Source organism: Bifidobacterium catulorum (assembly GCF_003129925.1).
Taxonomy (GTDB): Bacteria; Actinomycetota; Actinomycetes; order Actinomycetales; family Bifidobacteriaceae; genus Galliscardovia; species Galliscardovia catulorum.
Window position 1 is genome coordinate 1 of sequence record NZ_QFFN01000012.1, and the last position, 57,671, is coordinate 57,671.

A 57,671-nucleotide genomic window follows, 5' to 3' on the forward strand; every position below is an offset into this window, starting at 1 on the left:
AGGACCGGTACCGTTCGCGCTCATTTCCGATGAGGCACCACTAACCATTACGCGCTCAAAAAACATGAGTCACGTCGCACCGTATCGCAAGCACATGTATCGTCTATACTCGAAATCATAGACCGCATGACCCAAAAGTTTCGAGTATAGACGAAACCTTTGGGATACATAACGGAAAGTGTCGAGTATATTCGACATTTTTCGGCCTGCGGTTCGCCCGTCGATCATTTCGAACGCTCCGCAACGAGCTGATCGCCGTATTCACGTTCGAAGAACGCCCACACGGTGCGATAGTCTTCCACACGGTCACAGCGGTCGAACGGGGCCATGTAACGGATTCCGCGCTCGCGGGGCCGCCGTGCAGGAGTCGTCGGCATCGCAATCGCCGAGATAATATCCGCCGTTGAAATAGATGATCGCTTCCTCTTCGTTCAGCTCCCGAAATCTATTGGCCATCATGACCTCCCGTGTTCGAATGAATGCACTTGCATACCTAGTAACCGGACAAAACGCCGAAACCGGCTTCCCGGCGTCTTGTCCGGTTAGGGATGGTGGGACGTAGCATCGAACGAGAGGCCCGTGTCCCCGAGAAAGGGAATGAGAAAAAGGGGAAGAGAAAGAGGGAAAGAGGAAGATGGTCAACATGAGTAATGTTCCCGGCGTTCCCAATGTGCCCGGTCCGCGGAACGACGGCGGCGAAGGATCACGCGGAGAAACCCAGGAAGCGGTGCACGGCGGCGTGCGGCCGACGGTCGCCGTCATCGCCGCGGTCGTGCTGACGATGACGGCCCTTGCCGGCGTGGCCATGGCCAGTGCAGGGGTCTTCGGCGACCATCGGGCCGCTGCCGAAGCCGGGCAGGCGTCTTCCGGATCGGCGTCGCAGCATAGGGAGAAGGCGAACATCGTTCCGGAACAGTCCGGCAAGTCACCCGCCAAATCGACGGCCAAGTCGACGGCCACGACGAAATCGCAGTCGTCATCGTCTGACACGACGCAATCCGGCTCCTCCCGGTCCGGCAACGGCACGACCGCGCAATCCGCACCCGCTCCGACCACCACCGCGTCCGACGTCCGTACGCGCGCATCGCAACTGTCGCACACCATGACGGCAATCACCGAAGCGCCGGTGGCGGGAACCGAGGGCAGTACCTACGATCTTCTGGCGAACAACGGCAAATCCGATTCGGAACCGTATGCCAGCACGGAAACGGAGCTCACCAACCGTCTCAAGGTGGACACGCAGTACCCGGACGGCAGATCGTCATCGCAATGCGCCCGTGAGCTCAACGCGCTGAACATCGCCTATGCGAACTGGGAGGCCTCCTATTACAAGACGCTCAACGACACGATCAATGCGACGGCCGACGACGCGGCGCAATCGGCCGCTCGGTTGGGCTCAAGCAACCCGGGGTACTGCCCGGGGCTCGATCCCATACTCGATCAGCGGCCGGAGAAGGGCGTGACCCGTCAGGCGTTCGAGAGCCAGACCGCCTGGTATGACCGTCTGATGGACCAGTGGCAGAGTTGCGAGGCGCAGGCGGCGCAGTAAAAAAACCAGACGTTAAGCCGTTCGGCTGCGGGGCACGCGGTGCGTTGTTTTCCCATGCACGCATTCCATACCGGTATTCCGCGGCACGGAATACCGAAAACGGTCGATGCGCCGTTCCGTACCGGAACGCTGTAATACGGAACGCAAACAGTGCGGAAACGCACATTCCGTGACCGCATCCGACCCCGGGCGGAGGAAACCACGTCCGTCTTCGCGCTCACACCTCGATGGCCCAGAAGAGCACGGCGTTGGCGGGGTTGAGGCTTGGCATGCGCAGACCGTACGACGCGAGCTGCGCACCGGAAAGCACGATGCCGTCCTTGTTCCACCAGCCGAGCGCGGTCTGCCCGTTGGAGATGGCGGAGATATCCACATTCACGGGAACCGGCTGCAGCAGATAGTTCCTCGCCGGATCGAGACCCGGCACATGCATGGGCGCGACCGGGTAGGTGGCCGACGTGGACAGCTGCGTGAACCGGTAGATGGCGGCGGAACGGTCGGGCTTGACCACGCCGTCGAGGCGGACGGACGGATTGGCGGAGTCGGCATGCACCATGGTGTCGACGGCGAACCATTCCCTGTGCTTCTTGTATTCGGCGATCCATTCGGCCAACTCGTCGAGGGCCTCCTGCGGCTGTTCCAGCAGATTCCATTCCACGCCGAAATGGCCAAGGAACGCCATGGCCATGCGCATGGTCTGCGTGGTGGCGCGGCCGGTGGAGTGCGCGGGGCTCGCGCCCACGTGTGCGCCGATCATCTCGGGGGGCACCAGCAGCGACGTATGGCGCTGGATGTCGGCACGCTCCACCGGGTCCACGCAGTCGGACGCCCAGATGCGGTCCGCGTATTCGAGGATGCCGAGATCCACACGCCCGCCGCCGGACGAGCAGCTTTCGATCTCCAATCCCGGATGGCGCTTCCCGAGCGTGCGCCATATGCCGTATACGGCCTCGGTCTGCGCGTGAACGGCTGGACGATAGCCGTGCGTGGGACTCGCCGCCTCGGTGACGAGCTTGTTGTGGTCCCACTTGATGTAGTCGATGCCGAGTTCGTCAATTAGTCCGTCGATGCCGCCGAGAATGTACTCGGCCGCGTCCGGATTGGTCAGGTCCAGCACCTGCTGATTACGCCCCTCCATGGGCATGCGGTTCGGCGTGGGCGCGAGGATCCAGTCCGGGTGCGCACGCGCCACGTCGGAATCGGGGTTCGCCATCTCCGGCTCGAACCACAGGCCGAACTCCATGCCCAGGCCATGCACGTGCGCGGCGAGCGCCTTGAGGCTTTTCGGCCCGTCGGGCCATACCGATCGTGCGATGCCCCAGTCGCCCAGACCCGAGGTGTCGTCTCGTCTGGAACCGAACCAGCCGTCGTCGACGACGAAGCGTTCCACGCCGATCTCGGCGGCCTTGTCGGCGAGCGCGGCCAGCGTGTCGTAGTTCTGGTTGAAATACACGGCCTCCCACGTGTTGAGGATGACGGGCCGTGGCCTGGCGCTGAGGTTAGGGTGCAGCGAACGCAGATGATGGTGGAACCGTGCGGCGATTTCGTTGAGCCCGTCGCCATACGATCCGTATACCCATGGCGTCGTGTATGTGTCCCCGGCCTCGCCGGACAGCGTGATCTCGCCGCCCGCCAGGAGCTCGCCGCCGCCGATGACGCCGGTGGTGTGGGGGGTGCGTTCGGCGGACAGGCACGAGTTGCCGCTCCAGCCGATGTGCACCGCATACGCTTCGCCGTGTTCGAATCCGAATCCTGGCGTCCCCGCCACGAGCAGCAGCGATGCGTCGAAGTCGGGGCGTCCCGCCAGCGAGTTTTTTTCGAATCGTCCGATGGTGAACGGCTGGCGCTGTGGCGAGCGTTCACGCAGATGGTGGCCCGTGGTGGTGAGGATTTCGGAGGCGGTTTCGGGCACGGGGAATCCAAGCTCGATGCCGCCGACCTCAAGCGGCGGGTCGACGGCCGCGTCCGCCGTCATGCCGGTCGTCGGCCCGAGGTCGGCGATGCGGGCCCGTTGCCGGACCAGTCCGCCGGGTTCGATTTCGACAGTCCATGCGACCGATACGCCTTGTTCGTCGTCCCGCATGACGACGGTCGCCGACGCGACGCCGTCGTCGTCCGCCGTGTCGATGCCGACGACGGTGAACGCGCAGAAGAGTTCCGTACCCCCTCGACGCACGACGATGCGCGGGGAGCCAAGCCATGATTCCGCCTGCGTGGGCAGGATGCTCGGCCATGGCGTCTCGTCCAGCGCGCCGGAGACGCGCTGCGGCTTGAGTGCGTCATAGACGCCGATCATCGTCCGATCGCGGCCGGACGCCGGCAGACCCTTCCCCCAATGCACGATGCGCGGCGGCTCGTCATCGGCGAACATGAGCGCCAGCGCCATGTCCGCCGTCGTCTGTTCCATATATATGACGATTACATTCGTATTGTCGGATGATATGCCCTCGTATCGTTCGATGATGGGTTCGGCCGGCGCCGGTGAGAACCGCGGCATCGTCACCTCGTTTCATGTCTATGCGGACGGTTGCGTCTCATCATATGTCATCCGATATGTCATCCGTCATATTTCGCCGTTTCGTCAGATGTACGCTCTGGCACGCCGCGCGACTTCACGATACAGTGTCAATGAACGAATGCGACGACGGCGATCGACGGCGGAAAGGACGATATGGCGGCTGTGAACCGAGTGGGAATGACCGATGTGATCGAACGGAACGTGCATGACCGGCTGAGCCGCGTCATCGATCCGGAGCTGGGCAAATCCATCACCGATCTGGGCATGATCGTCGGCATCGAGGCGGTGCCGCGGGACGTCATCGATTCGGGCCGGTCCATCGTCGACGTGACGGTGAAGGTGGAGCTCACCGTGGAGGGATGCCCGCTCACACAGACCATCATCGACAAGATCAACGAGGCGGTGACGTCGTATCCGGCCGCGAAGCTGGTGCCGCACATCGACGTGGCATCGATGAGCCGGTCGAAGCTCACCGGGCTGGTCAACGACCTCAAGGCCGAACGCAGGCAGAACCCGTTCACCAAGCCGGGCACCAAGACGCGCATCTTCGCCATCGCATCCGGCAAGGGCGGCGTTGGCAAGTCGTCGGTGACGGCGAACCTGGCGGCCACATTCGCAGCGCTCGGATACGACACCGCCGCCATCGACGCGGACATCTACGGGTTCTCGCTGCCCACGCTGTTCGGCGCGCACGGCCATCCGACGAATCTCGACGGCATGCTCATGCCGGTGACCGCCTGGGGCGTCAAACTCATCTCCATCGGCATGTTCGCCGGGGCCGACCGGGCGATCCTGTGGCGGGGTCCGCGGCTGCAGCGCTCCCTCGAACAGTTCCTCTCCGACGTATGGTGGGGCGAACCGGACGTGCTGCTGCTCGACCTGGCGCCCGGCACCGGAGACATGGCCATCTCCGTGGCGCAGGCGCTGCCGAACGCGGAGCTCGTGGTGGTGACCACGCCGCAGCCAAGCGCCTCCGACGTGGCGGTGCGAGCCGGGCTGGTGGCATTGCAGGTGCCGATGAAGGTGCGCGGCGTCATCGAGAACATGAGCTACTACGAGCACGACGGCGAACGCCTCCGCATCTTCGGCGAGGGAGGCGGCAGACGTGTCTCCGAACAGCTGACCAAGGACCTCGGTCACGAGGTGCCGCTGCTCGGCACGTTGCCGCTCGAACCCGAGGTGCGCATCGACGGCGAGGCCGGCAGGCCCGTGGTATTGAACGAGGACGGCACGCTGGCCGATTCGCCGCTCGCCGCGGAGTTCAAGGGCATCGCGGAACGGCTGATGAGATAGCGGTCACGCCGCGTCCGTATCCGTATCCGTCGCCGTCGCTTCCTCGGCGTTCTCCCGCTCCCCCGGTTCACCGGTCTCCAGCAGACGGCTGAACTGCGCCTCGTCGAGCATGGGGACGCCCAGCGTCTCGGCCTTCGCCGCCTTCGAGCCGGCATTGGCGCCGACCACCACATACGTGGTCTTCTTGCTCACCGAGCCGGCGGCCTTGCCGCCATGCGCGATGATGGCCTCCTTGGCGGAGTCGCGGCTGTAGCCCTCCAACGAGCCGGTGACGACCACGGTCATGCCGGCCAGCGTCTGCGGGGCATCGTTCGACTCCGCCACCATGCCCACGCCGGCGGCCTTCCATGCGGCGAGGATGCCTCCCCTCCAGTCGCCTGGTTCGCGTGCGGCGGCGAACCAGCCCACTACGGATTCGGCGATCTCCGGGCCGATGCCGTCGATTTCGGACAGCTCCTCCACACTCGCCTCGCCGATGGCGTCCAACGAGCCGAACTGGTTGGCGATGAGTCTTGCGGTGGGCGGACCGAGACGGCGGATGGACAAAGCGACGAGCACGCGCCACAGATCCGTGTGCTTGGCCTTCTCGATCTCATCGAGCATCTTGCGCGTGTTCTCGGCGGGACGTATGTACACCGGCTGCTCGCTGACCCCGCCGCCGCGCAGACGCCGGGTGTTGTGGTCCACGATCACCGCGTCGGCGGGCACGGCGTAATCCGGGTAGTCGGCGCGGCGCTCGGCGTCCGGCGTCTTGTCGTTGGTTTTCTTCGCATCGGTACGCGCCGTCCAGAACGCCGGCGTGCGATACCAGAGCCCGGATCCGCCCACGCGTCGGCGCGTCCTGGTTCTGCGCCCGGTCCTGGGGTTTACGCCCTCACGCACCTCGATGATGGGGATCTCCCGCCACACGTACACGTCGCGCAGGGCTTCGACGGAAAGGTCGAACACGCCGGCCTCACTGGTCAGCACCGGCTTCTGCGGCTCTGGCAGCCTCAGACCGGCCGGCGGCTCGTACGGCTTGGGCTCCTCCCCCGGCCCGACGATGATCTCGTGGCGGCTCGGATCATAGGTATCCACGGAGCCGGGGCGGTTCTCCTCGGGGTCGGTCAGAGCGATGGCGCTTTGGTCGCCGAGATGCTCGATGTCGAACGCCTTGCGGGAGGCGAGGTTGATGATGCGTTCGGTCAACTGCGCCGGACATGCCATGTTCAGGCAGCGGATGTCCTTGTCGCCCTCCTTGGCCGGGGCGAGTTCTGAGCCGCAGCTCGGGCAGTGTTCGGGCATGACGAACTCGCGAAGCTTGTCTTCACGCCCCTTTCGCCGCTCCAACACCGGACCCACGAGTTCGGGGATGACGTCACCCGCCTTGCGCACGACCACTGTGTCCCCGATGAGCACGCCCTTGCGTTTCACCTCGGAGGGGTTGTGCAACGTGGTGCGGGCCACGGTGGATCCCGCCACATACACGGGCTTGAGCACCGCCACCGGCGTCACACGCCCGGTGCGCCCCACCTGCACGGTGATGTCGAGCAGTTCGGTGTTGACCTCCTCGGGAGGGTATTTGTAGGCGATGGCCCAACGCGGCGCGCGCGAGGTGGCTCCCAGCCTGCGTTGCAGACCGAGGTCGTCGACCTTGACGACGATGCCGTCGAGCGCATGCTCGATGTCGTCGCGGTGCTCGCCGTAGTAGTCGATCATGTCGAGGATCTCGTCGAACGACGTGACCTCGCGGTTATGCGGCGAGACCGGTACACCCCATTTGGTGTACAGGTCGTACGCCTCGGACTGGTCGCGCACCACGTCGTGCGTGCCGCGAGGATGGTCGGCGCCCCAGTCGAGCGTGCCGATGCCGTGCGCGTAGAACGTGAGCCGGCGCGTGGCGGTGATGCGCGGGTCCTTCTGCCTCAGGGACCCGGCGGCCGCGTTGCGCGGGTTGGCGAACGGGGGACGGCCGGCCTCCTCCTGGCGCTCGTTCAGCGCCTTGAAGTCGTCGAACCGCATGAACACCTCGCCACGCACCTCCACCGTGTCGGGGATGTCCTCGGCGGGGCCTCCGAGGTTCTGCGGGATGTTGGCGATGGTGCGCGCGTTCATGGTGATGTCCTCGCCGGTCACGCCGTCGCCGCGGGTGAGGCCCTGTTCGAGCACGCCCCCACGGTAGATGATGTTCAACGCGAGACCGTCTATCTTGACCTCGCATGTCATCGGCAAAGGCTTCCCCTCCGGCCAGTCGAGATCGCGGAGCACGGAATCGTACCAATCGCGCAGCTCCTCGATGCTGAACACGTCGTCGAGGCTCATCATGCGGGAGGGGTGGCGCACCGACGTGAAGTCGTTGGAGAACGTGCCGCCCACGCGATGCGTCGGCGACTGCGGGGTGTCCAGCGTGGGGAACGCGGCCTCCAGCCGCTGCAGGCAGCGCAGGCGCGCATCGTAGGCGGCGTCCGACGACGTGGGCGCATCGTCGATGTAGTAGGCGATCTGGTCGGATTCCACCCACGCGGCCACCTTGGTCCACAGACGGGCCGCGTTCTCGGCGGTCATTGCAGACACGTCGAGATTGTCGAGGCGCAGAGCGTCGGCGTCGGCGGCCCCCAACGCCGCGACCCACTGCGCGGAACCGGGTTCGTGGGCGGCGATCGGCGTGTTTTCGGCGACGTGGCCATCGCCGTCGAGGTCCCATGCAAGCTGGTCGGCGGCCGTGTCGGCGTTCTTGTGGTTTGCGTGTGCCATGGATGCGGGCTTCTCTCCCCTTGATGGATGTGTTGCGGCTTACGACAGCGATCGGAGGAACTGGATCTGGATGGCGTCGAGGCCGTCGCCGTCCGGCGTCATGCGGGCCGCCGCCATCGACAGCGTGCGCGCGGGCACGAACAACGCGTTGTCGACGCACAGCCGGGCCGCATCCCGGATGATCGGCGCGGCCTCGGTGTCCGGCCAGACCGGCAGCTCGTGGCCGAGCAGCACCGACTGCGCCTCGTCGAGGTCACGCGGCACGGGGATGCACTGCGACCGTGCGCGCGCCGTGAGCTCGTTGAACTCGGGTTCGAGCGCGGGCACGGCTCCGGAGCTGATGTAGTCGCTCATCATATAGCATGCGGCGGCCACGTCGAACTCGTCGCGCATCCATTCCGCATAGGCCAGACGATAGTAGGCGAACGCGGCGTCGTCGCGGTCCAACGCCACGCGAAGGGCGTTGAGGCATGCGGCACGGGCGGAATCCCAGTCCTGCGCGCGGGCCAGCTGGACGGCCAGTTTGAGATGCGACAGCGGATAGGTGGGCGCGTAGGCGACCATGGCGTTGAGATGCGGCAGCGCGGCCTGCGGCCCCTCCAGCTGCGAGCGCACGTCGGCGAGCTCCATGTGCGCGTAGAAGAGGTTGTCGGGTATGAGCAGCGTGTGCTCGTCGGGCGTGGCGAACATGCGGTTGTACACCACGCGTTCGGCGTACGAGTTGAAGTACCGCGGCACTCCTCCGGTGCCGGCGAACAGCTTGTCCATGCCGGATACAGCGGCCTCGGCCGTTTCGACGGCCTTCTGCGCCTGTCCGCCGAACAGCAGGTCGCGGGCCTTGAGCCGTTCGGCGTCGAGTCTGCCGGCGAGCGGGAAGTCGGAGTCGGGCGTGTCCCCGCCGTCGATGAGGGCGCTGGTAACGTCGGACGCCATGTCGAGCAGCTCTGGGTCGGCGATGCGTCGGATGGCGTCCATCGCCCGCTGCGCCTTGTCCACGGATGAGGACCCGTCCTCGGCCGCGAGGCGATGGAAGTCGTCGATGGCGTGTTGGAGCACGTCGGCGCGTTGGATGGCCAGGCCCAAAGCGTCCCTGGTGCCGACGACGTCCGACAGCGGCCGGCTGAAGCGACGGTCGCTGAGTTCCGGCTCGTCCTGCGCCCCGATGGGCGAATAGCGACTGTCGCGCAGATCGAATTCGGCGTTGACCGGCCGCAGCGCCCCGGCACCGTCGACGTCCATTACCGCATGGAAGTCGCGGTATACGCGTCGCGGCTCGCCAAGGCCGACCTCATGCACGGCGTGGAGGAACGCGTCGCGGTCGAAGGTGACGGTGACGAGATTGCGTACGGTGGGGTTCTTGCGGAGTGCGGCCATGGGGTCGTCGGCACCGGGGTCCTCTTCCGAACCGCCGTCGATGATGGATGCGCCGTCGATGCCGCCTACGATGCCGTCGTCGGCGACGTCTCCCGTGCCGTCATCGAGGGAGAACGACATGCCGTCGAAGTCGACCCCCTGCATGAGGTCCTCGAAGGCACGGTCCACCGATGCCGGGTCATGGGACCCGCCGTCGGCGTCCGATCGTCCGCCGTCGGCACCGGCGACATCGGCGCCGGCGCTGTCCTCCGGTTCCGCCGGTTCCGCATCGTCCGCCTCGACGACGTCCGGCGGCATCTGCACGCCGGGGTTGCCGTGGACGTCGCCGTCCTTGGGGTCGGCCTTCGTGCCGGACGGTGGCACCATGCTGCCGGTCCTCATGCGTTCGAACGCGGTCAGCGCCTCGTTCATCATGGCGGATATCGCGGAGTTCTGCTCGGCGACCGCCTCTTCGAGGCCGATCGAGTCGATGTGCAGCGAGACGCGGGCGACATGCTGGTCCACGCCGAACGCGAGCGCGGCAAGCAGCAGTCCGACGCGCAGGTTGTAGTCGGCGCCGAACGACGCGCGCTCCGCATCGGTCAGCTTCACCCATTCGCGCCGGTGTTCGTCGTACCGGGTGGTGGGCATCATCGAGGTGCCCGCCGTCGTGAATCCGATGGCCACGTTGCCTTCGGCGAGGTTCGACCGGAATTCCACGTCGAAGCGGTACGGCAGGCGGAGCTTGCGCATCAGGGAGGAGAACGTCTGCCGGTACACCCATTCGGAGCCGTTCGCATCAGAGGCCTCCCCCTCCGTCATGATGGCCTCGGCGGTCTCCTTCGCCGCCTGCCCCGCCACATCCACCATGGCGGACAGCGCCGCCGTGCCGTCCTCGTGCACCGGGTCGAACGACTTGCCGGCTCGTTCCTCCAACGGCAGCGCGGTCAGGGCGGGATTGAGCAGAAGGGCGCGGTCGAGCTGGGCGGCCTGCGCGCGGGTGACGGTGTCCTCCGTGGGATAGACGCCTATGCGGGCGTTGCGTTCGAGCCACAGGCTCACGGCGGCGAACCGGTTGAGGTTGCCTTCGATGCGCAGCGACGAGAGCGCGGGACGGAACTCCAGGCTGGAGTCCCATCCGAAGAAGTACGCGCCCGAATACGGCGAACTGTAGAGGTGCAGCGGTTCGGCGCCGTGCACGGCTTCGAGCCCCTCGATCGGGTCGAGCGCGCCCGCCTCGTTCATGAGGTCGGCGAAATGGTCCTCCAATCCGGAGGCGCGCAGGCCGTGGGCGCGGGCCCGCAACGTGTCCTTGACGCTGCGGCGTATGGCGCCGATGGGCGCTTCACGACGCAGTCTGCGGAAGATGTTGCCCGATCCGAATCCGATGATGAATCCGTCGATGCGAGGCAGCAGATAGGCGGCGAAGAACGCGATGGCGATGGCGTCGCGGTATTCGAGGTCCGCGCGGCGTGAGACCGGCAGGTCGGGACGCAGCTGTTCGAGCGTATAGCGGTTGTCGGTCTTGAGCCAGGACGCCAGCCAGGTCATCTCCCCCGTGTCGTCGCGGCCCACGATGCCGCCCTGCACGGCGGGGAACAGCTCGCCGTCCGCGCCCACGCCGTTCTTGCCCGTGCCGTCGAGGCGGCTGCGGGGCACACGGACCTCGCTCTCCTTGACGAACATGAAGTCCGGCTCGCTGCGCTGGACGTCCGGATGAACGCCCGGGCCGAGGAACACGCGGCCCTGCCGATCGACGAACGCGATCGGCGTGCAGCGTCCGCGCCGATCGAACAACGCCAGCGAATACCCCTGGCCGTCCGTCTCGGGGAACTGCACCCATCCGGCGGCCAGATCGTCGGGCAAGCCCGGCAGGTCGTCGAATACGCGACGCTTCACCAGAGGCCCCAACGTACGCATGCCGTCGAGCAGGCGGCTGATGGCGGCGGCGTCATCGGCGCCCCCACGACCGTCGGACGCGAACGACGACGCCATCGACGGGGCGCCGGACTCCCCCGACGTACCACCCAACGCGGCCATGACGTCGCCGCCGGTCTTGGCCACGGACCTGTCGTCGGCGTGTTCCACGACGTCGCCGAACGGCGACGATCTACGTACCTTGTCGATGGCCGACGAGGCCCCTCCCACGATTTTGCGCAGCAGACGCCCATAACGGGAACGTTCGCGGCCATGACGACGCCAAGGAGAGGATGAAGTAGACATACCGCCCATTGTCACAATCAACGACGACATGACCGCCATGATTCACGCCGGCAGAGAAACGCTTTTACAATAAGGTACGTGAACGACCGACCCGACCCCACGAAATTCGACGTCCGAGGATTCGCCGCGCATCACCGTTTCGGATGCATCGCCGCGGCGGTCATCCTGGTCATGGAAGTCGTATGCTGCAATCTTCCGTTCTGGACGACCATCGCGTCACCTGGGCCGATCACCGCCCCGCACATGACGCTGGGCAGCGGACTGTCGCTCAGCGGCGCCGGCGTGCTGCGCGTCGACGACCCCACCGAGGCATACATAGACGTGAGCGGGGTGGACGCCCCTGTGCGGTATATCCACTACGTATCCGGATATTCCACAAACCGGGACGCGGCGCTGCAGGACGACCGGCACCCCTTCGATTGGGCGCTGCATGTGCGCGTGGACGCGCTGCCGTCCGGCAGCGGCACCTGGCGCACCGGCGAGACGGACGCGTTCCACCGGTACGTGGAGGCCAGCACGTATCTGCGCAACCGGGCGGCCGACGGTGACGTGGACACCGTGCGCATATGGATACAGGAGACGGTGGGCTCGCAGTTCGCGTTCAACACGTTGATCGTCAACGACCATCCGCCATTCCGCATCAGTCTGGCGCGGGTGGGAGCGATGGTGGCGATAGCAGCGGTCATCGGACTGTTGCGGCCACGGTCGCGGCTGTACGCCATCGCGGTCAATACGCACAGCGCGAAGCAGCGGCTGGCGTTCGCTGCGGTGATCGCGCCGTTCGCCATCATGTTCGTGATCACGCTGGCCACGGCCTCATGGTCCTCGCCGAAGGAGTTCTCCCACGAGCCCTACTCATACGCCTACGACTTCAACCAATACGCGCAGATGGCGGATTCCCTGCTGCACGGACGCCCCTGGCTCGACCTTCCCGTGCCTCATCAGCTCGCCGAGGCCGCCAACCCCTACGACGTGGCCACGCGCGACTCCCTGCTGAGCCACGGCGTGGGCAACATCTACTGGGACCACGTGTTCTTCGACGGACACTGGTACTCGTATTTCGGCGTGGTGCCGGCCGTGCTGCTGTTCCTGCCGTATCAGGCCCTGACGTCGCTGTGGGTGGATGGCGGCCTGTGGCTGCCCACGAAGGTGGCGACGAGCATATTCCTGTTCGTGTTCCTCGTATTCAGCCTGCTGCTGGTCGTACGCATGATAGACCGCTTCTTCCCGAAGACCAGCGTGGGCGTGACGGTGCTGGTGCTGGCGGCGTTCATGTGCGGCTCGAACGGATGGTTCCTGTGGATGCGTCCCATGTTCTACGAGCTGGCCCCCTCGGCCGCGCTGATGTTCACCGCGATCGGCCTGTGGCTGTGGCTGAGCGCGCGCCGCGTGCCGCTGGACGACGACGAATCCGGCGGCGACACGGCCGGACGGAGGCGATGGCGAACATGGACGGTCGACGACGTGCCGTTGGAGACCCGGGCGAGCGACGATCTGGTGAGGATCTCGCTGCCCCGGGTGGCGGGCGGGTCGCTGTGCATCGCGCTGACGCTGGGATGCCGGGCCACGTTCATCTTCTCCGCGCTGCTGTTCCTGCCGATCTTCGCCGACGAGATCCGCTCGGGGCGGATGCTGCGCATCCTCGGCGTCCTGCTGCCCAGGCGCTGGAGGCTGGGAACATGGCGGAAGGGCGGGCCGGTATGGCGGTCGTGGCGGGCCGACCTCGCCGCCCTGCTGCCGGCGTTCGCCGTGTTCGCCCTGCTGCTGGCCTACAACCGCTGGCGTTTCGGATCCTGGCTGGATTTCGGCAACAACTATCAGCTTACGGTGACCGATCTGACGAGATACAAGGAGCCGCTCTCCGTGCTGCCCCAGATCCTCGGATACTACCTGTTCCAGCCGCCGCGGCTCATCCCCGTGTTCCCATGGATCGACGTGCCGTACATGCCCGTGCATCCGTGGCAGTACACGGAACGGATGATATGCGGCTTCCTCTGGTTCGCCCCGGTGTGCCTGCTGGCGTTCGCGCTGCCACGTGTGCGACGTTCCCTGGCAAGGCACCGCCTGTGGGGGCTGGTATGCACGCTGCTGGGCCTGGGCGTGTTCGAGCTGGTGTTCGTGAGCTACAAAGGCGGCATGGACTGGCGGTATGTGGCCGATTTCGGCTGGCTGCTCGCATTGGGTTCGGCGATGATGATCCCGGCGGTGTTCGAATGGGCCGGCTCGCGCTCGTTCGTGTTCTCCACGGGGCGCGCAAGGATCGCCCGTCTCGCGGTGATCGTGGTGGTGGCGCTGGTGTTCGCCACGTTGTTCATGACGGTGGCCGGAACGTTCGTGCCCAGCAAGATCGGACCGCTGATGCGAACGAACCCCACGGTGTATTACACCGTGAGGTCCTGGTTCGTATGGTGACCTCCCCCGGGAACGGCATGGCGCCCCCCGAGGAACGGTCAGCGCACCGTCTTCGTACTGGCGTAGTAGGCGGCGCCCACGATGCCTGCGGCGTTGAGCAACGTGGCCGGCACCATCGGGGTGTCGACCTCGATGTAGGGGAAGAACTTCTCGTGCTTCTTGCTCACGCCGCCGCCGACGACGAAGATGTCGGGGCTGAAGTAGTGTTCGAGCAGACGGTAGTATTTGGTGAGCCTGCCGCCCCACTTCTTCCATGAAAGCTCCTTGCGGGAGCGTGCGGAGTCCGCCGCGTATTTCTCGGCGTCCCTGCCGTCGAGGATGAGATGCCCCAGCTCGGTGTTGGGCACGAGCACGCCGTTCATGATCAGCGCGGTGCCGATGCCCGTTCCCAGCGTGGTGGCGATGACGAGTCCCTCGTTGCCCTTGGCCGCACCGTACCGCGCCTCGGCGAGGCCGGCCGCGTCGGCGTCGTTGACCACATGCACCTCGCGCCCGGTCCTCTCGCTGAGCAGGCGGTTGATGTCCACACCCACCCACGACTGGTCGAGGTTGGCCATGAAGTTCAGCGGGCGTCCGGGCTTGAAGGGGGCGGGGAACGCCACGCCGATGGGAGTTCCATCCCCGACCTCGTAGTGGTCGAGGATCTCCTTGACGATCGCCGCCACGGCGTCCGGCGTGGATTCCTCCGGTGTGGGGATGCGCAGACGCTCCGCGGCGAACCTGCCTTCGTGAAGGTCCACCGGCGCGCCTTTGATGCCGGAGCCGCCGATGTCGATGCCGAAGGCCTGTGCGGATTCAATCATGGATGTTCCTCCTCGGTGTGGATGTCGACGCCGACCGATCACGACGTCAAATCGCCGCCATGGCAATCCTGATATCCAACACTACCGTGTTTTTCGGCCGCATCCGACAGCCGTCACCGTTTTTCGTCGCCACGGGCGTGCACACGACGCAGATTCTCGTGCATGGCCACCATGAGCACCAGGATCACGCCGAGATACAAGGGGAACAGCCGGATGGAGACGTGGTTGGCGATGAGACCGAACAGCGGGGGCGCGGAAAGGCTGCCGAGATAGGCGGACGCCATCTGCACGCCGATGATGGCCTGGGACCTGTCCTCGCCGAAATACGCGGGCGTGGAGTGGATCATGCACGGGTAGGTCGGGGCGCATCCGAGCCCGATGACGACGAGACCGACGAGCGGCATCACATTGCCGCCGAACGGCAGCGCCACCACGGCCACGCCGACGGCGATAAGCACCTGGCCGATGCGGATCATGGTCGGATCATCGAACCGCATGGTCATGAATCCGCTGAGGGCGCGTCCGGCGGTGACGCCCAGATAGAACAGGCTCGCCCATGCGGCGGCCTGCGTGGATGAGACGCCGCGGTCGAGCACCATGTAGCTTGCGGCCCACAGGCCCGTGGTCAGCTCCAGACCGCAGTAGCAGAAGAACATGATGAGGATGGATTTGGCACCGGGAATGGCAAGCACGTCGAACAGGCCGAGGGCCCTGCGGCGGGGGCCTCCGTCGTGCGAGTCCCCGGTGCCTGCGGCGTCAGGCCGATGCCCGTCGACGCGGGTCCTCCACAAGGGCAGGCTGAGCACGATCAACACGGTCAGCGCGATCTGCAAAATGGCGATCCATCGGTATCCGTCATCCCATCCGAAGCCTCCGGTGAGGGCGAATCCCATGATGTACGGGCCCGCCGAGGCACCCAGTCCCCACATGCAGTGCAGCCAGCTCATATGACGGCTCGCATAATGCAGGGCCACGTAGTTGTTGAGCGCCGCATCCACGCCGCCTGCGCCCAGACCGTAGGGAATCGCCCACAGGCACAGCATCCAGAACTGCGAGGCGAACGAGAACCCGCCGAGAGAGACCGCGGTCATCGCCACGCTGATGGCGGTGATCCTTCCCGCGCCGAGCCTCAGCGTGAGCCTGTCGCTCATCAGCGACGAGACGATCGTACCCGCGCTGATGATCATGGAGACGGCGCCCGCATACGAGACCGGCACGTCGAACTGACGGTACATGACCGGCCATGCCGAGCCGAGCACGGCGTCGGGCAGGCCGAGGCTGATGAACGCCACGTAGATGACGGCGAGCAGCAGATTGCCCATGGATCGTCCCTTTCCTTACGTCGACAATATATGTACGAATGTACACATAATGGCATGGGGATTAGACCGTTCTAGACCATGGGTGTCGCCCATACCGGCGTGGCGTGAAACCGACCGCCGGTTCCGACGACAGGACGAGTCACAGCCCTCCGCGACCGTTCTTCCACGGACTGTGGAGCTTGCGGTCGATGCCGCGGGCACGCCACAGACGGTTCTTGGTGTCGACGTCGCTGAGCAGATACCCCGCCACGAACGGCTTGCGGAATTGCTCGAATTCCAGTCCGGTGTCCATCTCATAGTAGGCGCGCATGCAGGCCACGTTCGCGAACTCCTCGGCGAGCAGCTCGCCGCGCCGGTCGACGCTCAACGAATCGTCGCATTCGATGAGCCACTGACGGATGGAGAACATGCCTCGGATCCGACGCTCGTCGATGAGCTTCATCATCGACTCGATGATGCGCAGACGATTCGACCAGATCATGTCGCGCAGCACATCGGCGTCGAAACTCACGAAGGCGTTGCCGGAGGCATCCGCCGCATCCTCAAGCTCGATGGCGGCCTGCTCCTCAAGCCACTGGAATCCCACCGTGCGGTAGGCGGCCAACGCCAGTGCGGCACGCCACGCGATGGTGTCGGCATGGCTCTGCGCCACCTTGGTGGCGGTCAGACGATGCGGCGCCTCAAGCGTGGAGTCGGTGAACTCCTCCACCGTGCGCTTGCCCGGGCGGTAGATGGTGTGCACGCTCCGACGCGACCGCACCACGCTCGCCTCGGCGGCAAGATGGCAGATATTCGCGAATTTGACCGGGTCAAGACTCGCCCCGCCGACGAGAAAGCCGTCGACGCCGTAACGGCGGATGATATCGGCCGCGTTGCCGGGATTGACCGACCCGCCGTAGAGGATGCGCACCCTGGCGGCCACGTCGGAGCCGAACGTGGCGTTGATGAAGTCGCGGATGTCGGCGAGCGCGGATTCGATGACTGACGGTTCGGGCGCCATGCCGGCACCGATGCTCCATACCGGTTCGTAGGCCACGATGACGCGACCGACGTCGTCGCCGGAAAGCAGACGCATGGCGGAGACGAGCTGATTGAGGGCGTAGTCGATGCCGATGCCGTCCTCACGGCCGAGCTTGGTCTCGCCGATGCATACGATGGGGGTCATGCCGCTGTCGAGCACGACCCTCATCTTCTGGTCGATCTTGTCGTCGTCCTCGGGATGGTAGCGCCGCTGCTCGGAATGGCCGAGCAATACGTAGCGGCAACCGAGTGCGGCGAGCATCTGGGCGCTGATGTCGCCGGTGTAGGCGCCGGCGTCGAGCTCGCTCACGTTCTGCGCACCGAGGAACAGTTCCGGTTTGAGTGCGGTGGCGCGCGCCATATCCCGTATGGCCAACAGACTGGTGAACGATGGCAGCACGCCTACCTCGACATGGTTGACCATGACGTCGGAGCCTTCCATGCGATGCCGCCATTCGTTGTTGGATGCGGCATATTCGAGCAGCCACTGCCGGGCCTGCACATGGTCGAGGTTCATCTTCCAGTTGCCGATGACGAGGGGACGGCGTTGCACGGTGTCGTTGTACTTCATGACGGTTCCTTCTTACGTCGCGCCGCGGTCCGTCGGCTCAAGCGCCCCAGTGTTCGATGACGGGCTGGCCCTTGTGGTCGCCCAGCACGACGTAGCGGGCGGTGCCGAGCTCGAATTTGCGGCCCTCGGCCGGCGGCATGTCCACCCATGCCATGGCGACAAGCCGCAGGATGTGCGAATGCGCCACAAGCAGTACGTCCTTGCCGGCGTACACGTCGTCACGGATGCCGTCGACGACGCGGCGGGCGCGGCCGAACGCCTCGTCGAGGGTCTCGCCGTCGGTCAGATGCACGGCGACCCGCTGCCCGTCGGGAAGGGTCTCCACCCGCTCCTCCCCCAACGACGCGGGCACGACCTGCGGACCGTCGAGCCAGAGGTTCCACGGACGTCCGAGCGCCTCCCCGATCTGCCCACGGGTGCGGCCCTCGGCGCGGCCATAGTCCCATTCCATGAGGTCGTCGCATGGCGTGGCGTCGAAGCCGGCGAGGCTCGCGGTCTCGCTGGCTCGTCTGAGCGGGGAGCACAGAATGCGGGAAAACGCTTCGGGATGCGCGGCCCGCACACGCTCCCCGGCCTCCCGCGCCTGCAGTTCGCCGGTTTCGGTCAAGGGCACGTCCGTTCGTCCGGTGTGCTGGCCCGACATGGCCCAGTAGGTCTGGCCGTGGCGAAGGAGATAGACATTTCCTGCTTTCATATCGTTATGCGCTTTCTGTACCACTATGTACGGTCGTTGCTTCATTGCCGGAATCGGCGCACCGCCCCGCCGGGCGGGACCACACCCATCCGCATCGGCAATCATATGCCGCCGCGGATGTCCGGGGAATTCGATTGCCGCGATTTGCGGCGGACCGCCGGCCGGGGACCGCGAACGAAGCGCCCCGGCCGGCCGTTCCCATAGGAGGGGAGGTCAGGAGACGACGGGATCGAGAACCGACCTGTAGGAGACGGCGTCGGCATGTCCGGCGCTGCCGAGCAGCTCGGCCACCCGGGAGACCTTCTCGGCCATGGCCTTGCGGCCCGCGGCGTTCCACTTGCGCGGATCGAAGAACTTCTTGCCCTCGCGGTGGGACCGCTGCTTGCCGTCGGCCGCGACGAGGAACGCGTCGATGCCGTTGGTGAACTCGTACTGGGTGTCGGTGTCGACGTTCATCTTGACGACGCCGTCCTTCACCGCCGCGCGGACATCCGCGTCGGAGGATCCGGACCCGCCGTGGAACACGTACATGTTGCGCACGCCGGTCTTCTCCGCGATCTCGGCAAGCAGTTCGGGCTTGAGGTCGGGGATGACGGCGGTGCCGTGCGCATTGCCGAAGGCGACCGCGAGCAGATAGTCGTCCTCGTCGAGGCCGGCGTCGGTGAAGGTCCTCTGGATCACCGCGACGTCCTCCGGGGTGGAGTAGACGGCCTTGTCGGCGACGCCGTCCTCCATGCCGCCCCATTTGCCGCCCGCCTCTACCTCAAGCACGCCGTCGACGGCCTGCACCATCGGCAGCAGTTCACGGATGGTGGCCGCATTGTCGTGGATCTCATCGTGGGAGCCGTCGAACATGAACGAGTCGAAGATCTTCTCCTCGCCGGCGTCGCGGAGCCTCTTCAGCTCGACGAGCAGCGGCTTGAGCCAGGTGTCCACGTAGTCCGCGTGGCAATGGTCGGTGTGCAGCATGATCGGCACGTGATGAAGCTTGCGCAGGTCGCGCATGAGGCGACCGATGATGATGGATCCGTCGACGGGGTCGCCGGAGGGACTGGCCTGCTTGGCGGCGCCGATGCTCACCTGCACGAATCCGGCGCTGTTCGCCTGCTCAAGCCCCTGCATGGCCGCGATGGCCGTATCGAGGTTGCTGACGTTGATGGCCGGATAGGCGTATCCCCCGTCATGCGCCACGTCAAGCAGATGCCTGACCTCGGCGGAGGTCATCACAAAGGCGTTCGAAGTCGTCTCGCTCATATTCGTCCCCTTTTGGAACTCATCGTCCGTCGGGGCTTCCGTTCGCCCCGCCCACAACCAATGGTCGCACTTCCACGGCCCGATTCGCAAGCATCGTGGCGTCCGATTCCCAGCCACGGGCAAAGGTCACATAATCAGCACGCAACAGCGCACAAAACCGTTCAACATGGTCGGTTTGAACGGTGCAAACCAACATCCGACATCACAAAAGCGCACGACACGCGAACAAGAACACATGTCCATGTTCGGTGTCGTGCGCTGTAGCGGGGAAACGCACATCAAAACGCAACATTCGTCAGTCTCGTCGCATGAGGCCGGAATACCGCGTCACACGGGCCCGACCCCACGTCACACGGGCCGCGACAGTCGCATGATCCGCATCGGTCACGCCTTGCGTTCGCGGGCCACCTCCGGCCGCCCGGCCGCAACGGCGCCGAGGTCGCTCACATCGACGTCTGGAACCTTCTCTGCACGGATCAGGCCGCTGAGCGACGTGATGCGCAATGCGGCGACGAATCCGATGACGGCCAACGCCACGGCGAACGCGAAGCCGAACCGGGAGCCGGTGACGAACGCCTGCGCATGGCCGGCGCCCGCGCGCACGGCGGACGACTGGCCGGCACCGAGCAGCACGGTGGCCACGGCGGTGGCGATGGCGCCCCACACCTGCTGCATGGTGTTGAGGATGGTGCTGCCGTCAGTGGACAGCTGCGGCGGCAGCGCGGCCAGGGCGGTGGACTGGGCCGGGCTCATGGTCAGCGGCACTCCGATCATGAGCACCACATGCGCGGCGATGATATAGGCCACGGAGCTGGTGGTGCCGGCGGCCATGAGCAAAGCCAGGCCGACGACGGAGATGACAAGGCCGGAGCGCACGAGGATCTTCGGTCCGATGACGTCGTACAGACGGCCGGAAAGCAATGACACCACGGCGTTGACCACACCGCCCGGCAGCATGACGAGACCTGCCATGGCGGCCGGAATGCCCATGCCGTCCTGGATCTCCTGCGGCATGAGGTACATGGCGCACAGGGTGATGCCGAAGTTCATCATGACCACGACGGCGCCAGTGGTGAACTGCGGGATGGCAAATGCGCGCAGGTTGACGACCGGCACATCCATCCGCAGCTGGCGGCGGCCGTACAGCGCCACGGCCACGGCGCCGACCACGAGAATCGCCACGACCGCCGCCGAAAGGCCGAATTCGCCGACGAGGCTCACGCCGAGCACGAGACCACCGAAGCCGACGACGGAGGTAAGGCAGCTGAACGCGTCGATGCGCGGACGGGTGAGCTCATACGGGTTCACCATGAACGCGAATGTGCACAGCAGAGCCACGGCCGCCACGACGGCGAAGAAATAGAAGATCCAGCGCCAGCTGAACGCGCCGATGAAGAAGCCCGACAAGGTCGGTCCGACGGCGGGGGCGAACATGATGATCAGCGTGGTGATGCCCATGGCCGTGCCGATCTTGCTTTTCGGGAACACCTCAAGCAGCACGGAGAACATCATCGGCAGCACCAGGCCGGTGGAGACGCCCTGGATCATACGACCGGCGAGCAGCATGGCGAACGTCGGGGCAAGGCCGGACATAAGCGAACCGACGAGGAACGCCCCCAACGCCACGACAAGCAGCGTCTTGGCGCGGAACCACTTGAGCAGGAGCCCGACGAACGGCAGCACCACGCCGATCACGAGCATGTAACCGACGACCAGCCACTGCACGGTGCCGGCCCCCACACCGAACGCATCCATCAGGCTGGGCAGCGCTATGTTCATCGACGTCTCGCTGAGCATGCCAAGGAAGGCACCCAGATACAGTCCGAGCATCACCAGAGCGGGATGCCTCACATCCATGCGGGCCTTCATTCTTCGCGTATCATCATGCCGGTTCTTCGTCTCATCATGCCGGGTTTCGGCCATAATCCATATTCCTCCTGATTGTGCCGTCTCCATTCCGGGCATGGCTTCGCGCCGCGCGTGGGAGACGAGCCCACCGCGCGGCGCGATCATGCCCGGGATTGTACGGCTAGCGTCCGCAGGCCTTGCCGACCGCGGCCTTCACTGCGTCGATGGTGGCAATCATGGAGTCGATGTCCTCTACGCTCACGGTTGCCATGAGCTCGGTCTCGACACGCTGACGCACGCCGACGATGTATCGACGCACGTATTCCTCGCCGACGGACGTGGCACGGATGAGCACCACGCGTCGGTCGGTCGGATCAGCCGTCTTGTCGAGCAGACCGAGGCCGGTCATCTCGCGTACGGCACGGGTGACGTTGGGCATACGCATGCCGAGCGCGTCGCCGATGTCGGAGACGCGGGCGCATCCGTCGTCGCCGCGGGTGCGGCTGAGCGCATCGAGCACCCGCAGATGCACCGGCCGGACGCCTTTGGGCAGTTCGGGAACCAGTGTCCGTACGGAGCCGGCCTCGTCCATGGCGTGCAGAATCCTGTCGAGCAGGTTGATATCCATATCTTCCACCATATACGACGTGTTTATTTATACAAGATATTTATATGAGATAACTATCTGCGATATATAGTCTACGACACCGTTGGCCCAAACGACACGCCCCCACGACGAAAATTTGGCCGGAACGTTCATGGAGACCGGTTTTCCCGGCCCCTCATGAACGTTCCTGCCAATCAACAGGCCGATGGCTCGGGCTACTCCCCCAACGACTCCCGTATGGCGGCGAGCACGGCGTGGATCCCCGCCTCGAACACCTCCGGCTCCGGCAGCAGCGACACCGCCAGATATCCATTGGAGGTCATGTCGAAGAAGAATCCCGGTTGGGCGGTGGAGGCGTGATCGTGAATCAGATGCAGCACCAGCTGCGTCTCATCGATGCTGGAAGGGAACCGAAGCAGCACGTTCCACCCGCCTTCGGCACGCAGCACGCTGGTCACGCCCAGCGAATCGGCGTCAAGCAGTTCATGAAGCCGCACGAGATTGCCACGCGTGCGTTCCCGCACCCGGTCGCTCTGGCCTGCCGCCGCCTCAAGCATGGCGGGAATCCGTTCGGCGATGATGTCGCTCATCGGCAGGAAATCATCGGCAATCACATCGAGCCGTCGCTGCGCCTCGCCCACGTCGGATTCCGGCCCGGAGACCTCGATCCATCCGACCTTGGCATGCGGTGCGGCGAGCATCTTCGAAAAACCATCGAGCGCGAACGTGAGCACGCCGGACTCCCCCGCAAGCCGCGCATTGCCGTCGAACGGCTCCAGATCGTAGCCGAAGAACACCTCGTCGGCGATCACGGCCACATCATGCTCCCGGCACATCGACACCAGCCGTCGGCGCTCCTCTGGCTTCACATACGAACCGGTCGGATTGTTCGGGTTGATGAGCACCATGGCGCGGACGCGCGCCCCCTCCTCGGAATCGAGAATCTCCTCGATGCGCGGCAGGTCGAAGAACCATGAGCCGTCGAACATCAGCGAGTATTCGATGGTCTTCACGTTCTCCAGACGTGCGATGGATTCAATGAGCGGATATCCGGGCTTGGGGGCAAGCACGGCATCGCCGGGATCACACAGCAGCTTCATCAGCCACGAATACGCCTCCGACGTGGAGCTGAGCAGATACAGCCGCTCAGGGTCCACAGGCCGTTCCCGCCGTACGCCGTCGGCTCCGCCTCCCGACAGGAACGCGGCCAGCGCCTTGCGCGCCCCTAAGGGACCGCGGGGATTCGCCTCGTATACCCCCGGCACCAATGCCGGAGCCAGACCATGCCGTGTGGGGTTGGAATCGTTGAGCTTCACGAGTTCCACACCGTCACGGCGGCACAGCGCCTCGGCCATGGAGATCGCATTGGGCCGCGAGGCATCCACCCGTGATGAGAAGCGCATGGTGAATTCTCCCCGCTCACTTCAACGGCGGCATAGGACGCCAGTCGGGGTCGTGCAGCAGCTTGCGGGAATCCCTCCATCCGCGCAGGATCTCCCTGATGCCCGTGCCGAGATGAGTACGGTCCACGGCGACGAGTCGGATGAGCTCCTTGATGATGGTCGCAATGGTGCCCACACCGAACCAGAAGGCGCGGTAGTCTCCGTGCGCCATGAAATAGCGGGCCATGTACCCGCGGTTGCGCAGGATATGGTAACGGTTCATGTCGGAGGTGGAGTTCAGCTGCCGCAACCCGGCGATGTCCCAGTTGCCGATCTCACGCGTGCGTCGCATCACTCGGTCGGGGACGACGATGGGGTTGGTGACCTTGCTGGCGAGGTAGCCGTACATGGTGTCGTCCCAGTAGATGAAGAACCGTGGATCCGGGAAGCCTATCTTCTCGACGATGTTTCGCCGGATCAGTCCGCCCTCGAAACACATGGTGTTCATCACGCGGTATCCGGCCGGTCCGAAAGCGGCCGGTGCGATGGGGTTAGGGATGCCCAAGGGCACGATGAAATGATACTGCCAGTAGAACGGCCCGCCGTCGTAATCGTAACGGCTGCCTTGGATCACGTCATGGTCGGGCATCCATTTGGCGAGTTTCTCCAGTCCGTCCGGCTCGATGGCCACGTCGTCGTCCATGACCCAGAACCATTCGGCACCGAGTCCGTACGCCTTCCTCACGCCCGCCGAAAAGCCTCCTGCACCGCCGAGATTGTCGTCCTGCGGGGCATAGACCACACGGTCGGCATTGCCTTCGGCGTCGGCGACGGTGCCGCCCCATTGGGAGGTCACCCTGTCTGAGAACTCCTTCACCATCGCTTTCGTCTTTTCGGAATGCTCGTTGTCGACGATCACGATGCGCCAAGGCGCGATGGTCGATGCGAGGAAGGACGCGAACAGCGTCTTCAGTAGTTCCTGACGCTTATAGGTCACCACGACGATGGCGAGTTTACTTGTTACGTTTTTCACGTTGCTCTCGGCAGTCATACGCCCTATTGTGGCACCTGCCGGCGAAAAACGGCGAAAAGCGCGACCGGCGAGGGACGGAGACGATGACCGACGATAGCGGGCCATATGATTCGCATATAGCGAACGATGCCGCATTCGCGGATGGGCGGCGGTTTACGAACATCCGTCGTGATACAGTCAAAGACGCAAGTTTCAGGGCAGGGTGAGATTCCCTACTGGCGGTGATGCCCGGCGGCCGTTCCCGCGTGTTCCACGCGGGCGGCGCCCCAAAGCCCGCGACCCGCGAAAGCGGCCGATCCGGTGGGATTCCGGAGCCAACGGTATAGTCCGGATGAAAGAAACGAGGATTCCCATGGGTGGTTCTTCATCTTCCGTATCGTCGTCCGCCACATCCCATTCCACCGGCGTGGGCGGCTCCGGCCGCTGGTCCACCGGACGAATCGCCGTCTACGCGCTGTTCGTGGCATTGACCATGGTGACGAGCTTCATCGAATTGCCGATCTTCCCGGCCGCCCCGTGGCTCAAATACGATCCATCCGGCATCGTCTGCCTCGTCGCCGGATTCGCGTTCGGCCCGTCGACTGCCGCCATCGTCAGCGTTCTGGGATTCACTCCCCATCTGTTCGCCGACCCGTGGGGCACGCTGATGGCGATTGGCGTGTCGCTGGCGCTGAGCGTGCCGGCCGCACTGGTGTATCGGCGTTGGCGCTCCCGCCGAGGCGCCGTCTCGGGCATACTGCTCGGCGCGGCCGTTGCGCTGGCCGTGGCCGTTCTCGGCAACCTGGCGATCACACCGATCTACGCGCACATGACTGTGGCGCAGGTGGCGGCAATGATCGTGCCTGTCCTGCTGCCGTTCAACCTGCTGAAATTCGCCATTCACGGCGTGGTGACGTTCCTTGTCTACAAGCCGGTCTCCACGTTGCTGAACCGATAGTCGGGCGTCTCATCGTGGCCGGTTCATCCCCCGCCGTCATGCTCCGCGACGTCCGCTTCAGCTACGACGACGGAACATCATGGGCGGTCGATGGGGTCGACCTGACGATCCCGGAAGGCGAACGCATCGCCATCGTCGGGGCCAACGGCTCCGGGAAATCCACGCTTGGCCGCATCATCGCGGGTCTTTCCGCGCCGGATTCCGGAATCGTCACGCTGCTCGGACTCAGGGTCTTCGATGGCGGGGCGCATGCCGACAGGTATCGCAAAGCGCGGCATGGCATCGGCGTCGTGTTCCAGAATCCCGAGGACCAGATCGTCACCACCGTGGTCGACGATGATGTGGCGTTCGGACCGGAGAATCTCGGCGTTCCCTCGGAACGCATCGGGGAACGCATCGAAACGGCGCTGCAGTGCGTCGGTATGACCGGCCATGCCGACGCCGACCCGACCCGCATGTCCGGCGGGCAGCAGCAACGAGTAGCCATCGCCGGCATGCTCGCCATGCGTCCCCGCATGATCGTATTGGATGAGCCGACCGCGATGCTCGACGAATCGGGGCGTTCGGAGGTCATGGCGGTACTGGACGAACTGCATGCCCATGGCACGACGGTCGTGCATATCACGCATTCACCGGATGAGGCCATGGCCGCCGACCGTGTGATCGTGATACGCGATGGGCGGATCGTCGAGGACGACCGTCCTTCGTCCGATTCCATGCCTTCTTCCCGACCCGGCCCCCTCCGGCAAAAAGCCTCCTCACCCAACGCCGCGCATCCTTCTTCCGCTGGCCCCCTCTGGCAGAGGGAGCTGTCCGACGAATGCCGGGGTGAAGGGGTCGAACCGCCCGACAGAGCAACCGTCGGCCGGGAATCACCTTCGGAAACAAGCCCGCACAACCGGGACGGCTCCCCCATCATCACGATGTCGCACGTCTCGTTCGCATACGACCGCGACCATCCGATACTACGTGACGTGAGCCTCACGGTGAATGACGGCGAAACCATCGCCGTCATGGGACGCAACGGAGGCGGCAAATCCACGCTGATCAGACTGCTGTGCGCATTGGCGACACCGGACGATGGCGATATAACCGTGGCCGGGATTCCCGTGGCAAGACGTTCCTCCGGCGGATCCAGACCCCTGCGCAGGCGCGACCGCCGCGGATTGCGCGGCATCGTCGGCTATGTGATGCAGCATCCGGAACGCCAGCTATTCGCCGAAACCGTGGCGGACGACGTGGCATACGGTCCACGCAACCTCGGTCTGTCGGGAGAGGAGCTCGACGAGCGGGTGGACACGACGCTGGAGGCCCTGGGCATCGACCATCTCGCCGGCCGTTCGCCGTTCGATCTTTCCGGAGGGCAACAGCGCATGGTCGCCATAGCGGGTGTTCTGGCATGCCGGCCCCGTATTCTCGTCATGGATGAGCCGACGAGCAGCCTTGACGCGGATGCCGCAGGCAGGATTCGCGGACTGATCGCACGTCTCGGTGAGCAAGGCGTTACGGTCGTCATCGTCACGCATGACCGTGCCGAGGCGATGTCGGCCGATCGCGTCGTCGAGTTGTGCGATGGAGTCGTCGTCCCACACGTGCCGAATGCTCCAGACGGCAGACCGGCCATTCCTTCCACTCCCGCTTCCCCTTCTCGAAAGGGGCAGTCCGAGACACGCCGGAATACGGAGCGTGACGGGACGTCGTTCGTCGCCATGCTCGACCCGAGGATGAAGATGTCGCTGACGCTGGTCCTCATGTTCACGGCGTTCGCCATACGCACCCCGGCACAGCTCGGCATCGCCGCGGTCGCGGTCGGATGCGCGATGGCCGCGGCACGGCTGCATCCTCTGGCGGTGGCGCATTCCGTACGACTGTTCCTCGGCTTGTTCGCCGTCATGAGCATGCTGAACGTCTTCTTCGTCCGCTCCGGCGAGACGTTGCTTCACCTTGGTCCGATTCCCGTCACCGACGACGGCCTGTGGACGGCCCTCGTCTATGCCGGACGTCTGGCGCTGGTGGTGGTGTTGGGGGCCGTGCTGGTGCTCACGACCACGCCGACGCGGCTGACCGATGCGTTCGAGGCGCTGCTTGCCCCGTTGCAACGGTTCGGCGTGCATACCGGGGAGATCGCCCTGGTCATGAGTCTGGCATTGCGGTTCATGCCCACGCTGGCCGGCGAGACCCGGGCCATCATCGACGCCCAGGCGGCACGGGGCGGCAGCGTCGAATCCGGCGCCCCGTTGCAACGGATCCGCGCGCTTACGGCCATCATCGTTCCGGTGTTCGCCGGGGCGTTGCGCCATGCCGGAAATCTCGGACTCGCCCTTGACGCCCGCTGCTATGAAGGCGGAGAAGGGCGCACGCATTACCGTCCGTTGCGGTGCACATGGCGCGACGTCGTCTTCGCCGTGTTCTCGGCCACATATCTCGTCGTGTTGTTCGCTACGCCGATATTGTTCGTCCGCTGACTTCATACGGCCGACGGCGCCCCCGAAGCCGAAGCCACGCACACGGACGAATCGTTTCGGAACGAAACAAAAACGGTGTGGGACCATGGGGTCCCACACCGTCGATGGCGATTTCTAGGCCGATATCAGTCCTCTGCGGCGGAATCGCCGTCGGAGGATGAGGCGGCCGCGGCGACCGGTTCGGGCTCGGCATCGGTCTTGGCAGCATCGTCCTTGGCGGTGTCGTCGGCCGGTTCGGCGTCGAGGATGGGCTTGCCTGTGAAGGTGAATTCGCCGAGCAGCCCCTCGCCCTGGGAGTCGACTTCCACGGCCTCGTTGTCGCCGAGCTCCCCGAGCAGGATCTTCTCAGAGATGGCGTCCTCGATGTCGCGCTGGATGACGCGACGCAACGGACGGGCGCCGAGCAGCGGATCGAAGCCCTTCTCCGCAAGCAGGTCCTTGGCCTTGTCGGTCAGTTCGATGGACATGTGACGCTCGAACAGACGGTCGTTCAGGCGCTTGATGTCGAGGTCGACGATCTGGCGCACCTGCGGCTCGGTGAGCTGGCGGAACACGATGATGTCGTCCAGACGGTTGAGGAACTCGGGGCGGAACTGCTGCTTGAGCTCGGAGCTCACCTGATCCTTCATGCGCTGGTAGCTGGTCTCGGTGTTGCCGCCCACGTTGAAGCCGGTGTTGGCGGCCTTGGCGATGTCGCGGGTGCCGAGATTGGTGGTCAGGATGATGATGGTGTTCTTGAAGTCCACCTTGCGTCCCTGGCCGTCGGTGAGATGGCCGTCGTCCAGCACCTGCAGCAACGTGTTGAAGATATCGGGATGGGCCTTCTCGATCTCGTCGAACAGCACCACGGAGAACGGCTTGCGACGCACCTTCTCGGTAAGCTCGCCGCCTTCCTCGTAGCCGACGTACCCCGGGGGCGCTCCGAACAGGCGCGAGGCCGCGTACTTCTCGGAGAATTCCGACATGTCGACGCGGATGAGCGCGTCCTCGTCGTCGAACAGGAACTCGGCGAGCGCCTTGGCCAGCTCGGTCTTGCCCACGCCGGTGGGGCCGGCGAAGATGAACGATCCGGAGGGCCGCTTCGGGTCCTTGAGGCCTACGCGGGAGCGGCGCACGGAGCGGGACAGCGCGGTGACCGCATCGTCCTGACCGATGATGCGCTTGTGCAGCTCCTTCTCCATGTTGAGCAGCTTCTTGGATTCCGCCTGGGTGAGCTTGAACACGGGGATGCCCGTGGTGGAGGAGATCACCTGGGCGATCACGTCCTCGTCCACGGTCATCGACACGTCGGACTCACCCTCGCGCCAGGCCTTCTCCTTCTCCTTGCGCTCGGATTCCAGTTTCTCCTGACGGTCGCGCAGTTCGGCGGCCTTTTCGAAGTCCTGGTCCTTGATGGCCTTGTCCTTCTCGCCGCTGACCTTCGCCACCTTGGCGTCGATCTCCTTGAGCTCCGGAGGCGCGGTAAGGCGCTTGATGCGCAGGCGCGCGCCCGCCTCGTCGATCAGGTCGATGGCCTTGTCGGGCAGGTGACGGTCCTGGATGTACCGCGCGGACAACTCCGCCGCGGCCTGCAGCGCGCCATCGGTGATGGTCACGTGATGATGGTTCTCATAGCGTTCGCGCAGACCCTTGAGAATCTCGATGGTCTCCGCAATCGTCGGCTCATGCACCTGGATCGGCTGGAACCGGCGTTCCAGCGCCGCATCCTTCTCGATGTATTTGCGATATTCCTCGGTGGTGGTGGCGCCGATCGTCTGGAGCTCGCCGCGGGCCAGCATTGGCTTGAGCATGTCGGATGCGCCGAGCGCACCGTCCGCGGAACCCGCGCCGACGATGGTGTGGATCTCGTCGATGAACAGCACGATGTCGCCGCGGGTCTTGATCTCCTTGAGCACCTTCTTGAGACGCTCCTCGAAGTCGCCGCGGTAGCGGGATCCCGCCACCATGGAGCCAAGGTCGAGGGAGTAGATCTGCTTGCCCTTGAGCGTCTCCGGAACATCGCCCACGTTGATCTTCTGTGCCAGACCCTCGACGACGGCGGTCTTGCCGACGCCGGGTTCGCCGATGAGCACCGGGTTGTTCTTGGTGCGACGGGAGAGTACGACCATGACGCGTTCGATCTCGCCGGAGCGGCCGATGACCGGGTCGAGCTTGCCTTCGGCGGCCTCGGCGGTCAGGTTGCGTCCGAACTGGTCGAGGATGGCGGAGCCCGTCTGGCTGCTCTTGTTCTGCACGCCGCCGGCGTTGGCGAGGTCGCCCTTGCCGTCGGAGCCGTCATGGTTGCCGCGGATGAGATCGATGGTGGCGGTGCGCAACTCACCGAGGTCGACGTCCATCTTGATGAGCACCTGGGTGCCGACGCCCTCGCCCTCGCGAATCAGACCGAGCAGGATATGCTCAGTGCCGATGTAGCTGTGGCCAAGCTGCAGCGCCTCCCGCAGGCTGAGCTCCAGCACCTGCTTGGCGTGAGGAGTGAACGGTATGTGCCCGTTCGGAGCGGCGTTGCCTTTGCCGATCATCTCCTCGACCTGCTTGCGGGTGGCATCGAGCTCGACTCCCTTGGAGGCGAGCGCCTTGGCGGCGTTGCCCTCGCCCTCGCGAATCAGGCCGAGCAGCAGGTGTTCCGTACCGATGTAGTTATGCTGAAGCGCCCTTGCCTCTTCCTGAGCAAGTACGATGACGCGTCGCGCACGGTCGGTGAACCGTTCGAACATGCTTGTCCTCCCTAATAAAACTCTGTATCACTCTACCGATTCGCTGTGACGAACATTCCCCCATGCCCATATATTGCGCTGTGAACGGAAATCGAATCCAAGGTTTTCCGTCGTGGGTCGACTATGCTGTAACCAGAACGACCATCAGGAGGTGTGTCATGACCGGTGAACATGTTCGTACCGGTGTCAATGCGAATCCGGCGGACGTCGACGGCGATCGTCCGCTCCAGGATATCGTCGTCGGCGTGGACGGATCGGAGGAATCGTTCGCCGCGCTGAAATGGGCGCTGAACGAGGCGGGAAGGACCGACCAGCACGTCAATGCCGTGTTCGGCTGGACGCACTCGTGGGACATCGATGCCGAGCCGGATTCCGACGAGGCATGGCGCCAGGTGCGCAACGAGATCCGCGAGCTGCTGCGTTCATGGGTGGACAAGGCATCCGAGGGCATCGACTTCAACCCGGAGAATCTCAAACTGACGTCGGTCAAGGCGTCGGGTTCGGCGGCCCTGCTGCAGATCGGGGCGAACGCGCAGCAGATCGTCATAGGCCGGCGATCTCTTGGACGCGTCGCACGCTGGTTCCTGGGTTCGCTGTCGTCCTCGCTGGCCGAGGAGGCGAAGGTGCCGGTCACGGTCGTCCGTGCCGGCGATGCGGGTTCGGCGGATTCGGTGCAGAACGACATCGCGCGCGTGCTCGATCCGGATTCGGCCGACCATACGAAAAACGGGAACCGCCGCCCCATCGTCGTCGGCATCGACGGATCCAAGGGGTCGCAGCGCGCCCTGCGTTTCGCCGTCCATGAGGCCATCGTCAACAACCGTCCTCTGCATGTGCTGTTCTGCTGGCAGATGAAGGATCTGGGCAAGATCCCCGGATTCGAGACGACGGTGCCATCGGTCGCGGAGGGCCAGCGCCATGCGGAGGACGTCCTGCGCGGTGTCATCGCCGACGCGTATATTCCCGACGACGTCGAGGTGCATGCCAATGCCTTCCACATCTCCGCGGGCAAGGGACTGCTCAGCGCCTCCCGATACGCGTATCAGATCGTCGTCGGCACGCGCGGCCTGTCGGGTCTGGACGCGCATTTCCTCGGTTCGGTCTCCTCGCGTGTGCTCAACGACGCGGAATGCACCGTGACCGTCGTGCATTGAACCGCACGACGTCCTCCGGACCGATAGGACCGATATGAATATGACGGGGTCCTTGCAGCGAATGCAAGGACCCCGTCATCGTCTATTCGACATTATTCATCTATTCAACATTGTTCATCTATTCGATATTGTTTTCGTCGCCCTTTTCGTCATTCATCATCGTCGTCGTTATCCCGTTCGCCACGTTCGGGCATCTGGGAGTGGAAAAGAACGACGTCGCCGGCCAGCACGCCGAGGTAATGTCCCGCATCGTCGAAACGCGGCTCCCCGGCGGATTCCTCCGCCTCGACTTCGCCGCGCTCCTCCCGCGGGGCCTGACGCACGATGTCGATATGCAAGTCGTCGAAGGCCGGCTTGGACTGGATCCACAGGCTGCTGGGCTGCGGCGGCTCGATTTCGGAATGCTCGCCACAGCCGTGGTCACGCGAGACCACACGCCCGTCATCCGGACTCCACTTGTTGGCGCACACGCCGAACAGCAGGTTCAGCTCGCCCTTCAGCGGCACAAAGAACCCGCACGTCTCACATGGCATGCCGTCGGCGGTCTTGGTGGAGAGGGACTTGGGCCCGTGCGGGCCCGCGTACCAGCGCTGCGCGGCCTGGGCGCGACCGAGCGGGGTGAGCACGCGGCGTCGCGAGAGCTCGAACTCCTTGGCGATGTCGGCGGTCTGCGCCAGTTCGTCGCGGAGGGCCTTCTCATCGCCGGCAACGGCATCGCCCTCTACCGAGGAATCCTTGCCTGACGTGTTGTCATCGGCATCGGCCGTATCATCGGAGGCGCCATTGCGAACGCCGTCGCCGCTATCGGCGCCATTGAGGCCGCCGTCGTCCTCCCTGTCGCCGGTCTCCCCCGTCTTACTCCCCGCCCTGTCGAGATCCTCTTCGAGACGACGCGCGTCGAGACCGTCCTCCAGACGGGGGTCGTCCTTCTCCGTGCCGAGCGTATCGGTCACTGCGAGGTCGGTGGGCAGCAGACGGTCCTTCCAGGGAATCCACTTGGGCGGCATCAGCGAGTCGTCGCCGGGAACCAGAGACGACTCGTTCACCGTCCACATGTCGCGCTCCACGTCGTGATAGAGCGTTATCGACCACTGCCATCCCTCGTATCCGAGGATATCGGCGGCGAAACGGAAGTCGCTTACGTTGTCCTCCAGCTCGTGGCGGCCGAGGAACTCGCCCACCTGCGATTCCTCGTCCGCCACCTCATAGGCCACCGCCTGTGCGATGGATCGGGGGTCCGGAGTGGTTGCGGTCATCGCTGCACCTTCAATCGTGTGTTCGGTCACGGTATTCGTATAGGTCCTGAAATATGTCGATGGACTCGGTCAGTCCTGGACGTCGAAGTTGTCGGCCACCGCGCGAAGCAGGGTGGCGAGCTTCTTGGATTCGGCGGACGAGGGGTACCGGTGCCGCCGCAGCGTGCCGCCGGCGGAGTCGAGCAGCTTGATGAGGTCCTCCACGATGGCGGCCATGTCGTCCGGCTTGGGCCGGGACGCCTTGACCATGGACGGCAGCGCCGCGGCCACGGTCACGCCCATGGCCTGCGGGCCCTTGCGACCGTCGATCACCGAGAACTCCACCTTGGCGCCCTTACGCAGCGTAGTGACGCCGGCCGGCAGCGCGGCGGACGGCAGGAACACGTCGCTGCCATCATCGCCCGTGATGAAGCCGTAGCCTTTTTTCGCGTCGAACCAACGAATCTTTCCGCTGGGCATTCTTTCCACACCTCACTGATCACTCATGTGCATTCGGTCATGCACGCGCAAGTCATGTGCTTGCTACACCCCGTGTACTTGTTACACCCGTGGCGTTCCGGGCTCACCGCCCCGAAGCCAAATGATTATTATACCTTACGCCTTCGCCGGGGTTGCGCCCCCTCGCGACGGGGCGGCCGGTCCGACCTCCTCGGACATGGGGATCTCGGGCATGGGAATGATCACGGTGAAGGTGAGTCCTCCGCCGAAGGTCTCGGAGGCGCAGATCAGACCATGATGGGCCTTGATGGCGGACTGCGCGATGGACATGCCAAGGCCGGTTCCGCCCTTTTCGCGGGCGCGCGAGGGGTCGGCGGTGTAGAAGCGCTCGAAGATCTTCTGTCTGGCCTTGGCTGGCATGCCCGGGCCGTGGTCGATGACCTGGGCGACGGCGAAGCGCCGTCCGCTGCCCGTGGACGCCGCCACCTGCGCCGCCTGGATGAACTGGTCGAGGGACGCGTCGGTGGACGGCATCCGGCCGAGGTCGATGTCGGGAAGCGATGCGGGGATGACGGAGATGCCCATCTCCACGGGGGATTCCGCCGGCGTGTAGCGGTGGATGTTGCCCACGATGTTCGTCACGACCTGACGGAGCCGTGCGGGATCGCCCTGAAGGGTGACGTCGGAAAGCTTGCCCGGCACGAACGACAGATGCGAGGGGATGGCCTGCTGGCCGGGCGCGGGGGCGAGCGGTGCGTCTCCGCCGGCGAGCGCGATGCCGCCGAGCCTGATGGTGCGTTCCGGATCGAGGGCGTGCAGGTCCTCGGCGGATTCCGAGATGATGTTGTGCAGCCTGGCTTTCTGGTTGGTGTTGACGCCACGCCCTTCGTCCATGCGGGCGAGGGACAGCAGGTCCTCGACGAGAGCGGCCATGCGCGTGCTGGATTTTTCGATGTGGTCGATGGATTCGTCGGCCCGTTCCAGCGCGCCGGGATAGTCCCGCTGCATCTTGTACAGCTCGGCATAGCCGTGGATGGCCGCCAATGGTGTGCGTAGCTCATGGCTGGCGTCGGAAACGAACTGCTTCATCTTCTCGGTGGTCTCCTGCTGCTCGCGGAAGCTCTGCTCGATCCGCGACAGCATCTGGTTGAGCGACGCCGAAAGGGAGCCGACCTCGGTGTTCTCGGGCGATTGCGGCACGCGTTGCGACAGGTCGCCGTTGGCGATCTTGGCTGCGGTTTTCTCGATGCGTTTGAGCGGCATGAGCGTTCGGTCGATGGCCAGCGTGGCCATGACGGTCGCGAACACGATGATGGCGATGCCGACGACGAGGAAGTATTTGGTGATGATGCCCAGCGTGTCCTCCATGTCGTGCAGCGAAAGCGCGATGAAGGCCATGCCATGGGTGGCCGGGGTGGTGGCGGTGGCACGGATGGTCCATTCGACGGCGATGACGCGCCATGGCGCCGTGGCCATCTGCAGCGAGGCCCGGCTCGTGGCCCCTCCGGCCGACTGTACCCTTGCGGCGGCGGTGAACGGCTTGCCGAGCTGTATGCCGTCGAGGCTGCCGGACGCCGGAAGACTGGGTTCGGAGATCACGTTGTCGGCGAGTTTGGGGACAAGCGGCGTGGAGGTGATGTTGTAGTCCGAGTCCCGGATCTGCACGTAGTAGTCGATGAGTCCCAGCGTGCCGGTGTTGTCGGTCTTCTGCAGGTCGCCGATGTTGTTGAGGACCAGTTCCGACTGGCGTTGCAGCTGCGTATCGGTCTTGTCGATGATGTAGGCGCTGACCAGCTGACGGACGGCGAAGGCGATGATGCCGCCGCTGACGAGCAGCAGCACCAGGATGATGGACACCAGCTTGGTGGACAGCGACACGGCGTCGATGTGCCGCAGCAGCGGGTTGTCGCTGCGCGACTTCGCCGGTTTGGACTTGGTCCGCACCTCGCCCTTCGTTCCGCCCGACATGAATTCACCCCCCACTGGATCAGGCTCCGGGGGCGGACTTGGGCGCACGGATCATGTATCCGATACCGCGCTTGGTCTGGATGAGCGGATCGACCTTGCGAGTCTCGCCGTCCTCGTCCTCGTAGGTGACTCCGTCCACCTTCTTGCGCAGATACGAGATGTAGGATTCCACGATGGCGGCGTCGCCGCCCCAGTCGTACTGCCATACGTGGTCGAGGATCTGGGCCTTGGAGAGCACCCGCCCCTCGTTGTCCATGAGATAGCGCAGCAGCTTGTATTCGGTGGGGCTGAGCTCCACGACCTGTCCGTGGCGGGTCACATCGTGGGAGTCCTCGTTGATCTCAAGGTCGGCGACGCGGATGATGGGGTCGTCCTCGGCCTGTTCGCGGGTGCGGCGGAGGATGGCCCTGATCCTCGCCACGACCTCCTCAAGACTGAACGGCTTGGTCACGTAGTCGTCTCCGCCCACGGTGAGGCCCATGACCTTGTCCTGGGTGTCGTCGCGCGCGGTGAGGAACAGCACCGGGGCGTCGATGCCTTCCTGACGGATACGTCTGGTGACGGTGAACCCGTCGATGTCAGGGAGCATCACGTCAAGCACGATGAGATCGGGATCGGTCTTCTCTATGACCTCGATGGCTTCGGAGCCCGAGGCCGCGGTGCTCACCTCGAAGCCGGAGAAATGCAGCGAGGCGACCAGCAGCTCGCGGATGGACGGCTCGTCGTCGACGACGACGATCGATGCTTCTATGGATTTGCTCATGGTGTTAAGCATGGTCCTCCGCACTGGATGTTTCCTGAATATCCGCTGAATCCTTGTCGGACCGCGAATCCCCCTTGTCGGTCGAACCGGCGTCCGCGCCGGACTCCGTCGCACGGGAGCGGCGCCCCGAACGGCGACGCTCCCTGCGCGCCAGCTGACGGTCTGCGCGGGATTTGCCACGCCTGTGCAGGACGACGAACACCACCGCGGCGATCACGAGAACAGCCAACGCCGCGATGAAGACGATGATGCCGACGTTGCTGAATCTGGACGTGGACGACGACTCATGCAGCGTCTTGATCTGGTCCGTCAACGCTATGGCCGATCCGGACCAGTCCGGGGTGTCCCCCTTGGTCAGCGGGTTCAGCGCCGCCTGCGAAAGCGAGTCGACGGTGTCCTGCCTTTTCAGCCATTCATCGGAATTGGACGACACGACCACCACCAGGTTGCCGTCTTCGGAGGCGACCGCGAGCATGACGGTGTTGGGCGCCGGATTGGAGTCCTTCAGCAGGTTTGCAGCCCATTGGTCGGGGTCCTGGCCTTCGGAGAACTTCGGCAGGTACAGCAGCCTGACGGTGACGCCGGTCTCTTTTTTGGTCGCGCTCAATGCGTCGGAGACCTTGCCGAGGTTGTCGCCCAGAAGATTCTCGGTATCGGTGATGTTGTCGGTCACCGTGACGCCGACGCCCGACGACCCCGTGCCCTGCTGACTGGGAGTGGCGCTTTCGTCGGCGGCCGATGCGGCGGGCGTCGACATCGCCAGCATCAGCATGAACGCGACGAACGCCGCCACGGCCAGCCACATCACCGTCCGAATGCCGAAGGTTGTCCCCATTCCCCCTTCGCGGGTGGTCCGTTCGTCCACATTGCCTGAATGGATTGCTGTCATCTGCTTGGTTCTCATATTGTCAACTGTAACGGCTCGGATTCGCAAATCGAATGCGTGAACCGTGAAAACACCCGGAAAGCGAAAGGAAACCGCCATGCCCCAGTACCAAGTCGATTCGGAACAGATCCAATCGTCCAGCGCCGCCGTATCGGCGTCGGTGAGCCAGATACGCGAGGCCGTCAACGGCATGTACGCCAACCTCAATCAACTGCAAAGCGTATGGAAGGGCAGTGCTTCGGCGCAGTTCACGTCGGTCGCCGCGCAATGGCGCGCCGCGCAGCAGCAGATGGAGGCGTCGCTGGAATCCATCCAGAACGCGTTGGCGCAGGCGTCGGTCGTCTATTCCGATGCCGAGGCGCAGGCGTCGCGTCTCTTCGCCGGCTGACCATTCCGGTCGGAACGGATTCGGAGAAGACAGGAAACAGCCATATGAAACAACCATATGGACGGAAAAGGGTCCCGACCCATTTGGGTCGGGACCCGTCGTGTTGACCGAGGTCGGCCATAATCGGAAATCACCCGCGGTCATGGCCTGCCGGTATAGCCGGCGCGAGACCTCACATCGGGGATGACCGATAGCAGCAGGTATCGTCAGTAGACACTGCCGTCAGTAGACACTGCCGTCAGTAACCCATGTCGGCGCCCTGCGGGGCGGCCGGAGCCGGCGGTTCCGGCTTGTTGGCCACGACGGCCTCGGTGGTGAGGAACAGGCCGGCGATGGAGGCGGCGTTCTGCAGAGCGGAACGCGTCACCTTGACCGGGTCGGCGACGCCGGCGGCCAGCAGGTCCTCGTAGGTGTTGGTGGCGGCGTTCAGGCCTTCGCCGTCGGGCAGCGAACGGACCTTGTCGATCACCACGTCGCCGGACAGGCCGGAGTTCTCGGCGATCTGCTTGATCGGGGCTTCGACGGCGCGGAAGACGATGGCGGCACCGGTGGCCTCGTCGCCTTCGAGCTTGACGTCGCCCTGGGCCTTGGCAGCGGCCTGGATGAGGGCCACACCACCGCCGGGCAGCAGGCCTTCCTCGATGGCGGCCTTGGCGTTGCGCACGGCGTCCTCGATGCGGTGCTTGCGCTCCTTGGCCTCGACCTCGGTGGCTGCACCGACCTTGATGACGGCGACGCCGCCGGCGAGCTTGGCGAGGCGCTCCTGCAGCTTCTCGCGATCGTAGTCGGAGTCGGTGGCCTCGATCTCTGCACGGATCTGGGCGACGCGGGCGGCCACGTCCTCCTTGGAGCCGGCGCCGGAGACGATGGTGGTCTCGTCCTTGGAGACGATGACCTTGGCCGCGGAGCCGAGGACGGTGGCGTCGATGGAGTCGAGCTTGAGGCCCAGCTCCTCGGAGACGACCTGGGCGCCGGTGAGGATGGCCATATCCTGCAGCATGGCCTTACGGCGGTCGCCGAAGCCCGGGGCCTTGACGGCGCAGGAGTTGAAGGTGCCGCGAATCTTGTTGAGGATCAGGGTCGGCAGGGCCTCGCCGTCAACGTCCTCGGCGATGATCAGCAGCGGCTTGCCGGACTTCATGACGAGGTCGGCGATGTGGATGACGTCCTGCTGGCTGGACACCTTGCCGGAAGTAAGCAGGATGTACGGGTTCTCCAGAACGGCGGTCTGGTCGTCGGCGTTGGTGACGAAGTACGGGGCGATGTAGCCCTTGTCGAAGCGCATGCCCTCGGTGAATTCGAGGTCGAGGCCGAAGCGGTTGTTGTCCTCGACGGTCACGACGCCGTCCTGACCGACCTTGTCCAGGGCCTCGGCGATCTTCTCGCCCACCTCGGGGTCGGCGGCGGAGATCGTGGCGGTGGCGGCGATCTGGTCCTTGGTCTCGACGTCCTTGGCGGCGGCGACCAGCTCCTTGACGATGGCGTCGGTGGCCTTCTCGATGCCGCGGCGCAGCGCGATCGGGTTGGATCCCGCGACGACGTTCTTCAGACCCTCGTGCACGACGGACTGGGCGAGCACCGTGGCGGTGGTGGTGCCGTCGCCGGCGACGTCGTCGGTCTTCTTGGCGACTTCCTTGACCAGCTCGGCGCCGATGCGCTCGAACGGATCCTCAAGCTCGATCTCCTTGGCGATGGAGACGCCGTCGTTGGTGATGGTCGGAGCGCCGTAGGTCTTGTCGAGAACGACGTTGCGGCCCTTCGGACCAAGCGTGACCTTCACGGTGTTGGCCAGCTTGTCGAGGCCGGCGAGCATTCCCTGACGTGCTTCCTCGTCGTAAGCAATGATCTTTGCCATGGTTGTCATTTCCTCCAAATGGCTTGTATTACGTAATCACCGTCCACGGATCGTTCCCACGAGGCCGTCAGCTGCCATCGTTATCACTCTCACGCTTCGAGTGCTAACTGTGAGATTAGCACTCGAAGCATGAGAGTGCCAAATGTTCGTCGTGGGCATATGCCGCAACAGTCGTGCACTCCAAGGGAAACGGGCATGAAAAAAGGCTCCGACGCGCCTCACACCACACCGCGCATCGGAGCCCGACAGGAGAAAATCCCTTAGAGCTTGGTCACCTTGGTGGCCTGCATCCCCTTCGGTCCCTTCTCGGATTCATATTCGACCTTGTCCCCCTCATCCAGGGTGCGATACCCTTGAGCGTTGATTGCCGAATAATGAACGAAAACATCTTCGCCGCCATCCTCGGGAGTGATGAAACCATACCCCTTGGTCGCGTTGAAGAACTTTACCGTACCCGTTGCCATAACAACTTCCCTTTAGTAGCTGTACAAACACCGCCCCACGCATGACAAAAACCGCACATCATGGAGTTCGACGGTCGCGCACTTCACCGCACGCTAGCTACCCATTCTAAGGCCTCTTCGCCGTTATTCAACAATCGGGACGATACCGACAGCCATAATCGGACCCCGGGAACGGTTCCCAACCGGTTTTCCCCCTCACGGAAACACCCGTGCGGGACGGTCACTGCATGAGCACCACGGCGACGTCCGCGCCGAGGCCGTTGACCTGGACCACCTGGGAGATCCCCAGCTGGGCGGCGACGTCCTTCGCGGTCCCCAGATCGTCGGCGGAACGGTACCAGACGGTGCTCGTCGACGGCAGGGATGCGCGGTTCGCCGCGTTCCTGGCGCTTACGGCGGAGTAGCCGGCGTTGCGCAGTGTATTGGCGTTCGTCGACGCCAGACCGTTGCGGCGTGTGCCGTTGTACACGGTGATGGACGCGGAGCGGTTCACCGTATCCGCCGTCTCGGAGGCCGTCTCGCTCGGGGTGGACGACTGCGTGGCCGTCTCGCTCGGGGTGGCGGCGCTTGTCCGCGGGGCCGCGGACGAGGATGCGGCGGCGGACGACCGCGCGGGTGCCGAAGACGATGGAGAGGGGGGCGGCGCGACCGACGACGGCGACGACGCGGACGGGACGGACGACGAGGCGGACGGAGACGAGGCGGAACCGGACGAGGCCCACAGGTACACGCCGCCGGCGATCAACGCGGCGACGAGCAGCACGACGATGTACGGCAGGGCGCGGGCGCCGAAGCCGCGTGGTCCGCGATGCAGTCCGACAGGCCCCTGGGGCGGATCGTCGAATTCATCTGCCGGGTAGGCGGCGTGCTGCTTTTCGGACATGACGGCTCCTCACTTGCTGTACTCAACCACGAAACATGGTAGCCCATCGTGCTCCCTACCGTCCCCGGGAGGCATCGGAAGGCATGATGTTCGTACATCTTCGCGTTTACAGTGGTGCGCATGACCATCAAAAATCTTGACGAGCTGGTCGAGGCCGGGTGGGCCGAGGCGCTGAAGGACGTGGAGCCGCAGGTCCACGCCATGGGGGACTTCCTGCGAGGCGAACTCTCCGAGGGGAGACGCTATCTGCCGGCGAGCCGCAACATCCTCCGGGCCTTCACCATACCGTTCGACTCCATCAAGGTGCTCATCGTGGGCCAGGACCCCTACCCCACCCCGGGGCATCCCGTGGGGCTGAGCTTCTCGGTGGCGCCGGAGGTCAGCCCCCTGCCGGGAAGCCTGCGCAACATCTACACCGAGCTGATGGACGACGTGCATGTGCCCCGGCCTGCGAACGGCGACCTGACGCCGTGGACGCGGCGGGGCGTGATGCTGCTCAACAGGTGCCTGACCGTGCAGGTGGGCAAGCCGGCCAGCCATCGGGGCAGGGGCTGGGAGCAGATCACGGACGCGGCCATCGCGGCGCTTGACGCGCGCACCGACGCAGACGGATCCCCGAAACCGCTGGTCGCCATCCTGTGGGGACGCCAGGCCCAGACGCTCGAACCGCTGCTGCGCCACGCGACGATCATCAAATCCCCTCATCCGAGCCCGCTTTCGGCCCGGTACGGGTTCTTCGGATCGAAGCCGTTCTCCCGTGCGAACGAGGCGCTGACGGCGATGGGCGCCCAGCCGGTGGACTGGTCGCTCCCCGCAGCCTGAACTCCGACCGTGGGACCCGGCCCGCCGAGGGCGAACATACGGGAAAAGTCAACCGGCACGTTACAGTGGTTGGCATGGCTTTATTCCCACCCCGACCCTCGCAGCAGCCGGCCGTAACGCCGGCTCCCGCGGTTTCCCCGTCCTCCAGCGCGGTGTCCCGCGACGACCTCGAACGCGTACGCGACCTGACCAACCGCATCCGCCGGCATTTCGCCCAGGGACTGGTCGCACAGGACCAGCTGCGCGAATCCCTGATCGCGACGATGGTGGCCGGCGGCCACATCCTCATCGAATCCGTGCCCGGACTGGCGAAGACCACCGCCGCGCAGATCCTCGCCACTTCGGTGTCCGGCTCGTTCAAACGCATCCAGTGCACGCCGGACCTCATGCCCTCCGATCTGGTGGGCACGCAGATCTTCGACTTCGCCACGCAGAAGATGACCACGCAGATCGGTCCGATCCACGCGAACTTCGTCCTGCTCGACGAAATCAACCGATCTTCGGCGAAGACCCAGTCCGCCATGCTTGAGGCCATGGCGGAGGGCGCCGCCACCATCGGAGGCGAGCGCATCCGGCTGCCGCGCCCGTTCATGGTGATCGCCACGCAGAACCCCATCGAGGAGGAGGGCACATACAACCTCCCCGAGGCGCAGATGGACCGTTTCTATATGAAAACGGTGATGACCTATCCGAGCGAGACGGACGAGATCTCCATGCTCGACCTGCTCACCCGCCGCGGCACCGACCAGCAGGACGCCACGGTCAGCCCCGCCGCCATCGGCATCGCGGACGTGGAGTTCCTGCGTTCCTGCGCCCGGAGGGTGCATGTCTCCCAGCCGATCATGAAGTATGCGGTGGAGCTGGCGCAGACGAGCCGCGGTGCCGGTCCGCGACCGATCAAGGGGCTGTCGAACCTGGTGCGCCTGGGGGCCAGCCCACGAGCCTCGATAGCCCTGGTGCGCATCGGTCAGGCGCAGGCGCTGATGTCCGGCCGCGACTATGTGATCCCGGAGGACGTCAAGGCGTTCGCGCACGAGGTGTTCCGCCACCGCATCCTGCTGACCTTCGAGGCCATGGCGGAAGGCGTGGACGCCGATCAGGTGATCGATTCGATGATCGAGGCGGTTCCCGTACCATGATCGCGACGGACACTCCCGTCGATCCGATACGCCGCAGGATAGAGTCCCTGGGGATGCGTCTCGGCCTGCCCACGATCGTCAAGGCGCTGGGCGTGCTGGAGGGTGAGCACCCCTCGTCGAGACGCGGTGCCGGATACGACTATCTGGACATCCGGCCGTATGAGCCCGGCGAGGAGGCGCGGCTCATCGACTGGAAGGCCAGCGCCAGATCCGGTCGGCCCATGATCGTGGACAAGGAGCGCGAAAGCAACGGGAACGTATGGCTGCTGCTCGACGTGGGACGCGAGATGACGGGCGTGTGCCCGAGCGGCGAACCCGCCATCGACGTGGCGGCCAATGCGTTGCGCATGTTCGCCATGCTTTCGCTGCGCCGTGGCGACGACCTGTCCATCGTCCTTGGGGACCATGCCAGCATCACCCGCGTGCCGTTCAACGGCGGGTTCGCGAAGTTCGAACATGCGCTGGACGGCCTGCTGCGCCGCGACCTCGCCCATCCCCGCGACTTCGACGCGCTGATCGACTATGCGGGCAGGATCCGCAACCGACGCTCGCTCATCGTGCTGGCCACGGACGAGACCGTCTGGACCCGCGAGCGTGCGCGCGCGCTGCGGACGCTCGCCCAGACGCATCCGGTAATCACCATCAACGTCGCCGTCGCCAACCCCTTCTCCTCGGCCGATCGGTTCGCCCGCATCATCGACGCCCACAGTGGAAGGCGGATTCCGGCGTTCCTGCGCACGAAGAGGGTGGAATCGAGCGTGGAGGTGCATCGCCGGTTCGAGGCGACGGCCGCGGAGCATGAACTGGCCGGCGTCGGCACGACCATGATCCATGCCGGCTCAAGCGAGGCGATGTTCAACGAATTCGTCAGGCTGGTGTCCTCCGTCCTGGCCCGTGGGGGATTCCGACAGCCGTCGATGCGCGCCGTGGGAGGGATGTCATGATGTGGACGATGGCGGATGGACGGTTCACCGCCGTGGCACCATCCGAAACCGGCCCATATGCGTTCGCGACGTTCGCCCTGCTTGCGGCGGCGGTGGCGCTGTGTCTTGCGTCGGTGCTGCTGGGTCGTCCGCGGCAACGGCGGCAGATCCGACAGGGCGCCCACCGACCACAGGCGGGCAGGGGCGAATGGCTGGACGCCATCGACGACATCCGATCACGGTTCCATGAGGGCCAGCTCGACGAGGACGACGCCTTCGCCGAGCTGGCGGCCCTGGCGCGCCGGTTCGCATCCGACCGCCTCGGCCGCGACGTGACGAACCATACGCTTGCGGAGCTTGATCGTCTTCCGCGCTCCCGCGGCGGCGGCAGGGGCGTCGACCTGCTCCGTCAGACCATCCGCGCCCTGTATCCGCCGGAGTTCGCGGAACCGGCCGTCCATGCCGGTCCGGCAAGGCCCACGGTCGACGAGGCCGCGGGCTGGGTGTCGAATCTTGTGGAAAGGTGGCGTGCACGATGACGATTTGGAATACGTTCCGCTGGCCATGGGTGCTTGTGGTCGGCGTGGTCGTCGTCGCACTGGCGCTGCCTGCGCTGCGCTGGTATGCATCACGCCCCTCGGGAGGAGGCCGCGATGCGGTGGATGGGGACGACGCCCCGGTATGGAACCTCGACCACGATCTGGAGACCGAATACGTCAGCGACCAGTGGCGTCGGTGGAAGCGGCTCAACCGCACGGCGGTGGCGCTGCTGACGTGCCTGACGCTGGTCTCCGTCATCCTGATGGCGCGCCCATCGCGCATCGACGCCGAATCGAGCGAGGCGTCGACCCGAGACATCATCCTGTGTCTGGACGTCTCCGGCTCCACGTTGCCGTACGACCGCGAGGTCATCGCCACGTATCTCGACCTGGTCGGGCATTTCCAGGGCGAACGCATCGGATTGAGCATCTTCAATTCGACGTCCCGCACCGTGTTCCCGCTGACCGACGACTATGACCTGGTCAGGGAGCAGCTCACCTACGCGAACGACATCCTCAAGGACGTCGTCGATCAGGACAGCATCGACAAGATGAGCGACAAACAATACCAGCAGGTCTCCGATTGGCTGGAAGGCACGCAGAACCGCAAGGACGTCACGTCGCTCATCGGCGACGGCCTGATCAGCTGCGCGTCCATGCTGCCGGAGTTCTCCGCCGACGACTCCGACGCGGCATCCGCCCCGACCGGAGCGACGGACACGACGAACCGGGATGCGTCGATCGTGCTGGCCACCGACAACGTGCTGTCCGGCAAGCCGACATACACCCTGTCCAAGGCGTTGGACCTGACGTCGGGCTCCTCGATCGTCGTGGACGGCCTGTTCTCGGGACCGGTCGAATCGGACGGCGACGCCACGACGACCGACATGAAGCGGCAGATCGAATCGCATGGCGGCATATTCCTCACGCAGGGAGGCGGCTCCTCGGTGACGGCGCTGGTGAGGACCATCGACGGGCAACGCAGCAAGGACAACGAACGCAAGACCCAATCGAACCTCGTGGACGCGCCCCGCTATTGGGTGCCCGCGGCCGTGGCGCTGTTCCTCGGCTTCGTGGTCGTGACGGAAAGGCTGAGACGATGAACGGACTTACCTTCTCCCCCATTCTCGGATGGGCCGGCTCGTCGGCCGTGGCCTTCGCCGTCATGGCCGTGACCGTCGGCCTGACGGTCCGATCGCGCCGGGCGACGCATTCGGATGCCACCATGGCGGACCATATACGCAGAATCCTCGCCTCCGTCGTCCTGGCCGTCATGATGTTCGCCCCGAGCACCGTGCACGTGACGACGACGCAGGCGGTGAACGCCACCGACGTGTTCATCGCCGTGGACGTCACCGGTTCGATGGCCGTCTCCGACGCGCATTACGGCTCCAAGGACGCCGTCATGCGTCTCACGGCCGCGCAGAAGGCGGTGGCCGACATCACCAAGGCCTATCCGGACGCAAGCTTCGCGGCCATCAGGTTCGGGGCGTCCGGCACGCTGGACGTGCCGCTGACGCCGGACGCACGCGCCATCGGCAACTGGGCCGAGACCCTGAGACCGGAGCCCACCGGATCGTCGTCGGGATCGAACCTCGACAAGGCCATCGACCCGTTGCTGCCCGCCATGAAGGCGACGCGCGCCCGGCATCCCGACGACCGCATCGTCGTCGTCTACATCTCCGACGGGGAGCAGACCAGCCGCAAGATACGACGCACGTTCTCCTCGCTGCGCGCCTACGCGGATGACGGGCTCGTCGTGGGCGTCGGATCGGCCGACGGCGGCAAAATCCCCCAGGTGGGCAACGACGGGACGGTGGACGTCAAACGGTTCATCACCGACCCGACCACCAAACAGCCCGGCATCTCCATGATGGACGAGAAGAACCTCAAGGACATCGCCGACGAGATGAGCGGCGCCTACGTGCATGTGGACGCCGCCCGCACCATCGGTGCGGGGGATGCGCGGGGGACATCCACGCAATACCGTCTGGCGAGCACATACAAACAGCGGGAGCACAGCGTCCCGATCGTCTGGCCGTTCGCCGTGCTGCTCGTGGCGCTGCTCGCATGGGAGGCGGTCAGCTGGGCACGAACGTCAAGGAGGCTGATATGAGCCGATCGTCACACGCCCCACATGCCGACGGCACCGTCCGCGCTTCCCGGCCGGTGCGCGGCGTCATGATGGCTGCGGCCATCATGATGGCGGTCGCAGCCATCGTGGGCGGCGTCAACTGGAATGCGCTCTCGGCCAACAACGCGGCCGTGGGCAGCCTCAACGCATCCATCGACGCCTATGCCAAGGACTCCCCCGACCTCGATGCACTGAAAACCGCACAGCGGCAGACCGACGCGCAGTTCCGCGACGCGCAGGCCCTCGGAGTGCTGCAACTGCCGTCCGTCCGTTCCACCATAGCGGCCAATGCCGCCGAATCGGCGCGTCTGAGCCGGCAGATCGACGCGGACCTCGCCAAACGGACGTCGTCGGGCGACACATCGGCCTCCGATGCGAACGCCGCCGAGGGCGGGTCGCAGGGCGGCGGGTCGTCGAACTCCTCCGAAGCCGAGAAGATCAACCGGATGCTCGAACAGAACAAGAAGGTCGAGATGAAGAACGTGCCCGATACATCGAAGACCACCACGGAGGGGGACGAGAACACCAGTCCGAAGCCATGGTGACCCGTCGTCGGGCGGCGGTGGGTTGGGCCCGGCCCGGCCCCCCCCGACCGCCGGGGGTGGTCCATCCGTCCACATCGTCCCGAGGGCCGCGGGCGCCACGCCATATCGTGGTTGAATCGCAGCATGACGCAATTCAACACCGCACCGCAGTCCCCGTTCGGGCAGACCCCGTCCTCGCCGTTCCGGAAGAGAACGACCGACAGTCCGCTGGCGCGGGCCGTGGAACAGGCCAACGGCACCGCGCCCTGCCCGTGCGCCGACGTATGCAGGGACTCACAGGACCATGTACGAGCATTGGCCGCCTCCACGGTCGGCATCGTCCAGGACGCCGTCGACGCCCTGAGGACGGCCGGCTCCGTCACCTGGGAAGGCAAGGCCGGCGAGCGTTTCCACCAGACCGTCAAGGAGGCGATGACGCTCGCCGACGCATTGGACCGGGGAGCGCATGACACGGCACGGTTCATCGACAGCGCGGAGGCGCTGGCATGAACGCGCATGTGAAATCCCGCATATACGGCGGACAGGGAACGACCACCAAAGCCGACCTCGCACGGTTCCGCACCGTGGCCGGCGCACTGAACAACGCCTCCATCGCGGTCTGGCACCTGCATGCGGACTGGGGCGCGACACCCATCCAGCTGGCGGACAAGAAGCGGAAGGCGCCGTTCTGCCCGAAGCTGAACGGCTCGGCCACCGCCGGGGACGTCATGGACGACGGCTCATGCGTCGCCGGCAACCCCGACGGAGGGACCGTCGTGCACATGTCGCTGAACTATCCCGCGGTGAACCGCCACGCCAACGAGCGTGGCACCCAGACGAACGCCCTACGGGAGAAGCTCTCCCTGCTCGCGGACCACCTCGTCCGTGCATACTCGCTGTATTCCAACGCGGAATGGGCCGCGGAGCGTCTGATGGGCGAGGCCCTGCAGGCCGGGGCGTTGTCGGCCCCCGCCCACGCGGGAGGACTGTTCGCCGCCTATACGGCATTCGAAGTGGTGGAGGGATCCGTCTCGGAGGGACGATTCAACCCGATGTACGCGCTCACCGACACCTGGTGGGCCCAGGAGGGGCTGCTCGCGGCGTTGGGCACCGCCATGACCAAGGGCACCGACTACAGGGCCATCATCCAGGGCACGGTCGATACGGATGAGGTCAACGAGGCCGCCGAGGAGATCGCGAAGTTCACGGCGCCGTTGAACAATCTGGTCTTCGGGGACGATCTCACCGTCACCCGCATCAGCCCGGGCCGCGGCATCGGCGACACGCGCAGCATATCGGATTCCCTGCGGAACGTGCACGATATGCGTCTCAACAACGTCGACTACGGTTCCATCGCCATCCAGAAATATCTGCGTGAGGACGGCTCCACCGCCTGGATGGTCACCATACCGGGCACCGACGGCAACGCCGACTCCCCGTTCAGCTGGCCGACCAACGTGGAGCTCATGAGCTCCGACGCGGAACGACGCCGGGCGGCGGACAGCGCACGCATGGTGGATGAGGCCATGCGCCAGGCCGGCATACAGCCGGACGACCCCGTCGCGATGGTGGGCCATTCGCAGGGCGGCATCGTGGCGGCGACCATGGCATCGGACTACGGGGACCGATACAACATCCAGCACATCGTCACCGCCGGCTCCCCCATCGCCAACCATCCGATCGACCGGAAGAAGACGTGGGTGACGAGCATCGAGATGAACGACGAGCTGGTCTCGAACCTCGACGGGTCGCGGAACCCCGTGGCCCCCACATGGCTGACGGTGCGCGGCGTCAGCCAGCCCATGGGCTCGGAAGCCGGCACCGCCGTGGAGAACACCGACGACCACAAGTTCCTCACCCACGACATGAACTACATGAAGGCGGCGTGGAAGGACGCAGAGGAACTCGGATCGACCGCGCAGCAGGGCCATGACCGGCACTTCCGTGAGGTCGTCGGCGGGCGGCTTGAGGAGACCACCTACTGGAGGGGGCGCATTTCCAGATAGGGTACGGCTTCACGTATTGTGTTGTGCATGAAGTTGACTGACATCTCCCCCGCAATCGCACTGAGCCCGCTGGATGGGCGCTACCATCGGCAGACCGCCGAACTCACCGAGTACATGAGCGAGCCGGCGCTCAACCGCGAACGCCTGCACGTGGAGGTCGAGTGGATGATCCTGCTGGCCAACGGCATGGGCGACGGCCCCATCGTCGGCGGCGTCACGCCGTTCACCGATGCCGAGATCGCGTATCTGCGTGCCATCCCCGAGGACTTCGGCGCCGAGGGCATCGCCCGCATGGCCGAGCACGAGGCCGTGACCCACCATGATGTGAAGGCCGTGGAATACTACATCGACGACCAGCTCGACAAGGCGCCTGAGACGCTCGGCCCCGACACGCAGCTGCCGCACATCAAGCAGCTGGTGCATTTCGCATGCACGTCCGAGGACATCAACAACCTCTCCTATGCGCTGTGCATCAAGCAGGCCGTCGAAAACGTGTGGACCCCGGCCGCCGAAAGCATCGTGGACCACCTCGCCGACAAGGCCGAGCGGTTCCGCGACAAGCCCATGCTGAGCCTGACCCACGGCCAGCCGGCCACGCCCACCACGCTGGGCAAGGAGCTGGCGGTGTACGTGTACCGTCTGCGTCGCCAGATGAGGAAGATCGCCGCCCAGGAGTATCTGGGCAAGATCAACGGCGCGACCGGCACGTTCGGCGCGCATCTGGCCGCCTACCCGGACGTGGACTGGGTCGCAGTCTCCCGCGAGTTCGTCACCAACCGCATGGGCCTGACGTGGAACCCGCTGACCACGCAGATCGAAAGCCACGACTGGCAGGCCGAGCTCTACTCCACGATCAGCCATGTGAACCGCATACTGCACAACCTGTGCGTGGACGTGTGGATGTACATCTCCCGCGGCGTGTTCGCCCAGGTGCCGGTCAAGGGCGCCACCGGATCGTCCACCATGCCGCACAAGGTGAACCCGATCCGCTTCGAGAACGCCGAGGCGAACTTCGAGATCTCCTGCTCGCTGCTGGAGACCCTCGCCGCCACGCTGGTGGAGAGCCGCTGGCAGCGCGACCTGACCGACTCCACCACACAGCGCAACGTGGGCGTGGGTCTGGGATACTCACTGCTCGCGCTGAACAACCTGCTGGGCGGCCTGAACTCCATCCACCCGAACGATGCCGTCATCGAACGCGAGCTCGACGAAAACTGGGAGGTGCTTGGCGAGCCCATCCAGACCGCCATGCGCGCCGCCGCCCTCGAAGGCCGTGAAGGCATGGACAAGCCGTATGAGAAGGTCAAGGAACTCATGCGGGGCCACTCCATCTCCAAGGACGATGTGGAGAACTTCATCGCCACGCTCGACTTCGACGAGGAGACCGCGAAGCGTCTGAGCTCGCTGACCCCATCCACCTACACCGGCATCGCCGACAGGCTCGTCGACTTCGACTGATGCCCATCCAGGACGGCAATGCGCGCGCCGACGGCGCCCGTGGACCCGCAAACGGAGACGTCGCCCTTCCCGGCAGCACTTCCATGGCCGCCCCGGAGGGCGACGTCTCCGTTTGCGACGCTCCCCCTACTCGCGTCCACGACTTCTCCGATCTGGTGGGGGCCGCGGGCGCCCTCGCCCTCGCCGTGCTGGTGATGCTCGCCAGCGTATATCTCACCGGCATATCCAGCGGGGTGGAATCCGACGTGCATCATGCCGGGACCGCCGTCGGCTGGCTTGTGGAGCTTCCGCTCTCCCTGCTGCAGCAGATCGTCACCGTGCTGGTGGTGGTCTCGGTGCTCATCCAGCTGCTGGTCGCCCGCGAATGGGTGCAGGCCATCGTCTCCATCGTCTCCATGTTCCTCGGATATGGGCTTGCCGGCGCTCTCAGCTTCGTCATCTCCACGATCGGCCCCGACCGTCTGGCCGCGGCGTTGGACTCCACCGGGGTCCTGGGCCACGGGCCCCTGCTGCCCGACCTGTTCGCCGGTCTCGCCGCGTTCCTCACCTCGGCGGGCCCCCACCGGCTTCGCGGCACCGTCAAATGGGGATGGAACAGCATCATATCGCTGGCCATCCTGCTGGTGGTGATCTCCATCGACCCGATCGCGGGCATCGTGGTGGCCATGGCCGCCGGCCGTCTCATCGGCCTGCTGGTCAGGTTCGCCATGGGCACGCAGAACAAGGGCGCCTGGGGCATGCAGATCGTGCAGTCGTTGTCGTCCATCGGCCTCGACGTGGCGTCGCTTACGCGCATGGACGGCATCCATGGCCCGGCGGGCGCCAAGCAGCCGGCGCTCGTCGACGACCTGGCTCCGCTCTCCCGCATCTACGAGGCCGTGTCGCGCGACGGCACCGGCTATATCGTATCGGTGCGCGACGAGCAGACCCGCACCGTGGGATATCTCTCCCAATTGTGGCAGTGGCTGCGCATGGCCGGCGGCGTTGACCTGCGCACCGACCGTTCGATGAGCGAGACCACGCACCATCATGTCGACCTGTTGCTGGCGCTGCGCAACATCGGGTTGGAGACGCCGGCCATCTACGGCCGCGCCGAAAGCGGTGAATCCTCGATTGTGGTATTCGACGCGGAGCGGTCCTGTTCCCCCGTCGACTGGGACGACGTGAGCGACGACGACCTCGTCGACGTCATGACGTATCTCGGCCGGGCGAACGCACGCGGCATCACGCACCGCAACATCACGCCCGCATCGATCGCCCGTTCCGGAACCGGCCGCCTGGTGCTCGCCGGCTGGCAGAACGGCGACGACGCCAGCTCGGCGGCCAACGTGGCCATCGACCGCATCCAGCTGCTCTCGGCGCTCAGCTGCCGTGTCGGCATCGGACGGGTCGTCGACTGCGCCCGCCGATGCTGGGGTGTGGACGTCCTCGTCTCTCTGGTGCCGTTCGTACAGAACGTGGCCGTTCCGCAGGACACGAAGGCCGACGACTTCTGGTCCCGCCAGACCTTGCGCGAGCTTCGCGACCATCTGGGCGCGCTCGCCCCGGCCGACGAGGCCGATCCACTGCCGCCGGTCACGCTTTCGCGGTTCAACGCCCGGTCGGTCATCATGATCGCCCTGCTCATCGTCGCCGTCGTGGTGGTGTTCACCCAGCTCAACATGCATGAGGTCATCTCCGCCGTCTCGCATGCGAATCCCTGGATGGCCGCGCTCGGATACCTGTTCGGCCTTCTTTCGTGGGTGGGGTCGGCCATCGCCCTGTATGTGTATGTGGACCGCGACCGCTGCCATCCCTCCGGCATTCTCGCCGTACAGGCCGCGTCGGGCTTCACCACGATCTCCATGCCGGCCGGCGTGGGTCCGGCGTTCGTCATGCTGCAGTATCTACGCAAAAGCGGCTACCGCAATTCCATGGCGACGGCCATCACCAGCGCGATCATCGTGGTCCAGGCGCTGGCCATCACGTCGCTGCTGCTGGTCATCGGCGTCTTCACCGGCCGCAATTCCCTGTCCGGCATGATTCCGACGAACACGCTGGTCACGGTGATCGGCCTCGTTGCCGCGTTGATCTCGCTGATCATGGTCGTCCCCGTCACGAGACGCCTCATACTCGACAAGGCGCTTCCCCTGGTGCTGTCATACGCCCGCCAGCTGGCGGATCTGCTGACACAGCCGCGCAAGCTGCTCATCGCCACCCTGGGCTGGCTGATGCAGACGTCCATGCTGGGCATGGCGTTCTGGGCGTCGCTGATGGCGTTCGGATATCCGACGAATCCGTTGGAGACGATATTCATCTACGTGCTGACCAACACGGTCGCCTCCGTGGTGCCGACGCCCGGCGGGCTCGGTGCCATCGAGGCGGCGTTGACGCTGGGCTTCACCTCCTTCGGGGTGCCGTCCGCGGTGGCGTTGTCGTCGACCATGCTGTTCCGTCTGCTGACATACTGGCTCCGCATTCCGGTCGGCGCGACGGCGATGAAGTGGATGAATTCGCGGGAATTACTGTGATTTTCCGCCGTTTTCCGCCTGTCTCGCACAGAATCTTCACCGGAACGAAAAAGCGTCGTCTTTTTGACCCGAGAATGTCTCAAATGCTCGTCGGATACGTTACAATCGGTTGTGTTCCAAGGGTTTTCCCGATTCAAGAGGGATAATCCACTGATAGAAGGAAATGTGCATTATGGCATACAACAAGTCTGACCTGGTGTCCAAGATTGCTCAGAAGTCCAACCTGACCAAGGCCCAGTCCGAGGCCGCTGTGAACGCCTTCCAGGAAGTGCTCGTCGAGTCCCTGAAGTCCGGCGAAGGCCTGAAGCTCACGGGCGTCTTCTCCGCCGAGCGCGTCAAGCGCGCCGCTCGCACCGGTCGCAATCCGCGCACGGGCGAGACCATCAAGATTCCGGCCGGCTACGGTGTGAAGCTGTCCGCCGGTTCCCTGCTGAAGAAAGCCGTCGCCGAGTAAGACCGGTCGCCACAGGCGAGAAAGACTTGTAGAAAGGGCGTTGCACGCATTCATCATGATGTGCGCAACGCCCTTTTTCATGCCATCTTCGCAGCGCTCCCATGCGATGGACGCCGTATGGGAGGCGCCGGAATATCCAACGTCAGGCATCCCCACGAATCATGGGCGGTCGTCATCGCAGGGCGTCGATGACCGTCGTATAGGCCGTCGTCGGCGTCGGATCGAATGGATCGAGCAGTTCCGCCTCCACATGCGCCGGCCCGTTCAGCGTCACGTGGGTCCAGTCGCAGGTCCATCGTGCATCGGTGGCGAGCGCCGCACGGACGAACCGGCCACGCAGCGCGGCGCGGGTGTCGGCGGGAGGCGTGTCCACGGCCATGGCGATGCTCTCCTCGGAGAGCAGGGTTTCCATGAGTCCGGCAGTCTGCAGCCGGTCGAAGACCGTGCCGTTGACGATGTCGTGATAGTCGAGGTCGATCTGCCGGATGCGTGCGTCCGGTATCGTGGGTTCGCGACGTCGCATGCCCTCGATGAGCCGGAGCTTGGCCGCCCAGTCCACCCAGGGGGCGAGGTCCCGCCATCGTCCTGATTCCACGGCGTCGAGCGCCTGACGCCATAACGTCATCACCCGGTCGCAATCAGGCAGGATGACGTCCATGTCGTCCGCATGACGGTCGATGAACGCGGAGACGAGGTCATGATAGCGTCGCTGCACGTCGAGAGTACTTGCCGTCGTGCCGTCGGCCAGCATGATGTGGGTCTTGCCGGTGCGGTCGCGGCTGACGTCCCGGATGGCCCGCCCGGGGTCGGCGAGCGCCATCGCGGCGAACGCGCTGACGCCGCCGTTCAGCCAGGCCTCCTCGATGACGCACAGCACCAGATGCGTGGTCGCCATCTTCATCCAGGTGGCGGTCTGGGAGCGGTTGGAATCCCCGACGATCACATGCAGGCGACGGAACAGGTCGGAGTCGGCGTGCGGTTCGTCTCGCGTGTTGACCATGGGACGGGACCGCGTGGTGGAGCTGGAGACCGCGTCGTCGAGGAACTCGGCGCGTTGGGAGATCTCGAATCCGTCCGGGATGCCCGGATCCGCGGTGAACCGTCCGGCGCCGGTGAACAGCTGGCGGGTGACGAGGAACGGCACGAGCTCGTGCTCTATGGCGCTGAGCGGCACCTGTCTGCGCAGCAGGTAGTTCTCGTGGCATCCGAAGGAGTGGCCGGCGGAATCCACGTTGTTCTTGAACAGGTGGATGCGGGCGTGCCCGCCGTGCTCCTCGCGCAGCCGCTGCTGCGCCTCGCCGGCGAGCCGTCGCATCACGTGTTCCCCTGCGAGGTCCTGGGCCAGCGCGTCCATGGGGCGTATCGCTTCGGCGGTGGCGTATTCGGGATGGCTGCCTACGTCGAGGTACAGCCGTGAGCCGTTCACCAGATACGTGTTCGTGGAACGTGACCGGGAGACCACGGGACGGAACATCGTCATGGCAACCTGTCCGGGGTCCACGGGTTTCGTGGCCCCGGTCACCGCCACGCCGTATTCGGTCTCGATGCCGAAGATGCGCGCGAAATCATGGGCGTGTTCCGCGCCGGCATGGGCGCGGCGATGTCCCGTGTCACGGCTGTCGCGTAGCTGCGGCACTCACTCGCCGCCTTTCTGCACGAAGCTGGAGACGTATTCCTCGGCGTTGGTCTCCAAGGTGGATTCGATGTCGTCGAGCAGGGAATCGAGGCTGGAGGCCTGCTGCGAGAAACCGCCCTCCCTGCGTTCGGCGGTCTGGTCGGCCGTCTGCTCCCGCTCGGATTCCTGCGACGAAATCTGCTCCTGTGGCATTTGTGCGCTCCTTATGTTCGTTTGTCCGTTGTTCGTTCGTCCGTATCGGATCCGCGGCCTGTGCCGTGTTCGCGATCCGTATCGTATCGTCGACGGTTCCGTGCTCCGTTTGCAAGATAACGCATTATCCCAGATATGGACGCAGTTCGTCCATGATGGGACCGTTGGAGGCCACGATGTCGTTGTTGTCTCCCCATGCGATGTCGCCGCCGTCCCAGCGTTCGAGACGTCCCTGCGCCTCGCGCAGCACGACGGCCCCGGCCGAGACGCCCGGCACGTCCCAGGAGTGCAGCGACGGCTCGAAATAGGCGTCGTAGGTGCCGTCCGCCACCTTGCACAGGTCCATGGAGACCGGGCCCACGCGTTTGATGTCGGTGGGCAGACCGGCGATGGCCGACGTCGTCTCAAGCGCGCGCTTCGACTCCTCGGGGAAGTACGACATGCCGAAGCTCACCACGGCGTCGGCGAGCGTGGCCGTGGTGGAAGGCATGATCTTCTCGCGTTTCTCCCCCAGCTCGTTGGTGCGGATGCGGATGGCGCCCTTGCCCCGTGCCCCCATGTAGGTCACACCGAGGGCGGGCGCATGCACGATGCCGAGGATGGGGACGTCACGGCCGTCCCCATCCACTTCGAACAGGGAGACGGTGACGGTCCATTCCGGCATGTTGCGTCGGTAGTTGATGGCGCCGTCGATATGCCCGATGCACCAGTAGAGACCGCCCGGCTTACGGTCGCTGCCCACCTCCTCCCAGCAGGGATGGGGTTCGATGGCGTTGATGCGCTCATGGCAGTAGCGCATGAGGCGCTCGTCCACCTCCGACGAGTACCTCGTCCCCGGGCGTCCACCGCCATGGCGGATGTTGAGGTCATGGGGCTTCATCTGATCCTGATAGGCGAGCCTGCCCGCCTCCTCGACCACTTTCGCGACCTCGACGGCAAGTTCACGCAGTTCCATACGGCACTCTCCTTGCAGATGTCCTTCATTCCATAATCATTCCATAATCGGTCGCCGTCGTACCGCGTCCCTCATTCCCGGATGGACAGCAGATCGTCCACGGACGAGGCGTCGTCCAGTTTCCGCCGGACGTCGGCCTCGGTATGGCCACGCGGGTCGTCGAGGGCCAGGTCATGCAGCGAACCGTCCGAGGCCCGCACGGTCATGCTCTTCCATGATGCGGCCACCACGTCGTCGGGGAACCGTCGGATCAGTGCCGCACGGAACCATGCGCGGGTGTCGGACGGCGCCTCGGAGCACGCCGACCGAAGCATATCGGGCGACATCAGCGTGACGGCGTGGGACTCGACCGCCGTGAACACCGAACGCCGTCCATCGAGGGACGCCCATGCGATGTCCATGGCGCGGATGCGCGCGTCGTCCCATTCCATGCCGCGTCTGCGACGCAGACGCTCCATCAGCTGCCATTTGAGCAGCCATTCAAGCCGTCCCGCGGCCCCGGCCATGCCGAGCCGTTCATCGTCATCGGCATGGGCCACCTGCATGACGTCGCGCAGGGCCTCGCCCCACATGGCCATGATGCGTTTCGTCGGATCGTCCGGCCATAGCGGTTCGCCGTCGATGTCGGTGCCGTGCACGGCCGCCGCCACCTCGTATACCGCGGACCGCAGCAGCACCTGGATCTGCCAGGCCGTGACGTTCCCGCCCGACGCCGCGGCAAGCGGAGCACGCAATCCGAGATTGTGCGACACCGTGTGGATGGCCGCCACGGGATCGTCGAGACCGACCCGTTCCAGCAGGGCCTGCAGGTCGTAGCCGGCAGAGTCGGCGTTCTCGGCAAGCCACGCGACCATGCTGGTGGTGCCGAGACGAAGCACCTCCGGCACGTCCATGCGGTTCGCGTCGCCCACGATCACATGCAGGCGGCGGTAGTCGTCGGTGCTGTGCGACTCGTCCCTCGTATTGACGATGGGGCGTTCGAACGTGGTCTGCAATCCGATGCGCGCATGCATGTAGTCGGCACGCTGGCTGAGCTGGAATCCAGGCGCCTCGCTGCGCTCGCCGAGCCCCACGCGCCCGGTGCCGCAGTAGAGCTGCCGGGTGACGAAGTGCACGGTCATCAGCGCGGCGAGAACGTCGAACGGCACGGCGCGCGACACCTGATAGCTTTCATGCGACCCCCAGCTGGAGCCCTTGCCGTCCACGTTGTTGCGGAACAGGGCGATGCGTCGGCCGGTGCGCTCGCTTGCGCGGCGCGCGGCCTCGGCCATGAGCAGGTCGCCGGCCCTGTCGTAGCGCAGCGCCTGGAACGGGTCGAGCGTCTCGGGCGCCGAATACTCGGGGTGGGCGTGGTCCACGTAGATGCGTCCCCCGTTGGGGACTATGGTGTTGGTCACACGCAGCTGCGGGGCGTCGGTGAGCATCTCCGGACGGGCAGCCGCCCGTTCGAGACGGTATCCCCGCGCATCGTTGACCGGGTCCTCGGGACGGTAATCCCATCGGATGTGGCGCGTGGACTCGTCGGCCGCGCCGTCGACGACGTCGAACGACAGCTGCACGGGATTGGCGTGTGCATCGCCCTCGTCGGTGACG

At 65.1% G+C, this 57,671-nt stretch carries 44 protein-coding genes and 1 riboswitch (1 of these 45 running past the window's edge); of the genes, 19 read left to right on the forward strand and 25 right to left on the reverse strand.

What is annotated here, in order from left to right:
- The first annotated feature begins 643 nt into the window (after window positions 1–643).
- Window positions 644–1,549: a hypothetical protein gene (locus DF200_RS05545; protein WP_146192021.1), complete on the forward strand. Its 906-nt coding sequence runs from the start codon at window positions 644–646 to the stop codon at window positions 1,547–1,549.
- Window positions 1,550–1,766: 217 nt separating this feature from the next.
- On the opposite strand, the gene DF200_RS05550 is transcribed toward DF200_RS05545, so the two are convergent.
- Window positions 1,767–4,046, reverse strand: coding sequence for an alpha-galactosidase (locus DF200_RS05550; RefSeq protein WP_109137295.1), 2,280 nt, complete (start codon window positions 4,044–4,046; stop codon window positions 1,767–1,769).
- Window positions 4,047–4,244: 198 nt separating this feature from the next.
- Between DF200_RS05550 and DF200_RS05555 the strand changes: the two genes are divergently transcribed.
- Entirely contained in the window at window positions 4,245–5,360 is a 1,116-nt protein-coding gene (locus tag DF200_RS05555) for an Mrp/NBP35 family ATP-binding protein (protein ID WP_109137296.1), read from the forward strand.
- Window positions 5,361–5,363: 3 nt separating this feature from the next.
- On the opposite strand, the gene ligA is transcribed toward DF200_RS05555, so the two are convergent.
- Together ligA and DF200_RS05565 are read right to left on the reverse strand one after the other, a co-directional pair.
- Window positions 5,364–8,093 (reverse strand): NAD-dependent DNA ligase LigA, encoded by a 2,730-nt coding sequence (gene ligA, locus DF200_RS05560; protein ID WP_109137297.1) that lies wholly within the window; start codon window positions 8,091–8,093, stop codon window positions 5,364–5,366.
- A 39-nt stretch (window positions 8,094–8,132) separates the two neighbouring features.
- Window positions 8,133–11,486, reverse strand: a complete 3,354-nt coding sequence (locus DF200_RS05565) for a tetratricopeptide repeat protein (protein ID WP_439098318.1) — start codon at window positions 11,484–11,486, stop codon at window positions 8,133–8,135.
- Between the two features lie 261 nt (window positions 11,487–11,747).
- Between DF200_RS05565 and DF200_RS05570 the strand changes: the two genes are divergently transcribed.
- On the forward strand, window positions 11,748–14,081 hold the full coding sequence (locus tag DF200_RS05570) for a hypothetical protein (protein ID WP_109137299.1): 2,334 nt from the start codon (window positions 11,748–11,750) through the stop codon (window positions 14,079–14,081).
- A gap of 38 nt (window positions 14,082–14,119) precedes the next feature.
- On the opposite strand, the gene ppgK is transcribed toward DF200_RS05570, so the two are convergent.
- From ppgK to DF200_RS05615, 9 genes are all read right to left on the reverse strand, one after another.
- A complete protein-coding gene (ppgK, locus tag DF200_RS05575) occupies window positions 14,120–14,884 on the reverse strand; it encodes a polyphosphate--glucose phosphotransferase (protein WP_109137300.1) in 765 nt (254 codons plus the stop codon).
- A gap of 113 nt (window positions 14,885–14,997) precedes the next feature.
- On the reverse strand, window positions 14,998–16,206 hold the full coding sequence (locus DF200_RS05580; RefSeq protein ID WP_109137301.1) for an MFS transporter: 1,209 nt from the start codon (window positions 16,204–16,206) through the stop codon (window positions 14,998–15,000).
- 139 nt (window positions 16,207–16,345) lie between these two features.
- A complete protein-coding gene (tpiA, locus tag DF200_RS05585; protein WP_109137302.1) occupies window positions 16,346–17,797 on the reverse strand; it encodes a triose-phosphate isomerase in 1,452 nt (483 codons plus the stop codon).
- Between the two features lie 37 nt (window positions 17,798–17,834).
- Complete coding sequence (locus tag DF200_RS05590; RefSeq protein ID WP_109137303.1) at window positions 17,835–18,491, reverse strand: histidine phosphatase family protein; 657 nt, start codon at window positions 18,489–18,491, stop codon at window positions 17,835–17,837.
- A 213-nt stretch (window positions 18,492–18,704) separates the two neighbouring features.
- Window positions 18,705–19,745, reverse strand: a complete 1,041-nt coding sequence (locus DF200_RS05595) for a class II fructose-bisphosphate aldolase (RefSeq protein WP_109137304.1) — start codon at window positions 19,743–19,745, stop codon at window positions 18,705–18,707.
- Between the two features lie 384 nt (window positions 19,746–20,129).
- Window positions 20,130–21,668 carry an MDR family MFS transporter gene (locus DF200_RS05600; protein ID WP_241520145.1) on the reverse strand — a complete coding sequence of 513 codons (1,539 nt, stop codon included), beginning with the start codon at window positions 21,666–21,668 and terminating at the stop codon, window positions 20,130–20,132.
- A 106-nt stretch (window positions 21,669–21,774) separates the two neighbouring features.
- Complete coding sequence (locus DF200_RS05605) at window positions 21,775–22,221, reverse strand: MarR family winged helix-turn-helix transcriptional regulator (protein WP_158275789.1); 447 nt, start codon at window positions 22,219–22,221, stop codon at window positions 21,775–21,777.
- 194 nt (window positions 22,222–22,415) lie between these two features.
- Entirely contained in the window at window positions 22,416–23,603 is a 1,188-nt protein-coding gene (locus DF200_RS05610; protein WP_109137306.1) for a pyridoxal phosphate-dependent aminotransferase, read from the reverse strand.
- Window positions 23,604–23,619: 16 nt separating this feature from the next.
- A complete protein-coding gene (locus DF200_RS05615) occupies window positions 23,620–24,633 on the reverse strand; it encodes a glycosyltransferase family 2 protein (protein ID WP_109137307.1) in 1,014 nt (337 codons plus the stop codon).
- A 166-nt stretch (window positions 24,634–24,799) separates the two neighbouring features.
- A riboswitch (FMN riboswitch) is annotated at window positions 24,800–24,962 on the forward strand.
- On the opposite strand from DF200_RS05615, the gene DF200_RS05620 reads away from it, so the two are divergent.
- Entirely contained in the window at window positions 24,947–25,552 is a 606-nt protein-coding gene (locus DF200_RS05620; protein ID WP_158275790.1) for an ECF transporter S component, read from the forward strand. (Overlaps the previous riboswitch by 16 nt.)
- Window positions 25,553–25,590: 38 nt before the next feature.
- Window positions 25,591–28,017 carry an energy-coupling factor transporter ATPase gene (locus DF200_RS05625; RefSeq protein WP_109137335.1) on the forward strand — a complete coding sequence of 809 codons (2,427 nt, stop codon included), beginning with the start codon at window positions 25,591–25,593 and terminating at the stop codon, window positions 28,015–28,017.
- Between the two features lie 125 nt (window positions 28,018–28,142).
- Here the strand turns inward: DF200_RS05625 and DF200_RS05630 are convergent, their stop codons facing one another.
- Window positions 28,143–30,731 (reverse strand): ATP-dependent Clp protease ATP-binding subunit, encoded by a 2,589-nt coding sequence (locus DF200_RS05630; protein WP_109137309.1) that lies wholly within the window; start codon window positions 30,729–30,731, stop codon window positions 28,143–28,145.
- A gap of 158 nt (window positions 30,732–30,889) precedes the next feature.
- On the opposite strand from DF200_RS05630, the gene DF200_RS05635 reads away from it, so the two are divergent.
- A complete protein-coding gene (locus DF200_RS05635) occupies window positions 30,890–31,885 on the forward strand; it encodes a universal stress protein (protein WP_109137310.1) in 996 nt (331 codons plus the stop codon).
- A 149-nt stretch (window positions 31,886–32,034) separates the two neighbouring features.
- On the opposite strand, the gene DF200_RS05640 is transcribed toward DF200_RS05635, so the two are convergent.
- The 5 genes from DF200_RS05640 to DF200_RS05660 all read right to left on the reverse strand — a co-directional run bounded on the left by DF200_RS05640 (window position 32,035) and on the right by DF200_RS05660 (window position 37,214).
- Entirely contained in the window at window positions 32,035–33,141 is a 1,107-nt protein-coding gene (locus DF200_RS05640) for a DUF3027 domain-containing protein (protein ID WP_109137311.1), read from the reverse strand.
- 69 nt (window positions 33,142–33,210) lie between these two features.
- Window positions 33,211–33,600: a cold-shock protein gene (locus DF200_RS05645; protein WP_109137312.1), complete on the reverse strand. Its 390-nt coding sequence runs from the start codon at window positions 33,598–33,600 to the stop codon at window positions 33,211–33,213.
- 135 nt (window positions 33,601–33,735) lie between these two features.
- Window positions 33,736–35,547, reverse strand: coding sequence for a sensor histidine kinase (locus DF200_RS05650; protein ID WP_241520146.1), 1,812 nt, complete (start codon window positions 35,545–35,547; stop codon window positions 33,736–33,738).
- Window positions 35,548–35,566: 19 nt separating this feature from the next.
- Window positions 35,567–36,310, reverse strand: coding sequence for a response regulator transcription factor (locus tag DF200_RS05655; RefSeq protein WP_109137313.1), 744 nt, complete (start codon window positions 36,308–36,310; stop codon window positions 35,567–35,569).
- A gap of 4 nt (window positions 36,311–36,314) precedes the next feature.
- Window positions 36,315–37,214 carry a TPM domain-containing protein gene (locus DF200_RS05660; RefSeq protein ID WP_241520147.1) on the reverse strand — a complete coding sequence of 300 codons (900 nt, stop codon included), beginning with the start codon at window positions 37,212–37,214 and terminating at the stop codon, window positions 36,315–36,317.
- A 79-nt stretch (window positions 37,215–37,293) separates the two neighbouring features.
- Between DF200_RS05660 and DF200_RS05665 the strand changes: the two genes are divergently transcribed.
- Entirely contained in the window at window positions 37,294–37,584 is a 291-nt protein-coding gene (locus DF200_RS05665; protein WP_109137314.1) for a WXG100 family type VII secretion target, read from the forward strand.
- A gap of 238 nt (window positions 37,585–37,822) precedes the next feature.
- Here DF200_RS05665 and groL read toward each other — a convergent pair whose 3' ends face one another.
- From groL to DF200_RS05680, 3 genes are all read right to left on the reverse strand, one after another.
- Complete coding sequence (gene groL, locus DF200_RS05670; protein WP_109137315.1) at window positions 37,823–39,439, reverse strand: chaperonin GroEL; 1,617 nt, start codon at window positions 39,437–39,439, stop codon at window positions 37,823–37,825.
- Window positions 39,440–39,699: 260 nt separating this feature from the next.
- Window positions 39,700–39,903: a cold-shock protein gene (locus DF200_RS05675; protein ID WP_109137316.1), complete on the reverse strand. Its 204-nt coding sequence runs from the start codon at window positions 39,901–39,903 to the stop codon at window positions 39,700–39,702.
- A gap of 220 nt (window positions 39,904–40,123) precedes the next feature.
- Entirely contained in the window at window positions 40,124–40,786 is a 663-nt protein-coding gene (locus DF200_RS05680) for a LytR C-terminal domain-containing protein (protein ID WP_109137317.1), read from the reverse strand.
- A gap of 120 nt (window positions 40,787–40,906) precedes the next feature.
- On the opposite strand from DF200_RS05680, the gene DF200_RS05685 reads away from it, so the two are divergent.
- The 12 genes from DF200_RS05685 to DF200_RS05740 all read left to right on the forward strand — a co-directional run bounded on the left by DF200_RS05685 (window position 40,907) and on the right by DF200_RS05740 (window position 53,295).
- Window positions 40,907–41,608 (forward strand): uracil-DNA glycosylase, encoded by a 702-nt coding sequence (locus DF200_RS05685; RefSeq protein WP_170112485.1) that lies wholly within the window; start codon window positions 40,907–40,909, stop codon window positions 41,606–41,608.
- 74 nt (window positions 41,609–41,682) lie between these two features.
- Window positions 41,683–42,747 (forward strand): AAA family ATPase, encoded by a 1,065-nt coding sequence (locus DF200_RS05690; RefSeq protein ID WP_109137319.1) that lies wholly within the window; start codon window positions 41,683–41,685, stop codon window positions 42,745–42,747.
- Entirely contained in the window at window positions 42,744–43,691 is a 948-nt protein-coding gene (locus DF200_RS05695) for a DUF58 domain-containing protein (protein WP_109137320.1), read from the forward strand. Before DF200_RS05690 ends, DF200_RS05695 begins: the two co-directional genes overlap by 4 nt.
- Complete coding sequence (locus tag DF200_RS05700; protein WP_146192023.1) at window positions 43,688–44,209, forward strand: hypothetical protein; 522 nt, start codon at window positions 43,688–43,690, stop codon at window positions 44,207–44,209. The genes DF200_RS05695 and DF200_RS05700 overlap by 4 nt, the downstream gene beginning before the upstream one ends.
- Window positions 44,206–45,312, forward strand: a complete 1,107-nt coding sequence (locus tag DF200_RS05705; protein ID WP_109137322.1) for a vWA domain-containing protein — start codon at window positions 44,206–44,208, stop codon at window positions 45,310–45,312. Before DF200_RS05700 ends, DF200_RS05705 begins: the two co-directional genes overlap by 4 nt.
- The gene (locus tag DF200_RS05710) at window positions 45,309–46,325 is read left to right on the forward strand and encodes a vWA domain-containing protein (protein ID WP_109137323.1); all 1,017 of its coding nucleotides are present in this window, start codon (window positions 45,309–45,311) and stop codon (window positions 46,323–46,325) included. The genes DF200_RS05705 and DF200_RS05710 overlap by 4 nt, the downstream gene beginning before the upstream one ends.
- Window positions 46,322–46,888 carry a DUF6466 family protein gene (locus DF200_RS05715; protein WP_109137324.1) on the forward strand — a complete coding sequence of 189 codons (567 nt, stop codon included), beginning with the start codon at window positions 46,322–46,324 and terminating at the stop codon, window positions 46,886–46,888. Before DF200_RS05710 ends, DF200_RS05715 begins: the two co-directional genes overlap by 4 nt.
- 123 nt (window positions 46,889–47,011) lie before the next feature.
- Window positions 47,012–47,377 carry a hypothetical protein gene (locus DF200_RS05720; protein ID WP_109137325.1) on the forward strand — a complete coding sequence of 122 codons (366 nt, stop codon included), beginning with the start codon at window positions 47,012–47,014 and terminating at the stop codon, window positions 47,375–47,377.
- A complete protein-coding gene (locus DF200_RS05725) occupies window positions 47,374–48,873 on the forward strand; it encodes an esterase/lipase family protein (RefSeq protein ID WP_109137326.1) in 1,500 nt (499 codons plus the stop codon). Before DF200_RS05720 ends, DF200_RS05725 begins: the two co-directional genes overlap by 4 nt.
- Window positions 48,874–48,900: 27 nt before the next feature.
- Entirely contained in the window at window positions 48,901–50,331 is a 1,431-nt protein-coding gene (gene purB, locus DF200_RS05730) for an adenylosuccinate lyase (protein WP_109137327.1), read from the forward strand.
- Window positions 50,331–52,841 carry a lysylphosphatidylglycerol synthase transmembrane domain-containing protein gene (locus DF200_RS05735; RefSeq protein ID WP_241520148.1) on the forward strand — a complete coding sequence of 837 codons (2,511 nt, stop codon included), beginning with the start codon at window positions 50,331–50,333 and terminating at the stop codon, window positions 52,839–52,841. Before purB ends, DF200_RS05735 begins: the two co-directional genes overlap by 1 nt.
- Window positions 52,842–53,013: 172 nt before the next feature.
- Window positions 53,014–53,295, forward strand: a complete 282-nt coding sequence (locus DF200_RS05740; RefSeq protein ID WP_093959424.1) for an HU family DNA-binding protein — start codon at window positions 53,014–53,016, stop codon at window positions 53,293–53,295.
- A gap of 172 nt (window positions 53,296–53,467) precedes the next feature.
- Here the strand turns inward: DF200_RS05740 and pafA are convergent, their stop codons facing one another.
- The 4 genes from pafA to dop all read right to left on the reverse strand — a co-directional run.
- Window positions 53,468–54,931: a Pup--protein ligase gene (pafA, locus tag DF200_RS05745; RefSeq protein ID WP_109137328.1), complete on the reverse strand. Its 1,464-nt coding sequence runs from the start codon at window positions 54,929–54,931 to the stop codon at window positions 53,468–53,470.
- Window positions 54,932–55,123 carry a ubiquitin-like protein Pup gene (locus DF200_RS05750; RefSeq protein ID WP_109137329.1) on the reverse strand — a complete coding sequence of 64 codons (192 nt, stop codon included), beginning with the start codon at window positions 55,121–55,123 and terminating at the stop codon, window positions 54,932–54,934. It lies immediately after the preceding gene.
- A 124-nt stretch (window positions 55,124–55,247) separates the two neighbouring features.
- Window positions 55,248–56,078, reverse strand: coding sequence for an inositol monophosphatase family protein (locus DF200_RS05755; protein ID WP_109137330.1), 831 nt, complete (start codon window positions 56,076–56,078; stop codon window positions 55,248–55,250).
- Between the two features lie 71 nt (window positions 56,079–56,149).
- Window positions 56,150–57,671: the 3' portion of a depupylase/deamidase Dop gene (gene dop / locus DF200_RS05760; RefSeq protein ID WP_109137331.1), read on the reverse strand. It continues 41 nt past the right edge of the window; 1,522 of the gene's 1,563 nt are visible here — the last part of the coding sequence; its start codon lies beyond the right edge, outside the window — the gene reads right to left on this strand; the stop codon is at window positions 56,150–56,152.

What these genes read in the sequence shown, in the direction of transcription:
- DF200_RS05600 (WP_241520145.1), bottom strand. Translation starts at nt 21,668, where the DNA reads ATGGCCGAAACCCGGCATGATGAGACGAAGAACCGGCATGATGATACG.
- DF200_RS05555 (WP_109137296.1), top strand. Translation starts at nt 4,245, where the DNA reads ATGACCGATGTGATCGAACGGAACGTGCATGACCGGCTGAGCCGCGTC.
- DF200_RS05545 (WP_146192021.1), top strand. Translation starts at nt 644, where the DNA reads ATGAGTAATGTTCCCGGCGTTCCCAATGTGCCCGGTCCGCGGAACGAC.
- DF200_RS05620 (WP_158275790.1), top strand. Translation starts at nt 24,947, where the DNA reads ATGAAAGAAACGAGGATTCCCATGGGTGGTTCTTCATCTTCCGTATCG.
- DF200_RS05700 (WP_146192023.1), top strand. Translation starts at nt 43,688, where the DNA reads ATGATGTGGACGATGGCGGATGGACGGTTCACCGCCGTGGCACCATCC.
- DF200_RS05565 (WP_439098318.1), bottom strand. Translation starts at nt 11,486, where the DNA reads ATGGCCGCGTTGGGTGGTACGTCGGGGGAGTCCGGCGCCCCGTCGATG.
- DF200_RS05735 (WP_241520148.1), top strand. Translation starts at nt 50,331, where the DNA reads ATGCCCATCCAGGACGGCAATGCGCGCGCCGACGGCGCCCGTGGACCC.
- purB (WP_109137327.1), top strand. Translation starts at nt 48,901, where the DNA reads ATGAAGTTGACTGACATCTCCCCCGCAATCGCACTGAGCCCGCTGGAT.
- DF200_RS05660 (WP_241520147.1), bottom strand. Translation starts at nt 37,214, where the DNA reads ATGAGAACCAAGCAGATGACAGCAATCCATTCAGGCAATGTGGACGAA.
- DF200_RS05720 (WP_109137325.1), top strand. Translation starts at nt 47,012, where the DNA reads ATGACGCAATTCAACACCGCACCGCAGTCCCCGTTCGGGCAGACCCCG.
- DF200_RS05680 (WP_109137317.1), bottom strand. Translation starts at nt 40,786, where the DNA reads ATGTCCGAAAAGCAGCACGCCGCCTACCCGGCAGATGAATTCGACGAT.
- DF200_RS05590 (WP_109137303.1), bottom strand. Translation starts at nt 18,491, where the DNA reads ATGAAAGCAGGAAATGTCTATCTCCTTCGCCACGGCCAGACCTACTGG.
- DF200_RS05750 (WP_109137329.1), bottom strand. Translation starts at nt 55,123, where the DNA reads ATGCCACAGGAGCAGATTTCGTCGCAGGAATCCGAGCGGGAGCAGACG.
- DF200_RS05610 (WP_109137306.1), bottom strand. Translation starts at nt 23,603, where the DNA reads ATGCGCTTCTCATCACGGGTGGATGCCTCGCGGCCCAATGCGATCTCC.
- DF200_RS05690 (WP_109137319.1), top strand. Translation starts at nt 41,683, where the DNA reads ATGGCTTTATTCCCACCCCGACCCTCGCAGCAGCCGGCCGTAACGCCG.
- DF200_RS05755 (WP_109137330.1), bottom strand. Translation starts at nt 56,078, where the DNA reads ATGGAACTGCGTGAACTTGCCGTCGAGGTCGCGAAAGTGGTCGAGGAG.
- DF200_RS05645 (WP_109137312.1), bottom strand. Translation starts at nt 33,600, where the DNA reads ATGCCCAGCGGAAAGATTCGTTGGTTCGACGCGAAAAAAGGCTACGGC.
- DF200_RS05675 (WP_109137316.1), bottom strand. Translation starts at nt 39,903, where the DNA reads ATGGCAACGGGTACGGTAAAGTTCTTCAACGCGACCAAGGGGTATGGT.
- DF200_RS05550 (WP_109137295.1), bottom strand. Translation starts at nt 4,046, where the DNA reads ATGCCGCGGTTCTCACCGGCGCCGGCCGAACCCATCATCGAACGATAC.
- DF200_RS05605 (WP_158275789.1), bottom strand. Translation starts at nt 22,221, where the DNA reads ATGGATATCAACCTGCTCGACAGGATTCTGCACGCCATGGACGAGGCC.
- ligA (WP_109137297.1), bottom strand. Translation starts at nt 8,093, where the DNA reads ATGGCACACGCAAACCACAAGAACGCCGACACGGCCGCCGACCAGCTT.
- DF200_RS05665 (WP_109137314.1), top strand. Translation starts at nt 37,294, where the DNA reads ATGCCCCAGTACCAAGTCGATTCGGAACAGATCCAATCGTCCAGCGCC.
- DF200_RS05615 (WP_109137307.1), bottom strand. Translation starts at nt 24,633, where the DNA reads ATGACTGCCGAGAGCAACGTGAAAAACGTAACAAGTAAACTCGCCATC.
- tpiA (WP_109137302.1), bottom strand. Translation starts at nt 17,797, where the DNA reads ATGAAGTACAACGACACCGTGCAACGCCGTCCCCTCGTCATCGGCAAC.
- groL (WP_109137315.1), bottom strand. Translation starts at nt 39,439, where the DNA reads ATGGCAAAGATCATTGCTTACGACGAGGAAGCACGTCAGGGAATGCTC.
- DF200_RS05740 (WP_093959424.1), top strand. Translation starts at nt 53,014, where the DNA reads ATGGCATACAACAAGTCTGACCTGGTGTCCAAGATTGCTCAGAAGTCC.
- DF200_RS05640 (WP_109137311.1), bottom strand. Translation starts at nt 33,141, where the DNA reads ATGACCGCAACCACTCCGGACCCCCGATCCATCGCACAGGCGGTGGCC.
- DF200_RS05650 (WP_241520146.1), bottom strand. Translation starts at nt 35,547, where the DNA reads ATGTCGGGCGGAACGAAGGGCGAGGTGCGGACCAAGTCCAAACCGGCG.
- DF200_RS05705 (WP_109137322.1), top strand. Translation starts at nt 44,206, where the DNA reads ATGACGATTTGGAATACGTTCCGCTGGCCATGGGTGCTTGTGGTCGGC.
- DF200_RS05655 (WP_109137313.1), bottom strand. Translation starts at nt 36,310, where the DNA reads ATGAGCAAATCCATAGAAGCATCGATCGTCGTCGTCGACGACGAGCCG.
- DF200_RS05635 (WP_109137310.1), top strand. Translation starts at nt 30,890, where the DNA reads ATGACCGGTGAACATGTTCGTACCGGTGTCAATGCGAATCCGGCGGAC.
- ppgK (WP_109137300.1), bottom strand. Translation starts at nt 14,884, where the DNA reads ATGATTGAATCCGCACAGGCCTTCGGCATCGACATCGGCGGCTCCGGC.
- DF200_RS05630 (WP_109137309.1), bottom strand. Translation starts at nt 30,731, where the DNA reads ATGTTCGAACGGTTCACCGACCGTGCGCGACGCGTCATCGTACTTGCT.
- DF200_RS05580 (WP_109137301.1), bottom strand. Translation starts at nt 16,206, where the DNA reads ATGGGCAATCTGCTGCTCGCCGTCATCTACGTGGCGTTCATCAGCCTC.
- DF200_RS05625 (WP_109137335.1), top strand. Translation starts at nt 25,591, where the DNA reads ATGCTCCGCGACGTCCGCTTCAGCTACGACGACGGAACATCATGGGCG.
- DF200_RS05715 (WP_109137324.1), top strand. Translation starts at nt 46,322, where the DNA reads ATGAGCCGATCGTCACACGCCCCACATGCCGACGGCACCGTCCGCGCT.
- DF200_RS05595 (WP_109137304.1), bottom strand. Translation starts at nt 19,745, where the DNA reads ATGAGCGAGACGACTTCGAACGCCTTTGTGATGACCTCCGCCGAGGTC.
- DF200_RS05710 (WP_109137323.1), top strand. Translation starts at nt 45,309, where the DNA reads ATGAACGGACTTACCTTCTCCCCCATTCTCGGATGGGCCGGCTCGTCG.
- DF200_RS05695 (WP_109137320.1), top strand. Translation starts at nt 42,744, where the DNA reads ATGATCGCGACGGACACTCCCGTCGATCCGATACGCCGCAGGATAGAG.
- DF200_RS05725 (WP_109137326.1), top strand. Translation starts at nt 47,374, where the DNA reads ATGAACGCGCATGTGAAATCCCGCATATACGGCGGACAGGGAACGACC.
- DF200_RS05685 (WP_170112485.1), top strand. Translation starts at nt 40,907, where the DNA reads ATGACCATCAAAAATCTTGACGAGCTGGTCGAGGCCGGGTGGGCCGAG.